Origin of the sequence: Breoghania sp., from assembly GCF_963674635.1 — a bacterium.
Taxonomy (GTDB): domain Bacteria; phylum Pseudomonadota; class Alphaproteobacteria; order Rhizobiales; family Stappiaceae; genus Breoghania.
Genome location: NZ_OY771475.1, coordinates 4,053,358 through 4,111,028, shown reverse-complemented (window position 1 = coordinate 4,111,028; position 57,671 = coordinate 4,053,358). Strand labels below are relative to the sequence as shown.

General features: G+C 63.6%; 43 protein-coding genes (1 of these 43 running past the window's edge). 20 read left to right on the top strand and 23 right to left on the bottom strand.

The genetic code is table 11. The features are described 5' to 3' along the window. The 4 genes from ABGM93_RS17810 to ABGM93_RS17795 form a co-directional block, all read right to left on the bottom strand. Window positions 1-440, bottom strand: partial view of a sarcosine oxidase subunit beta family protein gene (locus ABGM93_RS17810; protein ID WP_321501746.1) — the beginning only. The gene continues 811 nt to the left of window position 1, outside the view; only the first 440 of its 1,251 coding nucleotides appear in the window; its start codon is at window positions 438-440; its stop codon lies beyond the left edge, outside the window. A gap of 157 nt (window positions 441-597) precedes the next feature. After that, window positions 598-1,290: a helix-turn-helix domain-containing protein gene (locus ABGM93_RS17805; RefSeq protein WP_321501744.1), complete on the bottom strand. Its 693-nt coding sequence runs from the start codon at window positions 1,288-1,290 to the stop codon at window positions 598-600. Continuing rightward, window positions 1,245-1,727 (bottom strand): hypothetical protein, encoded by a 483-nt coding sequence (locus ABGM93_RS17800; RefSeq protein ID WP_321501742.1) that lies wholly within the window; start codon window positions 1,725-1,727, stop codon window positions 1,245-1,247. The genes ABGM93_RS17805 and ABGM93_RS17800 overlap by 46 nt, the downstream gene beginning before the upstream one ends. A gap of 20 nt (window positions 1,728-1,747) precedes the next feature. Next, window positions 1,748-2,851, bottom strand: a complete 1,104-nt coding sequence (locus ABGM93_RS17795; RefSeq protein WP_321501740.1) for a GlxA family transcriptional regulator — start codon at window positions 2,849-2,851, stop codon at window positions 1,748-1,750. 701 nt (window positions 2,852-3,552) lie between these two features. Here ABGM93_RS17795 and ABGM93_RS17790 point away from each other — a divergent pair. The 3 genes from ABGM93_RS17790 to rquA all read left to right on the top strand — a co-directional run bounded on the left by ABGM93_RS17790 (window position 3,553) and on the right by rquA (window position 9,127). Beyond that, window positions 3,553-4,989, top strand: coding sequence for an NAD-dependent succinate-semialdehyde dehydrogenase (locus ABGM93_RS17790; RefSeq protein ID WP_321501738.1), 1,437 nt, complete (start codon window positions 3,553-3,555; stop codon window positions 4,987-4,989). A gap of 325 nt (window positions 4,990-5,314) precedes the next feature. After that, window positions 5,315-7,792, top strand: a complete 2,478-nt coding sequence (locus tag ABGM93_RS17785; protein ID WP_321501736.1) for an EAL domain-containing protein — start codon at window positions 5,315-5,317, stop codon at window positions 7,790-7,792. Window positions 7,793-8,461: 669 nt separating this feature from the next. Then, window positions 8,462-9,127, top strand: coding sequence for a rhodoquinone biosynthesis methyltransferase RquA (gene rquA / locus ABGM93_RS17780; protein WP_321501734.1), 666 nt, complete (start codon window positions 8,462-8,464; stop codon window positions 9,125-9,127). A gap of 186 nt (window positions 9,128-9,313) precedes the next feature. On the opposite strand, the gene ABGM93_RS17775 is transcribed toward rquA, so the two are convergent. From ABGM93_RS17775 to ABGM93_RS17760, 4 genes are all read right to left on the bottom strand, one after another. Continuing rightward, entirely contained in the window at window positions 9,314-10,711 is a 1,398-nt protein-coding gene (locus ABGM93_RS17775) for an AMP-binding protein (RefSeq protein WP_321501732.1), read from the bottom strand. Window positions 10,712-10,747: 36 nt separating this feature from the next. After that, window positions 10,748-11,548, bottom strand: a complete 801-nt coding sequence (locus ABGM93_RS17770) for a GntR family transcriptional regulator (RefSeq protein WP_321501730.1) — start codon at window positions 11,546-11,548, stop codon at window positions 10,748-10,750. 175 nt (window positions 11,549-11,723) lie between these two features. Further along, window positions 11,724-13,034 carry an aromatic amino acid lyase gene (locus tag ABGM93_RS17765; RefSeq protein ID WP_321501728.1) on the bottom strand — a complete coding sequence of 437 codons (1,311 nt, stop codon included), beginning with the start codon at window positions 13,032-13,034 and terminating at the stop codon, window positions 11,724-11,726. Window positions 13,035-13,047: 13 nt separating this feature from the next. Then, window positions 13,048-14,889 (bottom strand): hypothetical protein, encoded by a 1,842-nt coding sequence (locus ABGM93_RS17760; RefSeq protein ID WP_321501726.1) that lies wholly within the window; start codon window positions 14,887-14,889, stop codon window positions 13,048-13,050. 2 nt (window positions 14,890-14,891) lie between these two features. On the opposite strand from ABGM93_RS17760, the gene pncA reads away from it, so the two are divergent. The 6 genes from pncA to ABGM93_RS17730 all read left to right on the top strand — a co-directional run bounded on the left by pncA (window position 14,892) and on the right by ABGM93_RS17730 (window position 22,694). Beyond that, window positions 14,892-15,530, top strand: coding sequence for a bifunctional nicotinamidase/pyrazinamidase (pncA, locus tag ABGM93_RS17755; protein WP_321501724.1), 639 nt, complete (start codon window positions 14,892-14,894; stop codon window positions 15,528-15,530). 5 nt (window positions 15,531-15,535) lie between these two features. Continuing rightward, a complete protein-coding gene (locus ABGM93_RS17750; protein ID WP_321501722.1) occupies window positions 15,536-16,915 on the top strand; it encodes a nicotinate phosphoribosyltransferase in 1,380 nt (459 codons plus the stop codon). Window positions 16,916-17,147: 232 nt separating this feature from the next. Continuing rightward, window positions 17,148-18,215 (top strand): HlyD family efflux transporter periplasmic adaptor subunit, encoded by a 1,068-nt coding sequence (locus tag ABGM93_RS17745; protein ID WP_319775207.1) that lies wholly within the window; start codon window positions 17,148-17,150, stop codon window positions 18,213-18,215. Window positions 18,216-18,250: 35 nt separating this feature from the next. Then, the gene (gene rbbA / locus ABGM93_RS17740; protein WP_321505993.1) at window positions 18,251-21,013 is read left to right on the top strand and encodes a ribosome-associated ATPase/putative transporter RbbA; all 2,763 of its coding nucleotides are present in this window, start codon (window positions 18,251-18,253) and stop codon (window positions 21,011-21,013) included. A gap of 3 nt (window positions 21,014-21,016) precedes the next feature. Beyond that, on the top strand, window positions 21,017-22,129 hold the full coding sequence (locus ABGM93_RS17735) for an ABC transporter permease (protein WP_321501719.1): 1,113 nt from the start codon (window positions 21,017-21,019) through the stop codon (window positions 22,127-22,129). A 121-nt stretch (window positions 22,130-22,250) separates the two neighbouring features. Next, a complete protein-coding gene (locus ABGM93_RS17730) occupies window positions 22,251-22,694 on the top strand; it encodes a DUF3775 domain-containing protein (protein WP_321501717.1) in 444 nt (147 codons plus the stop codon). 22 nt (window positions 22,695-22,716) lie between these two features. On the opposite strand, the gene ABGM93_RS17725 is transcribed toward ABGM93_RS17730, so the two are convergent. Next, a complete protein-coding gene (locus ABGM93_RS17725; RefSeq protein WP_321501715.1) occupies window positions 22,717-23,892 on the bottom strand; it encodes an NAD(P)/FAD-dependent oxidoreductase in 1,176 nt (391 codons plus the stop codon). Between the two features lie 216 nt (window positions 23,893-24,108). Here ABGM93_RS17725 and fdhD point away from each other — a divergent pair, with 216 nt between their 5' ends. Beyond that, entirely contained in the window at window positions 24,109-24,951 is an 843-nt protein-coding gene (fdhD, locus tag ABGM93_RS17720) for a formate dehydrogenase accessory sulfurtransferase FdhD (RefSeq protein ID WP_321501713.1), read from the top strand. Window positions 24,952-25,017: 66 nt separating this feature from the next. Further along, window positions 25,018-25,587, top strand: coding sequence for a DUF2478 domain-containing protein (locus tag ABGM93_RS17715; protein WP_321501711.1), 570 nt, complete (start codon window positions 25,018-25,020; stop codon window positions 25,585-25,587). A gap of 28 nt (window positions 25,588-25,615) precedes the next feature. On the opposite strand, the gene ABGM93_RS17710 is transcribed toward ABGM93_RS17715, so the two are convergent. From ABGM93_RS17710 to ABGM93_RS17680, 7 genes are all read right to left on the bottom strand, one after another. Next, window positions 25,616-26,464 carry an ATP-binding protein gene (locus ABGM93_RS17710; protein WP_321501709.1) on the bottom strand — a complete coding sequence of 283 codons (849 nt, stop codon included), beginning with the start codon at window positions 26,462-26,464 and terminating at the stop codon, window positions 25,616-25,618. Window positions 26,465-26,548: 84 nt separating this feature from the next. Further along, a complete protein-coding gene (locus ABGM93_RS17705; RefSeq protein WP_321501706.1) occupies window positions 26,549-27,010 on the bottom strand; it encodes a response regulator in 462 nt (153 codons plus the stop codon). Window positions 27,011-27,200: 190 nt separating this feature from the next. Beyond that, window positions 27,201-27,890 carry an ABC transporter ATP-binding protein gene (locus ABGM93_RS17700; RefSeq protein WP_321501703.1) on the bottom strand — a complete coding sequence of 230 codons (690 nt, stop codon included), beginning with the start codon at window positions 27,888-27,890 and terminating at the stop codon, window positions 27,201-27,203. Beyond that, window positions 27,887-28,639 carry an ABC transporter ATP-binding protein gene (locus ABGM93_RS17695; protein ID WP_321501701.1) on the bottom strand — a complete coding sequence of 251 codons (753 nt, stop codon included), beginning with the start codon at window positions 28,637-28,639 and terminating at the stop codon, window positions 27,887-27,889. The genes ABGM93_RS17700 and ABGM93_RS17695 overlap by 4 nt, the downstream gene beginning before the upstream one ends. Further along, window positions 28,632-29,612: a branched-chain amino acid ABC transporter permease gene (locus tag ABGM93_RS17690; protein ID WP_321501700.1), complete on the bottom strand. Its 981-nt coding sequence runs from the start codon at window positions 29,610-29,612 to the stop codon at window positions 28,632-28,634. The genes ABGM93_RS17695 and ABGM93_RS17690 overlap by 8 nt, the downstream gene beginning before the upstream one ends. Then, the gene (locus tag ABGM93_RS17685) at window positions 29,609-30,535 is read right to left on the bottom strand and encodes a branched-chain amino acid ABC transporter permease (RefSeq protein ID WP_321501698.1); all 927 of its coding nucleotides are present in this window, start codon (window positions 30,533-30,535) and stop codon (window positions 29,609-29,611) included. Before ABGM93_RS17685 ends, ABGM93_RS17690 begins: the two co-directional genes overlap by 4 nt. 658 nt (window positions 30,536-31,193) lie before the next feature. Next, entirely contained in the window at window positions 31,194-32,303 is a 1,110-nt protein-coding gene (locus ABGM93_RS17680; protein WP_321505992.1) for an ABC transporter substrate-binding protein, read from the bottom strand. A gap of 297 nt (window positions 32,304-32,600) precedes the next feature. Here ABGM93_RS17680 and ABGM93_RS17675 point away from each other — a divergent pair, with 297 nt between their 5' ends. Together ABGM93_RS17675 and ABGM93_RS17670 are read left to right on the top strand one after the other, a co-directional pair. Next, entirely contained in the window at window positions 32,601-33,896 is a 1,296-nt protein-coding gene (locus tag ABGM93_RS17675) for a DNA repair exonuclease (RefSeq protein WP_321501695.1), read from the top strand. Then, window positions 33,896-37,372, top strand: a complete 3,477-nt coding sequence (locus tag ABGM93_RS17670; protein WP_321501693.1) for an AAA family ATPase — start codon at window positions 33,896-33,898, stop codon at window positions 37,370-37,372. The genes ABGM93_RS17675 and ABGM93_RS17670 overlap by 1 nt, the downstream gene beginning before the upstream one ends. 14 nt (window positions 37,373-37,386) lie before the next feature. Here the strand turns inward: ABGM93_RS17670 and betB are convergent, their stop codons facing one another. The 3 genes from betB to betI form a co-directional block, all read right to left on the bottom strand. After that, window positions 37,387-38,850 (bottom strand): betaine-aldehyde dehydrogenase, encoded by a 1,464-nt coding sequence (gene betB / locus ABGM93_RS17665; RefSeq protein WP_321501691.1) that lies wholly within the window; start codon window positions 38,848-38,850, stop codon window positions 37,387-37,389. 313 nt (window positions 38,851-39,163) lie between these two features. After that, window positions 39,164-40,819, bottom strand: a complete 1,656-nt coding sequence (betA, locus tag ABGM93_RS17660) for a choline dehydrogenase (protein ID WP_321501689.1) — start codon at window positions 40,817-40,819, stop codon at window positions 39,164-39,166. Next, the gene (betI, locus tag ABGM93_RS17655) at window positions 40,816-41,472 is read right to left on the bottom strand and encodes a transcriptional regulator BetI (RefSeq protein WP_321501687.1); all 657 of its coding nucleotides are present in this window, start codon (window positions 41,470-41,472) and stop codon (window positions 40,816-40,818) included. The genes betA and betI overlap by 4 nt, the downstream gene beginning before the upstream one ends. Before the next feature lie 794 nt (window positions 41,473-42,266). Between betI and ABGM93_RS17650 the strand changes: the two genes are divergently transcribed. The 3 genes from ABGM93_RS17650 to choV all read left to right on the top strand — a co-directional run bounded on the left by ABGM93_RS17650 (window position 42,267) and on the right by choV (window position 45,309). Continuing rightward, window positions 42,267-43,271, top strand: a complete 1,005-nt coding sequence (locus tag ABGM93_RS17650) for a choline ABC transporter substrate-binding protein (protein ID WP_321501685.1) — start codon at window positions 42,267-42,269, stop codon at window positions 43,269-43,271. A 123-nt stretch (window positions 43,272-43,394) separates the two neighbouring features. Then, window positions 43,395-44,240, top strand: coding sequence for a choline ABC transporter permease subunit (gene choW / locus ABGM93_RS17645; protein ID WP_319775188.1), 846 nt, complete (start codon window positions 43,395-43,397; stop codon window positions 44,238-44,240). Window positions 44,241-44,247: 7 nt separating this feature from the next. Then, window positions 44,248-45,309, top strand: a complete 1,062-nt coding sequence (gene choV, locus ABGM93_RS17640) for a choline ABC transporter ATP-binding protein (RefSeq protein ID WP_321505991.1) — start codon at window positions 44,248-44,250, stop codon at window positions 45,307-45,309. Window positions 45,310-45,709: 400 nt separating this feature from the next. Here the strand turns inward: choV and ABGM93_RS17635 are convergent, their stop codons facing one another. Both ABGM93_RS17635 and recQ read right to left on the bottom strand, forming a co-directional pair. Continuing rightward, window positions 45,710-46,273, bottom strand: a complete 564-nt coding sequence (locus ABGM93_RS17635; RefSeq protein ID WP_321501682.1) for a UbiX family flavin prenyltransferase — start codon at window positions 46,271-46,273, stop codon at window positions 45,710-45,712. Between the two features lie 136 nt (window positions 46,274-46,409). Then, complete coding sequence (recQ, locus tag ABGM93_RS17630; RefSeq protein ID WP_321501680.1) at window positions 46,410-48,434, bottom strand: DNA helicase RecQ; 2,025 nt, start codon at window positions 48,432-48,434, stop codon at window positions 46,410-46,412. 115 nt (window positions 48,435-48,549) lie between these two features. Here recQ and ABGM93_RS17625 point away from each other — a divergent pair, with 115 nt between their 5' ends. From ABGM93_RS17625 to ABGM93_RS17610, 4 genes are all read left to right on the top strand, one after another. Next, on the top strand, window positions 48,550-50,070 hold the full coding sequence (locus tag ABGM93_RS17625) for a glycosyltransferase family 39 protein (RefSeq protein WP_321501678.1): 1,521 nt from the start codon (window positions 48,550-48,552) through the stop codon (window positions 50,068-50,070). 392 nt (window positions 50,071-50,462) lie between these two features. Then, complete coding sequence (locus tag ABGM93_RS17620; protein ID WP_321501676.1) at window positions 50,463-51,488, top strand: ABC transporter substrate-binding protein; 1,026 nt, start codon at window positions 50,463-50,465, stop codon at window positions 51,486-51,488. Between the two features lie 270 nt (window positions 51,489-51,758). Beyond that, window positions 51,759-52,526 carry an ABC transporter ATP-binding protein gene (locus ABGM93_RS17615; RefSeq protein WP_319775183.1) on the top strand — a complete coding sequence of 256 codons (768 nt, stop codon included), beginning with the start codon at window positions 51,759-51,761 and terminating at the stop codon, window positions 52,524-52,526. Next, on the top strand, window positions 52,519-53,391 hold the full coding sequence (locus ABGM93_RS17610) for an ABC transporter permease (RefSeq protein WP_321501673.1): 873 nt from the start codon (window positions 52,519-52,521) through the stop codon (window positions 53,389-53,391). The genes ABGM93_RS17615 and ABGM93_RS17610 overlap by 8 nt, the downstream gene beginning before the upstream one ends. 178 nt (window positions 53,392-53,569) lie before the next feature. On the opposite strand, the gene ABGM93_RS17605 is transcribed toward ABGM93_RS17610, so the two are convergent. Beyond that, entirely contained in the window at window positions 53,570-56,176 is a 2,607-nt protein-coding gene (locus tag ABGM93_RS17605; protein ID WP_321501671.1) for a PAS domain S-box protein, read from the bottom strand. A gap of 222 nt (window positions 56,177-56,398) precedes the next feature. Further along, window positions 56,399-57,631 carry a lytic murein transglycosylase gene (locus ABGM93_RS17600; protein ID WP_321501669.1) on the bottom strand — a complete coding sequence of 411 codons (1,233 nt, stop codon included), beginning with the start codon at window positions 57,629-57,631 and terminating at the stop codon, window positions 56,399-56,401. Window positions 57,632-57,671 lie beyond the last annotated feature (40 nt).

The following is a 57,671-nucleotide window of genomic DNA, read 5'->3' as shown; positions in this document are numbered from 1 at the left end:
CACTCGCTGTCGATGCCGTTCAGCCGCAGCGCATGGGTGCGCCGCTGCGCCTCGCGCACATCCGACAGATTGTGCGCGAGGTTCAGGACACCGCGCTGCGAGAGCATGATGTTGTAATTGATGTCCTGGCTGAGCCCCTCATAGAGCTGCAGCGATTTCTCATAGAGCGCCGCACTCTCGTCCCACAGATAGTTGGAGCGGATGATGGTGGTGTTGCGGCCCGTATTGCCGCCGCCGAGCCAGCCCTTCTCGATCACCGCGACATTGGTGATGCCGTGTTCCCTGGCAAGGTAATAGGCGGTCGCAAGGCCGTGCCCGCCCGCCCCGATGATCACCACATCATATTCGGACTTCGGCGCGGCGTCGCGCCAGGCCCGCTCCCATCCCTGATGATGGGACAAGGCATTCTTCGCCAGCGCGAACAACGAATAGGACGCCATAGCGCAAACTCCCCTCGGCACATTCGACTAGAATGGAACCGAAGGCCAAGCTTACGCTAGAACAGGTAAGCCGCAGAATTTGAATATATCCGACATCGAGGACCTGTCGCGTATCGACATGGCTGCGGCGCGCAGCACACGTTGAAGGCAATGTTCCTCAACCGTGGAACCTAGGGTCGTACTGCGTTTTCCGGCTGGTTCCGCCGCTGATGGGCAGGATCATGTCCGCCTCGACCGTCTCGGCCTGTTTGCGCACTTTCGACGGATTGATCCCGAAGACATCGCGGAAGTGGCGGGAGAAATGCGCGCAATCGGCAAAGCCCGCCTCCAGGGCCACGTCGGTCACCGAGCGCGGCGAGGTTTTCAGCATCCATAGCCCATAGCGCAGCCGCAAAAGCCGGTAGAAACGGTTCGGGCTCATGCCAGTGGCGGACTGGAAAACCCGCTCGAACTGCCGTGTGCTGATCTTGAGACGCGCCGCGATCTCCTCCATGGCGAGCGGATTGCCGAGGTTCTGCTCCATCATCAGCATGGCGCGCCGTACGCGACCATCCAGCACCGGCCCGCCCACGGGCGGCGGCGGCTGGGACTGGTTGGCGGCCCTGCCAGGGTCGACCTGAAGAATGTGCATCGCCTTTTGGGCCGCCTGGGCCCCCAGGTGCCGCTCGATCAGATGGGCCGCCAGATCGACCACCCCCGCCCCGCCCGAACAGGTGATGCGGTCGCGATCCTCCACGAAAAGCTGCTCGGCCACCGGCACGAGATGCGGGAACTCCTCGATGAAATCGCGGAAATGATACCAGCTCACGCAGCAGGCCCGATCCTGCATGAGGCCGGAACGCGCAAGCACGAAACTCCCCGTGCACACCCCCACCAGCGCGATACCCGCTTTCGCCGCCCGCGCCAGACAGAGGCCGCACCTTGCGCATCGAGCTGCGGTCCGCGATGGAGAAGCCCCCCCACCACGACCAGATAGTCGAGCCCGGAGAGATCGAAATCATAAGGGGTATCTGGCGCAACGGTGATACCGCAGCTTGATTTGCGCGGCTCATCCGCATTGCCCAGCACATGCCAATGGCAGCGGATCGGACGGCTGCCGTCGCCCTCGTCAGCCGCCAGCCGCAACGCGTCGATGAAACTCGAAAGCGCCGTCAGCGTGAAATTGTTGGTCAGCAGGAAGCCGACGGAAAGCGCCGGTCGGCCAGAACTTGCCTGCCCGCCGCCTGCCCGCCCATCACCTGTCAGCCCGCCGCCTGCCGACCTGTTGCCCGTCCTGTCAGTTCCCATCTGCCGATCTCTTGCCGAGGTCACCACGCCTCCCGCTCCTCGCCAAGATCTTCCTCCACCGAGGCGAGCATCGCCAGGGCAGTCATCGCCTCTTCGTCCGCCAGCGCGACCGGCGCGTGCGCGGCGGCTTGCGTTCCCGCAAATGCGCTCATCCGGTAGCGGTTGGCGATCTGGTCGGAGCGCGGCGGCACACCGTAGTGATCGCGGTAACAGCGGCTGAAATGGGCAGCCGAGACAAAGCCGCAGCACACCGCCACCTGCTGCACCGTCTTCGACGTCTGGTGCAGAAGCTGGCGCGCGCGAATAAGCCGGAGCCCCAGATAATACTTGCCCGGCGAGCAGTTCATGTAGGTGCGGAACAGTCGCTCCACATTGCGCCGCGACTGGCCGAGCCGACGGGAAAGCGTCAGCAGGTCCAGCGGTTGTTCGATGGTCGCCAGCATGAGGCGGATGGCGGCCTGAAGCTCCTGCCGCTCCACGCCCAGCGGCTGCTGGATGATCGCATTCTGTTGCATCGCCGCCGGGCGGATCTTGTCATGCAGCATCTGCTCGGAAATACGCGCCGCAAGATCCTCGCCGTGGCGCGCCGCAATCCGGTGCAGCATCATGTCGGCCGCCGCCGTCCCGCCCGCGCAGGTGAAGCGGTTGCGATCGACCGCGAAGATTTCCCCCGTGGCGACCAGATTTGGGAAGTTCTCGGTGAAGCTTGCAAGACTGTCCCAATGCACCGTGCAGCGATAGCCATCGAGAAGCCCGGCGCGGGCCAGAATGTGGCTCGCGGTGCAGACCGCGCCCAGCGCCGTGCCCTTGGAGGCCACGCGCCTCAGCCAGGCCAGGACCTGCCGGTCGTCATACCAGTGCCCCTCGACACCGGCGCACACGACAAGCGCGGGCAGCGCAGGCGCATCGCTGATGGAATGGGACACACCGACGGGAATGCCGCTGCTCGCCTGCGCGCTCCCCCCATCGCGCGAGAGCAGCACCCAGTCATAAAGCGGCTTGCCGCTCAAATGATTGGCAAGACGCAACGGCTCGATCGCGGAGGCGAACGCGATCATCGAGAAATTCGGGATGAGCAGGAAACCGATGGTTTCCGCCGTGTCCGGGTTCTCCGAATGGTCCATATGTGTGAAACGGTGCGCGACCTGTCGACATCATGCCCGCCTGACCGCAATTGCAGGCGCACCAATGTGAATCCGACCGGCCGCCCCTCCGCGCCTCCGATCAAAGCGCCCGGCCAATCCCCGGCTCCCTAAAGCCGGGTGGGCCGAAAAGGCCCCGATCATGCCCTGCGCTTGCCTCAACCGCCTTTCCGAAAACGCCGGAAAGCCCTCAGAACCCTGCGTATCGCCGCCTCCCCCGACCGTCGGGGTTCCCGACCGGTCAGGCCCTCTTGTCCCGAGGCTCTCAATTCCTCGACGTTATTGAGATCGCGAACGCCACGCTTTCAGTATCGGCTTGTCCGAATACGAATGTAAAGCCGCACTTATGCTCTCTTTTGAGCAACAAAAGCTGAAATTTGAAGCATCCCGCCGCTTCGAACTTCCCTAAAGGCGTGCTAGGAAGACCTCCGCCTCCCCCACTCCAACAGACGGAGCCGGAGGTCACGTCCCGCACCGGGCGACGGGAGCCTTTCTTCTTCCGCCGCCGCCGCATCTCTCACCTTCCGCGAAAGCGTCGGGCAGGAAAAGCCGGGTCGCCGTCAAGCCGCAAACTGGCATTTGTCAGGGCAAAAGCTTGAGCTTCAACGGCCCCCCCCTATTTCCTGCGAGGACAACAAGCCGTCACCCAAGTCGGCAGACTGAAAGAGAACCCGGAGTTACCCATGACGACCTACCCCAGCGTTCAGCTCTTTATCGATGGCGAATGGTGCGATGCCGCCGACGGCCGCACACTCGAAATCATCGACCCGGCCACGGGCCAGGAGATCGGTCGCCTCGCCCATGCCGGCAAGGCCGATCTCGACCGCGCCCTTGAATCGGTGGAACGCGGCTTCAAGGTCTGGAGCGAAACCTCGGTCTTTGCCCGCTACAAGCTGATGCGCAAGGCGGCCAATCTCCTGCGTGAACGCGCGAGCGACATCGCGTGGATCATGACGAAGGAAAACGGCAAGCCGCTGGGCCAGTCCAAGGCAGAGGTCCTCGGCGGTGCGGACACCATCGACTGGCTTGCCGAAGAAGGCCGCCGCAGCTACGGCCAGATCATCCCCTCGCGCTTTCCCGGCGCCATCCAGATGACCATGAAGATGCCGGTCGGCCCCGTTGCCGCCTTCACCCCCTGGAACTTCCCGATCAACCAGATCGTGCGCAAGCTCTCCGCCGCGCTTGCCACCGGCTGCTCGATCATCGTCAAGGCTCCGGAAGAAACGCCGGCCTCACCGGCTGAGCTGATCCGCTGCTTCGTCGATGCGGGCATCCCCGCCGGCGTCATCAACCTGGTCTATGGCGTTCCCTCCGAGATCTCCGAATACCTGATCCCGCATCCGACCATCGCCAAGATCTCCTTTACCGGCTCCACCCCGGTCGGCAAGCAGCTTGCGGCGCTTGCGGGCCTGCACATGAAGCGCGCCACCATGGAGCTCGGCGGCCACGCCCCGGTCATCGTCTTCGATGACGCGGACGTGGAAAAGGCGATCAAGCTGATGTCGGTCCACAAGTACCGCAACGCCGGTCAGGTCTGCGTCTCGCCCACCCGCTTCCTCATCCAGGAAGGCGTCGCCGACCGCTTCACCGAAGGCTTCATCGAAGCCTCCAAGGCAACCAAGGTCGGCAACGGCCTTGAGGACGGTGTGGAGATGGGCCCGCTCGCCAACGAGCGACGTATCCCGGCACTGGAAGGCTTGATCAGCGACGCAGTCGATGCGGGCGCAACACTCCAGACCGGCGGCAAGCGCATCGGTAATCAGGGCTATTTCTTCGAGCCCACCGTGCTCACCGACGTGCCGACGACCGCGCGCATCATGAACGAGGAGCCCTTTGGGCCGGTCGCGGTGATCAACCGCTTTGCCGACGATGAGGAAGCCTTCACGGAAGCCAACCGTCTGCCTTTCGGTCTGGCGGCCTACTCCTTCACCAGCTCCTCCGAGCGCGCCCACGCGCTTGCCACGCGGGTGAATGCCGGCATGATGACCATCAACCATCTGGGCCTGGCGGTTCCGGAAGTGCCCTTTGGCGGCATCAAGGATTCCGGCTACGGCACCGAAGGTGGCTCGGAAGCCCTGGAAGCCTATCTGGAGACCCGCTTCGTCACGCAGATGCAATAGGCATCCGGCATCGCAAAGACACGAAAGCCCCCGGCGGGAGACAGCCTCCCGCCGGGTCTGCTGGCCGATTTGACCAGGCCAGCCAGGGCCACCGGCGCAGGAAGCCAGTCGGCCGAAAGGTTTCATTCACCCTGTTTTTCATAAAACCCTGTCCGGCTGGCCTCGGCGCCCCGGATGGTCATCACTCTGTAAAATATCCCGTGCGAATAGTGCTGATCATCTTACCTGCGGTGACTGCCTCTACGGCACTGCCATCACGGACCCGACCTTGAAGCACCACACACCAGATCACCCCCCATCTGCGCCGGAGACGGCGTCGCCTACCATGTCTCGACGCGCAATCGACTATCTGTTGCTGCGCTGGCGTTCGGAGCGCCCCGCCAATGGCGCTCTGCCGCCCTACGAGAATGTCGCACTGGGAAATCTGGGTCATTTCGCCGACAGCATGGCGCTGGTCGTCCAAACCTCGCAAGAGGATTACAATCTGGCTCGCGTCGGCTCCGCGTTCGGCGAATGGGGCGAGATCCCGCGCGATGGCGTTCTCTTTTCCGGCCTGCGCCCGGATCGCGCCCACAGCATGCGCGACGCGATCCACTACTGTCTGCAATCGAAGGAGCCCGCTCGGGTGACCACCCATCAGGTCGCGCAGGGTCAATTCGAGACCTACGATCTTTGGGCGCTGCCGCTGTCGAGCTTGTGGGGCCCGGAGGTGTTCGTCCTCGTCCTCGACCGGCGCGAGACCCGGCACGATGTGGTCGACACCATGTTTGGCGCCAGCGATGAAGGCATGATCGCGCTGACCGCCATCATGGACGCCAATCGCGAGGTCGTTGATTTCCAGTTCGTCGCCTTCAACGAGGGCGCATCGAGGCTCCTGAACCTGCCAGCCGAACGGCTGCAATGGAGCCGGCTGTCCGAACTCGGCCTTGAGTTGGAGGAATCGGAGGTCATCGAAAACCTCGCCCGTGCAACGAAACAGGGCGAGCGGATCAGCTTCGAGGTGAGTTATCCCGGCAGCGACGAGCTGCGCCATTTCAAGGTCAGTGTCTCTCCGGCGGGCGAACTCCTCACCGTCACCCTGACCGACATTGCCGACATCAAGAACCGTGAACGGTCCTTCCGCATCCTGTTCGAAGGCAATCCGTTGCCCATGTGGCTGGTGGACAGTGAAAGCCTGAAGATCCTGCAGGTGAACGAGGCGGCGATCCGCCACTATGGCTATTCGGCCGAGCAGTTCCTGAGCATGACGACGTTGGAGATCGTGCCCCGGAACCGGCGCGACGAATTCGAGGCGTTCCTGAACGACCTGGACGCGCCCTATCAGGGACGGGACGTGTGGGCCCATGTGCGCAGCGACGGAACCATCATGGAGGTCTATCCCTATGTTCGGCGTATGGACCTCGCCGGGAGCAAGACCTTCGTCATTTCCGTCGTCGACGTGACCGAACGGCGCAAGGCGGAGGCCCGTATCGAGCACATGGCCCACCATGATGCGCTGACCGGCCTGCCCAACCGGGTTCTGTTTCGCACACGCCTGAACGAGGCCCTGAAGCGAGCGCAGATGTCTCAGGGCATGGTGGTCGTTTTCTGCCTCGACCTTGACCACTTCAAGGGCGTCAATGACACGCTCGGCCACCCGATCGGCGACAAGCTGCTTCAGGCGGTCGCCACGCGGTTCACTTCAACGTTGCGGCGCAGCGACTTCGTCGCGCGGCTGGGCGGCGACGAATTCGCGATCATCCTGAACGATATCGAGCAGATCGCCGAAGCCAGCCGGCTTGCCAGCCGTCTCATCGAGGTGATCAGCCTCCCCTTCGAGATCGACGGCCATCAGGTGGTGGTGGGGACGAGCATCGGCATCGCGGTTGCCCCGCACGACGGACAGGAGCCGGATCTTCTGCTGAAGAATGCCGACATGGCGCTCTATCGATCCAAGAACGACGGACGAAGCACCTTCCGCTATTTCGAAACCGAGATGGACACCCGGCTTCAGGCGCGCCGCGCCATGGAGCTCGACCTGCGCCGGGCGTTGAATGCCAGGGAATTCACCCTCTACTATCAGCCGCTTGTGTCCCTCAGAACGGGCCGCGTCTGCGCCTTTGAGGCCCTGTTGCGGTGGAACCATCCCGACCGCGGGCTCGTGCCGCCGCAGGAATTCATCCCGCTTGCGGAGGAAATCGGCCTGATCATGGATATCGGCGCCTGGGTTCTGGAACAGGCCTGCCGGGAGGCCACTCACTGGCCGAACGATATCCGGATCGCGATCAACCTGTCTCCTGTGCAGTTTCGCGGCAACCGGATCGTGCAAGCCGTCTCCCATGCGCTAGAAATGTCGGGCATCGAGCCTGGACGCGTCGAGCTGGAGATCACCGAATCCGTGCTCCTGCACGACAGCGAGGCCAATGTTCGCTCCTTGCGCGCGCTGAAGGATCTCGGCATCCACATCGCGATGGACGATTTCGGAACGGGGTATTCCTCGCTCAGCTACCTGCAGAAATTCCCCTTCGACAAGATCAAGATCGACCAGTATTTCGTGCGCACCCTGTCCGATCGCCCGGAAGCCTCGGCCATTGTGCGCGCGGTCACCGGCCTTGGCCGCAGCCTACAGATCGCCACAACCGCCGAAGGGGTGGAGACCGAGGAACAATTGCTGCATCTGCAAAAGGAGGGCTGCACACAGGTGCAGGGTTATCTGTTCAGCCGCCCCCTGCCCGCAGACCAGTTGGCCGGGCTGCTCGGTCGCTCCTTTTCGCTCTCCGAGGAGGCCGCCCCGCAAAAGCGGGTTCGCAAGGTCGCGGGCTAGGCCAGACCCGAGATCGGACAGACACGCGGGATATCGTCGCGCAAGGCGGCACAAGTCGCCCCCGCCACCCGTCGACCTGCCGCATCCCCATGTCCAGGCCGCGATTGGGGACCCCAGTACCGAACGCCCCCGATCCTGCCCGGCGAGGTTGAGGCAGAGCCCCGTGGACCCGGGCCGGGGATGCTGGCTCTTCGGCCTTCACACGCCGCTGATCAAGACCCCGGCTTCAATGCCGTGTTTCCTCAAATCCTTGCGACTTATATGAATATCGGAATATCTCGTTACGATCTTTAGCAACAGTTTTTGAGGTCTCACGGCTTTATACGAGGTTGCAAAAGCATCTCCCGTCGTGGTTGCATAGCGCCGCGGAGGATCTTGCCAGGGGGGGAGACAAAAAGGCCGCTAGTCACGACACAACATTGCGCACACAATCAAAAGGGTCGGCGCAATGCGTGGCCGCAACCACCCTGGACGGAAACGGTGGCTCGCCTGCATGACATCGAAGATGGCTGCAAGGCTCCCAAGCACAGCCACCCCCCTGACGCCGAGCCGATCTCAACGTGCCCGAAGGTCTCTTATATGTCCCTATCTTTTGAAGAAGCCCAGACTGTTGGCGAGCCTGTAGGCGAATCGCTTGCCGAAACGTCAGCACCGCGCGCGACAGCAACAATGCCTGAGCTTCCTTCCTACATGGAGGAAATCTACGACTGGGCTTACGTCAATCCGCGGCTCGTCGCCCTCCTCGATCGCCAGATCGTCGTCCAGACGATTCTCTGGGGCAATGCCAACAAGCTGGTGAAGGCCGCCGTGGATGAGTTCAAGCCCGGCGACCACATGCTTCAGACCGCCAATGTCTACGGTTACCTGCCTAAGACGCTTGCCGAGCGGGTGGGTCCGACTGGCAGCTACGAATTGCGCGATGTGACGCCGATCCAGGTGAAGCGTTGCCGCAAGAAGCTGGAAGGCATGGATCACGCAACCGTGGTTCACGCCAATGCCATCGAGCCCTATGGCCGCACCTTTGACGGCGTGTGCTGCTTCTTCCTGCTGCATGAAGTGCCGGACGACTACAAGTACCGTATCGTCAACAATGTGCTGGAGGCCGTGCGCCCCGGCGGCAAGGCGGTCTTTGTCGATTATCACCAGTGGAACCGCTTCCACCCGATGGGCCCGATCATGTGGGCGGTCTTCCGCTTCCTTGAGCCCTTCGCCGCCTCGCTCTGCGCCTCCGAAATCCAGAACTACAGTGAGCTTTCCAGCAAGTTCACCTGGACCAAGAAGACCTTCTTCGGCGGGCTGTATCAGAAAGTCGTGGCGACCCGCGTCGCGGAATAGGCGCAGGTCCGCCCCTTCGCAACTTTCCGGTTCTCCGTAGGCGCACCTCGCGCAAGACGGAGGACCGGAAGATCCGCCGCTCCCGTCCCCAAACGGACAAAGCAGGACTGCGTGGCCCTGCCTTTTCCTTGCTGGCGCGCCCGCGTTTTCCCAGGCCTACCTTCCCTCTTGCGCAACATGCCGGATCTAGCGGCGTTTTTTTGCGCGCAGGTCCATCAGCGGGCGCACCCGCCAGCCACGCCCGGCCAGCATGGGGTCCTGGGCGGAGGTAATCTCGATCACCGGCGTTACCTCGAAGACCGCTTCCACACGCTGCGCCAGCATGTGGGAAAGCCCCGCAAGTCCTGTGCCGGTGGGCGCCACACGGATGCGCAGGCGATCGCGCGGCCCGGTCTTGCCCCTGCCCTTGCCGCCGCCAACGCCGCCGACCATGTCCTCATATTCGACAATGGCCTGAAAATCGGCCACCTCGTCCGTCCCCAGAAGCAGCTCGGCCAGTGCCTGCGGATCGATGAGGCGCCCGCTGACCTTGACGAACCCGTCATGATGGCTCGGCGCGCCAATGATGCGTTCCGTCAGAGCCCCGCAATGCGGACAGCGCTCGCGGGTCAGCCGGCCCATGTCGCCGGACGCATAGCGCAGCATCACGGTGCCGCGCCGGTCGAGATGGGTCAGAAGCAGCAATCCCTCCTCACCATCCTCCAGAGGCCTGTGCGTATCGGGATCGACCACCTCAAAGCAGAACTGGTCCGGCGCCGGATTGTGGAAGCCCGCGCCCTTGACGCATTCCACCATGCTGCCCTGCATTTCGCTCGCGCCATAGGAAACGCTGACCTGCGGATCCTCCGCCCCCAGCCGTCGCAGCCCCGCGGTGAGATCCGCCCGCATTCCCTCATTGAACGCATCCAGGGACGCGAAGACCAGCCGCACCCAGGGCAGCTTGACGCATTTCTCATCCGCCCGCGCCACCAACTCGCGAATGTAGGACGGCACCCCCCAGAGGATCGTGGGCCGGGTGCGCTGGGCGATGTCCAGCACCTTGTCGAGCCCGTTGCCGATGTCGGGCTGGCGCGCATTGGGCGCGCCGGGCATGGCGGCGGTAACGGGCAGGTTGAAGGCGGCGGCTGCGTTCATGGTGCGCGCGAAGGCCCCGTGCGGGTGACGGGTCAGCGGAAACAGGTTCAGGATGCGGTCGTCCTCGCGCGCGCCGCGCAAGCGCAGCATGTTGCGATTGAGCGCAAGGATGTTCATGAAATCATAGCTGGTGGAGGCGAAGGGCACCGGCGCGCCATTCGAACCGTTCGTATACATCACATCCCAGACGCTGCTTTCATCCGACGTCGGCCCATCGGGCCAGGTCAGGATGAAGGCGTGAGGATTTGCCAGGAAATCCCTGCGCGTGGTCACCGGCAGGCGGGCGAGATCGGCCACGCCCTTGATATCGCGGCGGCGCAGCTTGGCGCGGGCCAGCAGATCCTTGTAAAAGGGGTGATAGGCGAAAATCCGGTCGAGCGTGGCGGCAAAGCGCGTGTCACGCTCGCGGGTCAGAGCATCCCAGTCGTCGAGGAACAGCGTATCAACCATCGGATTCGCCTTCGATGTCGTGGTCAGTTTTCGCGATCAAGCCGGCCAGGTGCCGGATACCTCCTGCGGGCGCCAGATCGAAGCATTGTCCCCTTCGATCCGGGCCATCTTGATATGATACTCGTAGATCTCGGGCCTGTAGAGGGCCTGAAGAAACTCGACCGGAACGCCTGCATCGTCCCGCACCAGACGCTTCACCCAAACGAGCGCGGCCCCCGGCTCGGTATCGAGCAGCCGCGCCACGATCGGATCGGCGAGCTTTGCCGAAATCGACTGCTCGGCCCCCGCCACCTTCACGCCGCCCTTTTCCAGCAACGTCAGAAGCGGCTGTTCCGCCAGATCCGCCTCATTGAAGAGACGCCCCACCGCAGGCGGCAAATAGGTGGTGAGGTGGGAAAACGGCACATCTTCATGCGACCGGATTCGCACCGCGCGCTGCACATCATCGCCCGGCGCGCACGCCAAGGCGAGTGCGACTTCCGGCGAGGCCGGGACATGCGCGAATTCGACCAGCCGCACGGTGGTCTGAAGCCCCATCGCGACGAGGTTTTCAAAGATGCCGCGCAGGTTCGCCTTGATCGGGGCGGGCGGCACCACCGGCAATGCGAAGGTGCCCCGCCCGCGCGCTCTTGAGACGAACTTCTCGCTCTGCAACCGGTCCAGCGCACGACGCACGGTGATGCGCGAGACGCCGAACAGCGCAGACAGTTCCATTTCCGATGGCATCACCTCACCCGGCGGATAATGCCGTTCCAGGATCTGCTGGCGCAAAACGATATAGACATGGTGATGAAGGGGAATGCCGAGTTCGTTCTCGCTGGCTGACCGTATGGACAAAACCGCTATCTCCCCCAGCAGGTTGTCATAACCTTATATCCTGCGCACCTGCGCGCAGAAAACTTGGGGCTGCCCCTTAGGCGAGGGCTCTCAACCGGATGTCATAAAAGAAAATCCGGGCAATCGCGCGCGTTGGCAGCGGCCTTTGCGGCCATCCCGAACACCTCCGTCTCGTTCAGCCGAACCGCTTTCGCACCACGCAACTTCGTTTCATCGAAAGGATGGGGCTCATCGGCAAGTTCCAGCACCGCGCAGGCGCAATAGAGTTCGATCGCGAGGATCTCCTGCAAGAGTGACAGAGCCCGCGCACATTTGCCGTTGTCTCCACCCCATGGCTCCACAGGTCCTCAACCCCAAGCGACGTTGCGCCGCCACTGACGAAGGCACGTGTGCCGCAGGCAACACGCATCCGCTCAAGTTTGGCCTGGGCAAGCTTCGGCCATTGCACAAGTCCGATGGGATCGGATGCTGTGGCAGCATCCTTCGTCCGCGCAATGCTCTGACCGCTGAGAACGAATTTTGCCCTTTGAACGGAAGCCCAGCCATTCAGCAGCACTGCCTCCGCAAGCCCGCTCGCGGCAATCGTCAGGCAGGGATCGAGAAAGGAGCCATTTTCCACCGGGGCATCACTGAGCTGCGCATCGAACATCGGATTACCCGAGGCATGGCTTAACGCGTCGTCGAGCACTCCGCAGTATTGCCTCACCGCCCCGCACAGGGCGTTCACGACCTGTGGCACCGCCCGAATCGAGACCGCGGGCTGAACCGCGCCACGCCGCGCGTGGCTGCTGCTGTAAAGATAGGCGAGGCTTCGATCATACCAATCATCGGCGCCATGCTGGAAATACCGTTCGACCCCATCATCGTGGCCCGCCACCTCAAGCGACGCACGCGCCGCACATAGCAGCCGGGTCCACATCTGCTGAAGATCGAAGACCAGAGCGGCGGCGAGCCCCACATGGACGAAAGCCCCGTTGACAAGCGCCATCCCCTCGCCCGGCAGAAGCGTGTAGGGATCGTGCGACTGAATCCAGCCCAGCAACGCGCGCGCCCAGTGCGCCGCCGGAATGACATCCCCGGCGGAATAGGAAGCGTGGATTGGCACCTCGGGCCGAAAATCATCGGCCACCGCTGCGGCGGCCATCCGCCTGAACAAGCCGCCGGAAACCAGTGCCCCCGGCCGTGCAGTGGCATAGACTTTGGCAAGCGTGATGCAACGGGCTGCCCGCTCATCGTGAAACGGCGGTCCACCGATGGCGTGGTTCTCGATGAGATCATACTGAAAGCTGACCTGTTCCCCGGCAGCGACCTCATGATCGTCGCGATGCCCGGGAAGCGTATTCACCCCATAGACGCGACGGTGTGCGCCCGCGCAATATCTGCGGAACTCCCTGTAATTGGCATCCACCTTCTCCCCGCCTGCGAGCACTGACGTCGCAAGACGCCCCGTCTTGATCGTGGTGAGGAAATCCTTCAGTTCGTTCATCAAGGCCGCCCTTTCACGGTCTTCCCCGCCACCAGACCCAACTTGCAGCCGCGATCAGCAAACACGCAAGCGCCGTATTCAGCGCGATATCTATCGGAACCACCCTTGCAAGGCTGGTCAGCCCGATTATCCCGCTGCCTTCGCGCGACACGCCATAGCTCCAGATGGAGATGATCAGATCCAGAAGCTGCACACCGCCCAGCGTGACCAGAATGAAGCTGAGGAATTTGCCCCGCAACCGGTTACGTGCTTCGGTGAGACTGCGCAACCTCTGGTGCAGGAGGCGGTTGCGCTTGGTCATGGCTTCCAGCATCCAGAACAGGCCGAATTGCTGCTCGATCCCAGCGAAAGCGCGCGCACTTTCGTTTTGCAGCCCATCCACGAACTCATGCAGATCGCTTTCCAACAATGCGATCTTGCTTTCCAGTCGGTCAAGGTGCCCCGTTTCCTCGCCGATTTTTACTTTCTTGTTGACGTTCAGAAGATTCCGAAACAGCCGGGTCTGCGAGACGCGGATCGCCTCAAACATGCCTGCAAAATACTGACCGTAGACTTGCGCCTTGATGTATTTTTCGAAGACACTCTCGTCGAAGACGTAGCTCGTGCCCGCGCAAGTCAGGAACTTCTCTCCCTCTGCCTGATCATACAGATCCGGCTGCCGGATCATCGGCGCGCAATGCGCACGCGCATCGGGCCGGAACAGTTCCAGCACCCTGTGCACCCAGAAGAGCGACGGCTTTTCTGAATTCCACTGCGGATAAGGGTGGTTACGCAGATCCTCAAATGCGAGGAACTCGTTCGGACTGCGCATAAAGCGGGCGCGCCGCCGGCCGCCACGTTCTTTCTCCACGGCCAACAATTCGCGAATGTAGCCTTCCACGTAGCGCTTCTGAAGCAACCCCGTAAGCTGCGCCGCATAATCCGTAAGCCGCCGTTCCAGCGTATCACCGGGGATCCTCGGCCCGTCCTCCGCCTGATCGGCCGCATCAACGGTTACGACGAAAACACCGACGGTATTGTCGAAAAGAAACAACGTCAGGCCGCACAACCCGTTGATAAAGGCGAAGTCCGGGCTCGTGCCGCGCAGTTCCGTCCACATCTCGGCCGTATCGCCCTGCCCGATTTCGAACTTCACCACAGGTGCGGAATTCCATGTATCACTGTCCTCATCCAGACTGCGATATCGGGTGTATGTCGTATCGGCGACCGGCACCCGGCTCTCACATCGAGCCACGTCGCGCTTGGCCGCGAACCTGGAAAGCGCGCATTTGCTGAGATCGACGAACTCAGCCGAATCCGCGAAGGCAAGATCAGAGTCCAGATTGAGCAATGTCCGGAATGGCGCAACAATAGTCAGATACATGCGCTCGCCAATCCCTTCTGCAACATGACATTCTCCTTCGATATGAAATCTTCTCGCGAAGGAGCCGATAGTAATCGCAATCCGGAAACGAACGCAGCCCCATTCGTCCTGTTTTTCGCCACCGCTTTGCGCCCGCCCGGCATGATCGTCCCATGGACGCTCTGTGATCAGGGAGCGCCATGGCCACGAGGAACCGGAACCTGCCAATTGCGACATCGATAGCCGGATGAGGACCATCCCGGATCTCACGAAGAGGACGTGTCGCAAAAAATCGGACTTTCCCTCGAACCGGCCACAACCCCCGGCGCAGCGGCCAGTCCCTTGTCCCGGCTTGCGTTTTCTCGATCCGCCCCCGCGCGACCAGTAAACGGGCGCGTTCAAATCATCAAACAGCGGATTGACCGGACACCCAAGCCTTGCCATGACTGCGCCCGGCTCTACATCGTTTGCGCGCCTGCTTATTCTCAGGCAGAGCAAAAGATCAAGGATCACGGATGACCGATAATCGGCCCACCCCCACCGATTGCCTCGTGGTGATCGATGTCCAGAATGACTTCACGCCCGGCGGCGCGCTCGCCGTTGCCGATGGGGATGCGGTCGTGCCGGTGATCGACGCGCTGCTCGACCGGTTCGACCATGTGGTCGCCACGCAGGATTGGCATCCCGCCAACCACTTTTCCTTCGCCTCCGCGCAGGAAAACGCGCAGCCCTTCGAGACCATTGCGGCCGAGTACGGTCCTCAGACGGTCTGGCCGGATCATTGCGTCCAGGGCACGAAGGGGGCCGAGTTCCACCCCGGATTTCGTGCGCAACGTGCCGAGCTGATCCTGCGCAAGGGCTACCGGATCGGGATCGATTCCTATTCCGCCTTTTATGAGAACGACCGCCAGACGCGCACCGGCCTTGCCGGCTACTTGCGTGAACGCGGCTTCAAGCGCCTGTTCTTCTGCGGGCTGGCCACGGATTTCTGCGTGCGCTGGTCCGTGGAGGATGCGCTGAAGGAAGGCTTCGACGCGTTCCTGATCGAAGATGCCTGCCGGGCGATCGATCTCGACGGATCGCTTGATGCGGCACTTGCCGCCATGGATGAGGCCGGTGCACAGCGCATCGCCGCATCCGATATTGCTGCGTGAGACCCATGGCAGACACTCTCTCCGATACCGATTTCGGCCACTCCCTGCTGGTGACCGACCTTTATCAGCTCAACATGCTGGAGGCCTATCGCGCCGCCGGGATGGAGGGCACGGCCGTGTTCGAGTTCTTCGCCCGCAACATGCCTGACAATCGCGGGTTCTACATGGCCGCCGGCCTTGAACAGCTCGTCGGTTTTCTGCAGGGCGCGCGCGTCGACCCGGCTGAGATCGAATGGCTGCGCCGCACCGACGATTTCTCCGAGCAGCTGGCCCGCTTCCTCACCGAGTTCCGCTTCACCGGCCATGTGGACGCCGTGCCGGAAGGCACCATCGTCTTCGCCGATGAGCCGATCGTGCGCATCACCGCGCCGGTGGCAGAGGCCCAGCTTGTCGAGACCCGGCTGATCAACTTCATGCAGTTCCAGACGCTGGTCGCCACCAAGGCCGCCCGCATGAAGCTGGCCGCTCCCGGCAAGGGCATCGTCGATTTCGGTCTGCGCCGGGCGCACTCCGGCGAAAGCGGTGTGCTGGCCGCTCGCGCCGCCTATCTGGCGGGCTTCGACGGCACCGCGAGCGTGCCCGCGGGCCGTCATTTCGATATTCCGCTCTATGGCACGATGGCCCACGCCTTCATCCAGACCTTCTCCGATGAGGTGGAAGCCTTCCGTGCCTTCGCCATGGCGCGTCCCGACCAGACGGTCTTCCTGCTCGACACCTATGACACCGAGCGCGCGGCCCGGCGTCTGGTCGAGCTTGCCCCCACGCTCCATGCGCAGGGCATCAAGCTGAAGGGCGTCCGCATCGACAGCGGCGATCTTGCGGAAATGGCGTACAAGGTCCGCGCCATTCTCGATGACGGCGGCCTTGGCCATTTGAACATCATCACCAGCGGCGGGCTCGACGAATATGAGCTTGAAAAGCTTACCGCCAAGCGCGCGCCCATCGATATCTATGGCGTGGGCACCGCTCTGGTGACCTCCGACGACCAGCCCTCGCTCGATTGCGGCTACAAGCTCAAGGCCTATGACGGGTCTGCGCGGCGCAAGCTTGCGGAAGGCAAGACCTACTGGCCCGGCGCCACGCAGGTCTATCGAAGCCTCGATGCCAACGGGCTGATCGCGGGCGACCATATCACCAGCGCCGATGAGAACGCGCCCGGCGAACCGCTTTTGAAGCCGGTCCTGCGCAATGGCGAGCTGGTGGAGCCGCTGCCGAGCCTCATGGAGATCCGCCACTATGCGGCCGCCCAGCTTGAACGCCTGCCGGAAGGCCTGAAGCGGCTCAAGGGGGCGGACAGCTATCCCGTCACCGTTTCGCCAAAGCTGCAAACACTGGCCGAAGACCTCAAGCGCAACGTGCTCGCCCAGCCCGTGCCAACCGCCTGACGCAGGGCGACCCCGCCAGCGATTTCAACTGAAAGAGACAGCATCCCGCACGCGCGGGGTGCTTTTGCGCGAACATGTCCCGGCTGCATACCGTAAGGTTTGCGAACGTGATAATGTGCAATCCGACTGATCGATCAAGACACCGCCGCATGGCGGAACAGGCCGGTTTTGGAGCCCTGGCGCTCCCTTTCCCAAGCACACCCGGTCGTATCGCAGGACGGAGTTCGCGCATATGAAACGCCCCACGAACCGTTGGGTCTGGCTCGTTGTCATCGTAATTGCCGCCGCCGGTTTCGCGCTCTGGCAAAGCCTGTCCACCGAAACGCTTCCTGAGGGAATTGCCAGCGGCAACGGCCGTATCGAGGCGACCGAAATCGACATCGCCGCCAAGGCCCCCGGTCGAATCGCGGAGATCCTGGTTTCCGAAGGCGAATTCGTGGATAGGGATCAGGTTCTGGTGCGCATGGACACCGCCCAGCTTGTCGCCCAGAAGCGTCAGGCGGAAGCGGAAAGGCAGCGCGCCCGCATCGGCATCGATACCGCAAAGAGCCGCGTGATCCAGCGCGAGGCGGAAAAGCGGTCTGCAGAGGCGGTCGTGGAGCAGCGCCGCGCCCAGCTCGTGCAGGCCGAACAGAAGCTTGCCCGCACCGAACATCTGGTGAAGACCGACGCCGTTTCCCGGCAGGTTCTGGACGACGATCAGGCAAGCGAGCGGCAGGCCCGCGCCGCCCTTGCCGCAGCCGAGGCCTCGCTCGCGGCATCCGATGCAGGCATCAATGCCGCGCGTGCACAGGTGGTGGACGCGGAAGCCGCGGTGGAAGCGGCAAGCGCCGCGCTTGAATATATCGAAAGCCAGATCGCCGACAGCACACTGCGCGCGCCCCGGGCAGGCCGTGTCCAGTACCTGATCGCCCAGCCGGGCGAAGTCGTCGCCGGCGGCGGCCGCATCCTCAATCTGGTGGATCTGACCGATGTCTACATGACCTTCTTCCTGCCCACCGCAGACGCGGGTCCCCTGACGATCGGCTCCGAGGTCCGGATCGTGCTCGACGCCGCCCCCGACTATGTCATTCCCGCCTCCATCAGCTATGTCGCCGACGTTGCCCAGTTCACGCCCAAGACGGTCGAAACCTCCGATGAGCGGCAGAAGCTGATGTTCCGGGTGAAGGCGCGGATCAACGAAGCCCTGCTCGAACGCTATATCCGCATGGTCAAGACGGGGCTTCCGGGGATGGCCTATGTGCAGGTGAGCCCGGATGCGGCCTGGCCCGAGCGACTTGGGCAGAACCTCGTCAAATGACCGAAACGGGCTCCGCATCCACCCTTCCAGACAAGATGGACAACGCCGTCCGCGTTGGCGGCGTCTCGCATGCCTATGGCAAGACGCTGGCCCTGAAGGACATCGATCTCGCCATTCCCAAAGGGGCCACGATCGGCCTGATCGGGCCGGACGGAGTGGGCAAGTCCACGCTCCTGTCGCTGATCGCAGGGGCCCGCGTCATTCAGGAAGGCACGGTGGAGGTGCTGGGCGGCGACATGAAAAGCGCGTCCCACCGCAACAGGGTCTGTCCGGACATCGCCTTCATGCCGCAGGGCCTTGGCCGCAATCTCTACGCAACGCTTTCCGTCTTCGAGAATGTGGATTTCTTCGGCCGTCTTTTCGGCCATGACCGGGCGGAACGCACGCGCCGCATTTCAGACCTGCTCGATGCCACCGGCCTCGCCCCCTTCGCCGATCGCCCGGCAGGCAAGCTCTCCGGCGGCATGAAACAGAAGCTCGGCCTGTGTTGCGCGCTGATCCACGATCCGGATCTCCTGATCCTGGACGAGCCGACCACCGGCGTCGATCCGCTTTCACGCCGCCAGTTCTGGGAACTGATCGAGGAAATCCGCAGGAACCGACCCGGCATGACGGTGATCGTCGCCACCGCCTACATGGAGGAAGCGGCGCGTTTCGAATGGCTGGTGGCGATGAATGCGGGGGCCATTCTGGCGACCGGCACGCCCGACGAACTTCTCGCCCAGACCGGAACGGCCAACCTCGACAGCGCCTTCATCGCCCTGCTGCCGGAAAGCGCCCGCGCCGAGCACCACGAGGTTGTCATTCCGCCGCGCGAGGGCAACGGCGAGATCGCCATCGCGGCCGACCATCTGACAAAACGCTTCGGCGACTTTACCGCCGTGGAGGATGTCAGCTTCCGCATCCGCAAGGGCGAGATCTTCGGCTTTCTGGGATCGAATGGCTGCGGCAAGACCACCACCATGAAGATGCTGACAGGTCTGCTGGAGGCGAGCGAAGGCACGGCGACGTTGTTCGGCAACGTGGTCGATCCGCGCGACATGGCTGTGCGCCACCGCGTTGGCTACATGTCGCAGGCCTTCTCGCTCTATGGCGAACTGACCGTGCGCCAGAACCTGGAACTTCATGCCCGGCTCTTCTCCATGGCGCGCGAAAAGATACCGGGCCGGGTGAACGAGATGCTCACGCGGTTCGATCTGGTGGAGACGGCGAACGCCTTGCCAGACGCCCTGCCACTGGGCCTGCGCCAGCGCCTGTCGCTGGCCGTGGCGATGATCCATTCCCCGGACATTCTGATCCTCGACGAGCCCACTTCGGGCGTCGACCCGATTGCCCGCGACGCCTTCTGGCAGGCGCTTGTGGAGCTTTCGCGCCGCGATCACGTAACGATCTTCATCTCCACCCATTTCATGAACGAGGCGGAACGCTGCGACCGCATCTCGCTCATGCATGCGGGCAAGGTTCTGGTGAGCGACACGCCGCAGGCCATCATCGACAGCGCAGGCGCCGCCGACCTGGAAGAAGCCTTCATCGGCTATCTCGACGCCTTCCTGGAAGAGCCCGCCACCGACCTGAGCGCGCTGGATACGGTTGCCACCAAGCCCCCCGAATGCGGGGTCCCGGAAACCAAAACCACCATGCCCTCACCGGCCGCAAGGCCGGACAACAGGCTGTTCTCGGCCCGCCGCATGCTCAGCTACAGCCGCCGTGAGGCGCTGGAACTCAGGCGAGACCCGATCCGCGCGACGCTTGCCATTCTCGGCTCCGTCATCTTGATGTTCGTTGTCGGCTACGGCATCAACATGGACGTCAACGACATAGCCTTCGCCGCGCTCGACCGGGACGACACCACGCTCAGCCGCGAGTTCCTGCTCGATGTCTCCGGCTCGCGCTATTTCGTAGAACACGCGCCCATCGCCGACTACGACGATCTGGACAAACGCATGCGCAGCGGCGAGCTGAGCCTCGCGCTGGAGATCCCGCCGGGCTTTGCCCGTGACGTCATGCGCGGACGGGACGTGCAGATCGGCGCCTGGCTCGACGGGGCGATGCCGATGCTGGCGGAGACCGCGCGCGGCTATGTGCAAGGCGTCTTCGCGACATGGCTCAAACGCAAGGCGCAGGAATTCTATGGCCCGCAGGCCGCGGCCTCAGACTTCACCATCGAGCTGCGCTACCGCTACAACCCCAATGTGGAAAGCCTGGTCGCGATGGTGCCCGCCGTCATCCCGATGCTGCTGATGCTCATTCCCGCAATCCTGACCGCGCTTTCGGTGGTGCGCGAAAAGGAACTGGGCTCCATCGTCAACCTCTATGTGACCCCGGTCAGCCGATTGGAATTCCTGCTCGGCAAGCAGCTTCCCTACATCCTGCTCGGCATGGGCAATTTCGTGCTCCTGCTCTTTGCCGCCATCGTGATCTTTCGCGTGCCCTTCACGGGCTCGTTCCTGGCCTTCCTTGTCGGCGGCATTCTCTATGTCATGAGCGCCACGGCCATGGGGCTCGTCATCTCTGCCTTTCTGAACAGCCAGATCGCGGCGCTTTTCGCCACCGTGCTTTTGACCCTCATCCCCGCCACGCAATATTCCGGCATCACCGATCCGGTCTCCTCGCTGCAAGGCATGGGTCGCTTCATCGGCGAGATCTATCCCACGACCTATTTCGTGATGATCGCGCGCGGCACCTTCTCCAAGGGGCTGTCCTTTGCGGATCTGGCGGGATCGTTCGGGCCGCTGATCCTTGCCGTTCCGGTGCTGGTCGGCGTCGGGACGCTCCTTCTCAAGAAGCAGGCGAGGTAAGTCATGGGTTTCAAGAACACCTGGAACCTCGGCGTGAAGGAGTTGCGCGGCCTGTTGCGCGATCCCGCCCTGCTGATCCTGATCGTCTACGCCTTCACGCTGTCGGTCTATACCCACTCCAAGGCCATGCCGGAAACGTTGGCCAAGGCGGCCGTCGCCATTGTCGACGAGGATCGCTCCCCCGTCTCCGCCCGCATGACTTCGGCCTTCTACCCCCCCTATTTCCTCAAGCCCCAACTGATCACCCAGTCGGAAATGGATGCCCGGATGGATGCCGGGCTCGACACCTTCGCCCTCGATATCCCACCCCATTTCCAGCGTGATCTTCTGGCCGGAAAGCAGCCCGCCCTCCAGCTCAATGTGGACGCGACCCGCATGTCGCAGGCCTTTACGGGCGCAGGCTACATCCAGTCCATCATCACCAGCGAGATCAACGAATTCCTCGCCCATCACCGTTCCGATGAAGACCTGCCGGTCTCGCTTGCCTTCCGCGCCCGTTTCAACCCCGAGCTCAGCCCCGGCTGGTTCGGCGCGGTCATGTCGATCATCGAGAGCGTGACCATGCTCGCCATCATCCTGACCGGCGCCGCCCTCATCCGCGAACGCGAGCACGGCACGGTGGAGCACCTGCTCGTCATGCCGGTCAAACCGGTGGAGATCATGCTCTCCAAGGTCTGGTCCATGGGTGTCGTGGTCCTGATCGCGACGGGCTTTTCGCTGACCGTGGTGGTCAACATGCTGCTTCAGGTCCCCACCGAAGGCTCCCTTGGGCTTTTCCTGCTGGGAACCGCGCTGGAGGTTTTCGCAACCACCGCGCTTGGCATCTTTCTCGCCACCATTGCGGGCTCCATGCCGCAATTCGGCATGCTCATGGTGCTGGTTCTGCTGCCGCTTCAGATCCTGTCAGGTGCCATGACCCCACGCGAGAGCATGCCGGAGGCGATCCAGTGGATCATGATGGCCGCACCCAATACCCATTTCGTGATCCTGGCGCAGTCGATCCTGTTCCGCGGCGCCGGATTGGCCGTCGTCTGGCCTCAGCTTGTGGCGCTGCTCGTGATCGGCGTGGTCTTCTTCGCGATCGCACTCAACCGCTTCCGGGCATTCCTCAGATAATTGCGGCATTCCTTCGATAATCAGCGCACAATACCTACATATGGAATGGCGGGTCCGGCCATTTGATCCACCGCACCCGCGAAGCAGTGCCCCGAGACGCGATCACGGAGGTAGCCAAGCGATGACCCGACGCTCTTTGCAGACAGAAGACGACAGGCCTGAACTGACCATCGCGCTGGACGCGGCCTGTTTCATTGCCATCAAGGCGCGCGAACTCGACGTAAAGGTGGAAAAGGACGATCCCGACGACGGCTCGAACCCCACCGACGATCATCAGATCGGTGTGCTCGACGAGGACGAGGATGACCCTGTCCTTGAAGAAATCTCCGCCTTCATCAATTCGCTGTCCGAGGATGCCCAGATCGATCTGGTCGCCCTCATGTGGCTTGGACGCGGCGACTACACGGCCCAGGATTGGGAAAGTGTGCGCCAGGAAGCATCCGACGCCCACAATGAGCACACGGCCGAATATCTGTGCGGCACAACGCTTCTGGCCGACTATCTGGGCGAAGGATTGGCGCTATTGAACTATTCCTGCGCCGACTTCGAGGAACAGCACCTGTAATCGGCAGGCAAGCGAAGGCAGGTTAGCGGTAATCCATCAGCGCCATGCGGCGCATGATGAGGCGGCGCAATGGGCGAATGAAAAACAGCCCCCGCAGGATGGCGAACCCGCCGCGCACGCGCGCGGGCCCACCGCCAAAAACGAGCCGCATCGCCATGTCGGCGAAAGGAATGGATGCCCGCTCCACCATGCGGCGGCGACTGGCCACATATTCCGCCAGTGGCTGGGGATGATCGACCGCGACCGCCCGTTCCAGCGCCAGCGTCAGCAATGCCGCATCTTCGATGCCGCAATTCAGCCCCTCGCCACTGACGGGACTGTTCACATGCGCCGCGTCGCCTGCCAGCACGATCCGGCCCTTGAACCAGTGGCTGGAAATCCGCCGTTCCAACCGGAACCTCCCGCTCCAAACGGTCGCTTCCGGCAATCTGCCGAACAAGGTCTTGCTCGCCTGTGCCGCCCAGGTGGTGAGTTTCGGCTCTGTCTCGGCAAAACTGGGAAAGACCAGCCGCCACAGTCCCTCGCCCAGCCGTACGGCCAGCGTCGGGCGTGGCGTCCCCGTGAAGCGGGGAAAGGCGAGCTCATCGCATCCAGGCACACGAACATCGATGATCTGCAATTTCATCGCCCGTATGCTGCCCACCAGTTTGCCGCCCAGATGGTCGCGAACGGTGCTTTCTGCCCCATCACACCCGGCCACGAATTTCGCGCGCACGCGCTCTTCATGTCCGAAACGGCGATAGACCACATCCACCCCGAAGGAATCCTGAACGAAGCCGGTGACGCGGGTGCCATATTGCACCTCCACTCCGACCGTATTGCGGATCTCCTCGTAAAGCAGCCGTACCGTTTCCGATTGCGGCAGAAACAGCATGTGCGGGCACGACGTCTCGCGCGAAAGCTCACAGATCGGGAAGGACAGGAGCGCGCGGTTGCGATCGGCGTCAAAAACGTTGGGGCGAGACAGGGAAATGCCCCTCTCTCGCGCACGCTCAAGAACGCCGAGCCTGTCCAGAACCTCCTGGGCGCCCGGCCACAGCAGGGCCTCGCCCGGATGTGTGCCCGGCCCGTCCTCGCACTCCAGCACGAGCACATCCAGTCCCGCACGCCCAAGCCCGAGCGCCAGCGACAGCCCGACGGGCCCGCCTCCCACGATCACCACATCGTGTATGTCCGACTGGCCTCCAAAGCCACTCACGCGCTTGCTCCGCCCATCATGCGCCTCCCCCGTTCATCGATTTGTGACGATATCCTCACCCGTGCAACGTTCCGGAACCAGGGCCGGACATTCCGGTTTCCCTTACGTTGCGGCTCGTTGCCTCAACCCTACACTCCCTGCAAACGGATAGGCATCGCTCCGGTTCCGATTTTTTGTTCGAAGCCGTCCGCGACATGACGTTATAGTGGTCCAACCATGAGCAATGCAGACACAGATTGCGCGCTGGAATGGCAGCGATTGCCGGCTCCCGCCAGCGAATTTCCCACGGTGAGCTGGAACCGGGAAACGCCGCCCTCGGGTGCGCGTGCCGTGCCGGAGGAAACGGCCGTTGCCATCACCTATAACGGCACCACCCATGCCGTCATGATGGCGACCCCGACCGATCTGGAAGACTATGCCATCGGCTTCAGTCTGACCGAGGGACAGATCCAGACCGCGGACCAGATCCGCTCCATTGGCATTGCCGCCTTCGAGGAAGGCGTCGACCTGCGCATCTGGCTCGACAGCAAGACCGCCGACACGTTCCGCGACCGCCGCCGCCGCATCGTCGGCCCCACCGGCTGCGGGCTTTGCGGGATCGAGAGCCTGATGGAGGCCGTGCCTGCGCCGAAACAGGTGGTCAGCGATGCCCGCTTCTGCGCAAGCACCATCCTGAAAGCGCAGGCGGACATGTTCGCCTCCCAGACGCTCCACGCCGTGACAAGCGCGGTGCATGCCGCGGCATGGTGGACGGAAGATAACGGGCTCGTCGCCGTGCGCGAGGATGTCGGACGCCACAACGCCCTCGACAAGCTCACCGGCGCCCTTGCACGCAATCACGGCCCGACAGGCCCCGGCCTGCTGCTGCTCACCAGCCGGATTTCCGTCGAGATGGTGCAGAAGGCCGCCGTACTGGGGGCCCCCGTCATCGCCGCCGTCTCCGCCCCCACCGCGCTCGCAATCCGCGTCGCCGATACGGCCGGCATCACGATTGTCGCAACGACCCGCAACGATGCATTCGACGTCTACACCCACCGCGAACGCATCGTGATGGAATGACCCTTGCGCCCGCGCGCAGTTGTCGCGACGGGCCCGGCACACAAGAACCAGCAAAACGGCGCGCCCATGTCTGACCATTCCCGCCCGAACGACCACTGCGAACCCGCCGATCTCTCCTGCCTGCTTGCAGCCATCGTCTTTGAGCCGGGAGAGGATGTGGACACGATCCTCAGCGAGATCGCGGCGGAACATACGGCCTTGCGGCTTTCCGGCGTCGTGCAGACCGGCGGCAACCGCGATGGCTGCAATGTGCGGGAAATGGCGCTGAAAAGCCTGCGTGACGGCTGGGAAATCCGCATTCTGGAAGATCGCGGCTCGCAATCGCAGGGCTGCCGGTTGAACCCCCATGCGATCACCGAGGTCGCCGGACGCATCGAGGGCGAACTGGAAGCGGGCGCCGATCTCCTGCTGATCAACCGCTTTGGACGCGCGGAATCGGAAGGCTACGGCCTGCGTCCGGTTTTCGAGCGCGCCGTGCTCGACGGGGTGCCGGTGCTGACGGCCGTGCGGTCCGACTATCTGGGCGCGTGGGAGGAATTCCACGGCGGGCTGGGCATCGCGCTGCCGCGCGAAAGGCAGGCCGTGCGCGATTGGACAATCCGTGCCTGCGCCTCTGGCAGCAAGGCCCCCGCCTGAGGCTCGGGGCCGAGGCAGGCGCGGAACCTCATGTGCCTGCGACCGTGTCCTGCGCGCCGGGCTCAAGCTGTGTCCAGACACCCTGCTGCCTGGGGAGATAAAGCGCGATTTGCAGGCCGCCTCCGCGCGCACCGCCGCGCGCCAGAATATGACCACGGACGGCCTCCACCAATGCCCGGCAGACGGCAAGGGCAAGCCCGTTGCCCGCCTGAAACCGCTTGGCCGCATAGTAGGGATCGAAAAGCCGGCCGACCTCCCCTCCCGGCAACTCCGGGCCGTCGTCGCACATCGTGATCACGACATAATCGGCGGGCGGCACCGGTCCGCCATCCACCACCGTGACAGCCTCGCTCGCGATGGTCATTGTCCCGCCCGCCGTCATGCGCGCCCTGGCCTCGCGGCACAGCCCCAGCAGAGCCTCTTCGATCTGATCGCGCCCGCCCGCAACCTGGCCCGCCGCCCGCCCACCGACGAGCGTCAACGCAACTTTCGGGCCCAGTGCCGCCTCAAGCGCCGGGCGAAGGTCCGCCACCAGGTCCGCCGCTTCGAACCCTGTCGCAGAGGCAGGCACATAGCCGGCCACCGCCTGCAAGGCCTGCGTGATGCCATTGAGCCGCCGCACGGCGCTGAGGATCTCGCCGCATTCCCGCTGCGCATCCTCCTCTTTCACCCGCCGAGCGATCGCATCCGCAAAGAGCTGGATGGCGAGAAGGGCATTGTTGACGTCATGCGCCACGCCGCGCGCCAGAAGCTCCACCGCCTGTCGAACCGCGTCTTCGCAACCGACCGCCTCAACGGGGGCGATCAGGTCCCCGCGAGCGGAATTGGCGCACTCGACAGTGGATTGATCCTGCCCCATGACCTTCGCTTCATGCACCCCGCATTCCTTCGTCCCACCTGTCACCAGCCCAAACCCGCCGCTTATCCATGCGGTCGCAGTTGCCCCGCTCTCACCCACACCTCAGGAGCAGGCGCCGCAGACGCCGAGTTCAGGGATCATGCCGGCGAAAGGGCCGAGACATTCACCTTCATTCGGGGAAAGACAGGCATCCACCACGTCCCAAAGCTCGTCTTGCGAAAACGGCTTTTTCAGCGTGTGAACCGCGCCGAGCGCCCGCGCCATGCGCAGGTAATCAGGGGGCTGGTTGTTGCCGTTCAGAAAAGGCATGCAGAGGGACATCCCCGACATCACGGCCACCGGCACGGTGCCATGCGTCTTGCGCAGGGCGCGGATGAACTCGAACCCATCCATGGTGGGCATGAAAATGTCCACGAAGATGAGATCGATCATGCGATGACGGATCTGCGCCAAACCTTCCACGCCATCCTTCGCCTCGCAGACGTCGAACCCCTTGCGCTCCAGAATTGCTCTCAGGGCAGACCGGATCAGTTCATCGTCATCGACAACGAGAACACACGTCATTCGCCTGTTTCCTGCTGATTGCGAGAATATCGACAATTCTAACCAAGTAAGCAGAGACGTTTTCGTCACGCTCAATGAATTATATGGTTAACATAAATTAATAAATAAATATCGTCCACAGATTTAATCGATATAGAAACACTAAAGAACGATTACTTAGGCACTTTATACAGTAGAGAAATTGAACGTGTTAAACACCAAGATAGCGATCACAGATTTCCTCGCTGAGGGCCCCAGCCCCTCCGGTCCATTCGCTCTTGCCGCGCTCCAGAATGACAAAGCGGTCGCACAGCGCCTTCAGGTCCTTGAGCGACTTGTCGATGATGAGGATCGCCAGACCGGATTGTTTCAGTTCGCCGATGGCGCGCCAGATTTCCTGACGGATCACCGGGGCGAGACCTTCGGTGGCCTCATCGAGGATCAGGAGCTTCGGGTTGGTCATCAACGCGCGTGCGATGGCGAGCATCTGCTGCTCTCCGCCTGACAAGGTGCGCGCCGCCTGGTTCCGGCGTTCTGAAAGCCGCGGGAAGAGCGCCCCCACCGCCTCCAGTGTCCACGCGCCGGGACGCGCCGCGCAGACGAGATTTTCCTCCACGCTCAAGGGCGCAAAGCAGCGTCGTCCCTCCGGCACCAGCCCGATGCCGAGCCGGGCGGCCTTGTGTGACGGCAGATCGTTGAGGCTTTTGCCCGCAAAGGTGATCGCGCCGCGGCTGGAGGTCATCATCCGGCAGATGCAGCGCACGGTGGTGGTCTTGCCCATGCCGTTGCGCCCCATCAGCGCCACGACCTCGCCCGCCCCGACACTCAGGTCGACACCGAACAACGCCTGCGAGGAGCCGTAGGAGGCCGTCAATTCGCGAACTTCCAGAAGCGCGCTCATGCGTCCGCATCCCCCAGATAGGCGGCGCGCACGAGCGGATCGTTGCGCACCGCGTCCACCGTGCCGCTGGCGATGATCTGCCCATAGACCAGCACCGAGATCCGGTCCGCCAGCGCAAAGACCGCCTCCATATCGTGTTCCACCAGCAGAATGGGAGCCTCACGGCGCAAGCCGTCCAGAAGCTCCGTCATCTGCTTCGACCCATCCTGCCCCATGCCCGCCATCGGCTCATCGAGCAGAAAGACCTTTGGCTCCTGCGCCATCGCGATGGTCATTTCCAGCGCGCGCCGCTCGCCGTGGGAAATATCGGAGGCGCGCATGTCGGCGCGATAGGCGAGATCCACCCGCTCCAGCGCCGCCATGGCCGGTTCCACCAGCCGCTTGTCCCTGAGCGCGGGCAGGAAAAACCGATAGGTCCGCCTGAGCCGACCCTGTACCGCCAGCATGACGTTTTGCAGAACCGTGAATTCACCGACAACGGATGAGACCTGATAGCTGCGCGCAAGGCCCGCGCGCGCCCGCGCCGCCGCATCGAGACCGGTCACGTCCCACCCAGCCAGATGGATGGTGCCCTCGTCGGGCGTCAATTCGCCCGCGATCTGCTTGATCAGCGTGGATTTGCCCGCCCCGTTCGGCCCGATCAGCGCATGGATTTCGCCGGGGCGCAGATCGAGGCTGACATTGTCGCTCGCCTTCAGCGCGCCGAAGGTCTTGGAAATGCCGCGAATATCGAGAACCGGCTCATCCATGACGGCGCTCCCCGGCAAAGAGCCCGACAAGCCCGCCGCGCGCAAACAGCACGACCAGCAACAACAACCCGCCCAGCATGAATTGCCAGTATTCCGAAACCCCGCCGAGGCTGTGTTCCAGCAGAATATAGAGCGCTGCGCCCGCCAGCGGCCCGAAAAGCCGCCCCACCCCGCCCAGGATCACGAAAACCATGATCTCGCCGGATGTGTGCCAGGACAGCATTTCCGGCGAGACGAAGCGATTGAGATCGGCATAGAGCGCGCCCGAAAGCCCCGTCACCATGCCCGACAGCACGAAGGCGGTGAGCAACACGCGCTGCGGGTTGATGCCAAGGCTCCTGAGCCTTTCCGCATTCTGCCGCGCCCCGTTGAGCGCCAGCCCGAAACGCGAGCGTGAAAGCAGGGCGGACAGGCCAAGCACCGCCATCAGCAACCCGTAGCAGATGAGAAAGAAAGTCAGCGGATCGAGCGTATTGAGCCCCGGAAAGCCGTTTCGAAGCCCCAGCGACAGCCCGTCCTCACCGCCATAGGCAGGCCAGGAGATCGCGAAATAGTAGAGCATCTGCGCGAAGGCGAGCGTGATCATGATGAAGAACACACCCGTGGTCCTGAGGCTCAAGGCCCCGATCACCAGCGCCATGAGCCCGCTCGCCGCGATCGCCACCAGCCAGATGATCGGCATGGACTGACTGCCCTCCACCTCGACGGGCCATGTGAGGACCGGCTCGTAATACATCGCATGGGTGGCGAGGATGCCCGCCGCATAGCCGCCGATCCCGAAAAAGGCCGCATGGCCGAGAGAGACCAGCCCGCCATGGCCGAGCGCGATGTTCAGCCCCGCGCCGGCCAGCGCCAGGATCGCCGCTTTGGTCGCCAGCGTGATGGTGAAGGTCTCGCCGTTTGCCTGCGCGAGAAGCGCCACCGCCAGAAGGCCGACCCCGATGACGGCGTTGAGGATGATTTCCCGGTTCATCGCGCACCCGCCTTGCCGTAAAGCCCGCCGGGCTTGAAGACCAGAACCGCCGCCATGAGGATGTAGATCGACATGGAGGCGAGTGCGGAGCCGACGGAGGTGGCGCGCGCGGGATCCATGAAAAGCCCGAAGGCGGCGGGCAGCAGGAAGCGACCCAGCGTGTCGGTGACGCCGACGAGGATCGCACCGACAAGCGCCCCCTTGATGGAGCCGATCCCGCCGATCACCACCACCACAAAGGCAAGAATCAGCACCGGCTCGCCCATGCCCACCTGCACCGACTGCACGGTGCCGACAAGCGCGCCTGCAAGGCCCGCAAGTCCTGCCCCAAGCGCAAAGACGATCGTGTAGAGCCGGGAGATATCGACACCGAGTGCGGCAATCATTTCGCGGTCCGCCTCGCCCGCCCGGATCCGGATGCCGAGCCGGGTCCGGTTGATCAGCGCCATCAGGAAGAAGGCCACCGCCAGCCCCACCCCGATGAGGGCGAGCCGGAAGAGCGGATAGTCGATGCCGCCGGGCAGAGGCACCGCTCCCGACAGAACGTCCGGCAGGTTCAGGAACAACGGGAAGGAGCCGAAGAGATAGCGCGTGCCTTCGGAAAACATCAGGATCAGCGCGAAGGTCGCCAGCACCTGATCCAGATGATCGCGATCATAGAGCTTGCGGATAACGAGCACCTCGACGATGGCCCCCGCCGCCGCCGCCGCGACAAGGCTTGCCACCAGCCCCAGCCAGTAGGATCCGGTGGCCGCCGCCACCGCCGCACAGGCAAACGCGCCCGCCATGTAGAGCGAGCCGTGGGCGAGATTGATCAGCCCCATCACCCCGAAGACGAGCGTCAGCCCGGCCGCCATCAGGAACAGCATGACGCCGAACTGGAGGCCGTTCAGAACCTGTTCGAAAACGAGAGCGCCCGTCACGCTCGCCCCCCACATTCATCGCAAGGGCGACAGCTCCCGATAACCTCTCCCTTGGGGATAGGCCGGGCCAACGGCCCGGGTGAGGGGATCAGAGATATCCGTCCCCTCGAAAGCCCGACACCCCTCACCCCACCCCTCTCCCCACGGGAGAGGGAGTGGCATCGTGCGGGGTGTGCACCCGGAGCGAATCGAACGGTCACAGCCGCAGGCCGCCTCGAAACCAGACGCCCGCTCTCGCCCGCAAACCCGGCCCAGGAACCTCTCCCAGAGGGAGAGGTCGGCGCGCAGGCGTCGGGTGAGGGGATCAGAGATCTCCGTATCCACGAGAGTTCGACACCCCTCACCCCAACCCTCTCCCCATGGGAGAGGGAGCAGGATCGTGCGGGGTGCCCGCCCGGAGCACATCGAACTGTCAAAACCACAGGCCGCCTTGAAACCAGTCCCCCGCTCTCGCCCGCAAACCCGGCCCAAGCACCTCTCCCAGGGGGAGAGGTCGGCGCGCAGGCGTCGGGTGAGGGGATCAGAGATCTCCGTATCCACGAGAGTTTGACACCCCTCACCCCAACCCTCTCCCCACGGGAGAGGGAGTGGGATCGTGCCGGTTGCGCACCTTGAGTCACGACCGAACCTTCAACACGCAAGACGCGGGGCACTGCGCTTACATCTTGCAGTCGGCGACATAGGCGTTGTCGCGATCGACAAGCGCGGTGTCGACGATCTTGTTGGTGTAGATATCCCCCTCCTTGATCACCTCGCGGACATAGATGTCCTGAATGGGGTGATTGTTGGAGGCAAAGGAGAACTTGCCGCGCACACTGGCGAAATTGGCTTGCCTGAGCGCCGCGCGGAAGGCATCCGCGTCCTTCACCGAGGCCTTGTCCATGGCCGACAGCAGCAAGTTGCCGGTGTCGTAGCCGTAAGCGGCATAGATCGACGGCAGGCGGCCATAGGCCTCCACGAAGCCGTCCACGAAGGCCTTGTTGGCGGCGTTGTCGATGTCCTTGGACCAGTTGGCGGAGTTCTTCACGCCCAGCGCCGCATCGCCCACGGCCTGCAGGATCGCCTGATCGAAGGAGAAGGCCGGACCGATCAGCGGAAGGTCGACGCCCGACTGCTGATACTGTTTCATGAAGGCGATGCCCATGCCGCCGGGCAGGAAGAAGAACACGCTGTCGGCACCGGAAGCACGGATCTGCGCAATTTCGGCCGCATAGTCGGTCTGGCCAAGCTTGGTATAGACCTCGCCCGCAAGCTCACCGTCATAAAAACGCTTGTAGCCGGTGAGCGAGTCCTTTCCTGCCGGATAGTTGGGCGCAAGGATGAAGCTCTTCTTGTAGCCCGCCTTCTTGGCGTAAGCGCCGGCGGCCTCGTGCAGATTGTCGTTCTGATAGGAGACGGAGAAATAGTTCGGGTTGCAGCCCCGCCCCGCAAGCTGCGAGGGCGCGGCGTTGACGGAGAGATAGAACTTGCCCTGCGCGGTTGCGGCGGGCACCACCGCCATGGCGAGGTTCGACCAGATGATGCCGGTCAGCACGTCCACCTTGTCGCTCTGGATCATCTTGTCGGCGAGCTGCACCGCCACGTCGGGCTTGCGCTGATCGTCCTCCACAACGACCTCCACATCGCTCGTGCCCGATTGCTTGATCGCCAGCAGGAAGCCGTCGCGCGCATCGAGCCCGAGGCTCGCGCCGCCGCCGGAAAGCGTGGTGATCATGCCGACCTTCACCGGCTCCGCAAAGACCGGCTGCGCGCACACGCCGGCAACCATCACCGCGGCGAGCGCCGCGATCCCCAACTTGGAAGATGTCATGTCCTGTCCCCCGGCTTTTCGCCTTTTGGTTTGCAACATCAGCCCGTCTCTTGACTGAAGGTGAGTTTTAGCCCGCGAAACTCAACATGTCATCGTCGCCCGTGAAAATCGCCGCGCAAAATCCGCGAAGAAGCGCCGACATCCCACCCGCCCGGCTTTCACGCCGCCCCGATCCCGGCTAGAAATGGTCGCCAGAGATCATTCCTGCAGCCCTTTCAAACGAGACCGCTCCAGCCCCGAAAAGGCCCGCCGCCCTTGCCGTTCCGCTTCATTCACACCGCCGACATCCACCTTGATTCACCGCTGAAATCGCTGGCGCTGAGAAACGCGGATCTGAGCGCCCTGATCGGAGCCGCCACCCGCGCCGCCTTTTCCCGCACCATCGATCTCGCCATCGAGGAAGAGGTCGATGCGCTGCTGATCGCGGGCGATCTCTATGATGGTTCTGAAACCTCCATGAAGACGGCGGTCTTTCTAGCAACCGAACTTGCGCGCCTGGATGAAAAGGGCATCCGGACCTTCGTCATTCGCGGCAATCACGACGCCATGTCGCGCATCACCCGCGAACTGACCTTGGCCGCAAGCGTGAAAACCTTCACAGGCCGCGCAGAGGCCGTGAAGGTGGAAGCCGATGCGCCCTTCGAGGTCGCGATCCACGGCATCAGCTTTTCCAACACGCATGCGCCGGAAAGCCTGCTCGACAAGTTCCGCCCCCCTGTTGCCGGCGCGGTCAACATCGCCATGTTGCACACCAGCCTTGGCGGCGCACCAGGCCATGATCCTTATGCCCCCTGCCAGCCGGGCGAACTGGATGCGCTGGGCTTCGACTACTGGGCGCTAGGTCACATCCATCAACGCTCCGTCCAAGGCGCCAAGGGGTCCATTGTCATGCCCGGCATTCCGCAAGGGCGCGATATCGGCGAAGCTGGCCCCGGCACGGTGAGCCTTGTCACCATCGCCGATGACCGGACGCTGACCATCGAAGAGCGCGTCACGGCCATCGCCCAATTCGAGCGCGTCCCGCTCGATCTGACAGGTCTCGATGACTGGTCGGATGCCATCAATGCGATGGGAAGCGCCTTGCGCAAAGCCCGCCGCGAAGCGGTCTGCGATCATCTCGTCGCCAGGCTTGAGATCTCCGGCGAAACCCCGCTCAGCTGGCGCCTGCGCCGCGATCCGGATCTGCTTCTGGCCGAAGCGGAGGCGCAGGCGGCTGGCATCGGCAACACGTGGATCGACAAGATCGCCAACGCGGCGACACCACCGGCCGCACCCGACCACGCTGCACTGGATGAGACCGGCGCGCCCGTCCATGAATTGCGCGCCCTCATCCTTGATGAGGTCATGCAAAGCCCCGGCTACCGCGAGGCGCTTGCCGAGCTTTCCCGTGATCTGATGAGCCAGCTTCCCGGCGAGGTCCGCGCCGCCTTCGGTGAGGATGAAGACGAAAGCACAGCCATGCTCGACATGCTGGCGCGCGAAGGAGCGGACGATATTCTCGCCCGGCTGCAATCGCCTTCGGCAGCGGACGCGCAAGGAGGCGAAGACTGATGCGCATCGAACGCCTCGACCTCGTCCGCTATGGCAAGTTCACCGATCACACGCTCGATTTCGGCACCCGCGCAGCCAGCGACGAGACGCCCGATTTCCATGTCGTCTTCGGCCCCAACGAGGCGGGCAAGTCCACGCTCTTCAACGCCTGGCTCGACCTGCTTTTCGGCATCGAGACCCGTTCGGCCTACAATTTCCTGCATCCCTATCCCACCATGCGCATCGGCGCGCGGCTGGCCTTAGGCGACGGTCCGCAGGAACTCGCCCGCATCAAGAAGCAGAGCCAGAGCCTCTTGGACGATGGCGGCCTCGCACTTCCCGAGGGCCTGTTGCAGGGCGCGCTCGGCGGTGTCGACCGCGACGCCTACCGCACCATGTTCTCGCTCGATGACGAGACGCTTGAGGCAGGCGGCAACGCCATCCTCGCCAGCGAAGGCGATCTGGGACAGATGCTGTTTTCGGCGAGTTCCGGCCTTGCCGCCTTCTCGCAAGAGCTGAAATCCCTGCGCGACGAGGCAGGCGAAATCCACCGTAAGGGCGGCCGCAACACCGACCTCCGTAACCTTCGCAAGGAGCTCGACGAACTGGGCGAGAAGCGCCGCACGCTGGACACCGCAGCGTCGGCCTATCGCCGCCTCTGCGAAGAGCGCGACGCCAGCGAGGACGCCTACAAGCAGGCGCTCTCTGAAAGCAGCAGCCTCACCGCCCGTCTCGCCGAAATCGAGACCTGGCTTGCCGCCCTTCCCCGCCTTGTCCGTTTGAGAGAACTGCGCGACGAGCTTCAGCCCCTCGAAGCGCTGCCCGACGCCCCTGCCGGCTGGGCGGAGGATCTCCCCGTCCTGATCAAGAACGACGTGCGCCTGATGGAGCGCAAGGAGGCCACCGCACGCAGCCTCGCCGAGCTGGACGCTTCCATCGAGGCAATCGAGATCGATGCCGCTGCCCTTGAACACGCCGCCCGCATCGACGCTCTGTCGGAACGCGCCATCCGCGCCAGGGCAGCCACCCGCGATCTGCCGGATGAGCAGTTGAAGCTGCGCGAGATCGAAGGCGACATCGCCCGTATCCTGCGCGAACTGGATCAGGCCGGGGAAACCGATCCGGCCCGTCTTCTGGTGCCTGCCACACGGGCCGAACACTTGCGCAAGCTCATGGAGACCCGCTCCGGCATCGCCTCGCGCGTGGAGGCGGCCAGGCGGGAACTCGAGGCTGCCGAGGACGCCGCGAAATCGGCCCGCGAAACACTGGAAGCCGCGGGCGGCGATGCCCGCCCCGGCGACGGGCTCGACGCGGTGAACGCGGCGCTCAGCGCCTTGCGCGGCAGCGACCACGCCGCCCGCCTGCGCCATGGCGAACGCCGGAGCGCGGCCTTGCGCGCCCAGCTTGACGAGCGTCTCGCAAACCTTGCCCCCTGGAACGGCGACAGCGAGGCTCTGATGCGGCTGAGGCTTCCCGATCCCGCCGATATCGCGGACTGGAAAGCGACTGGCCATCGCCTTGCCGAGGACCGCCGCATCATCGAGCAGCAAAGGGACGATCTTTCCCGCAAGCATGCGCGCCTTGAGGGCGAACGCGCCGCCCTTGAACGCAGCGCCGGCCTCTTCGATGAGGCGGAAGTCGCCCGCACCCGCAAAGCCCGCGATGAGGCCTGGCAGGACCATCGCGCCAGGCTCGATGCCGAAAGCGCCGAACGGTTTCTTCAGGCCCTTGAGGCCGATGACCGCCTGACCGTTGCCCGCCTCGCACAGTCGGAAAACCGCGCCCGTCACATCGCCCTGACGACGGAGATCGCGGGCCTTTCCCGCGAGATTGCGGAAACCGCCCGCCAGTGGGAGGGGATCGGTGAAAAAGAGGCCGCGCTTCAGGCCCGGATCGCGGCCGCGCTTTCAAATGCCGATCCCGCCCTTGGCGCGCTCTCGCTTGCAAGCCTTGAGACATGGGCCGCCAACCGCAGCGCGGCGCTGGAAATCCGCAGCCAGTTGCAGGAGGCGGAGGCGGAACGCCGTCAGGCCGCCGAAGACGGGAAGATCCTGCGCGAGAACCTTGCCGCAGCACTTGCCAAGGCAGGCACTGCCGCGAGCCCCGATGCGCCGCTGGAAAGCCTGATCGACCTAGCCGAAAGCCTGATCGATACGCAAGCCCGCCTTTCGCGCCTTCGCGCCGACCTTGAGACCCACTCCACACAGGCCGAGCGCCGCCGCAAGGCGTTGCAAGCAGCGCAGACCGAAAAGGCCGACTGGACCACCGAATGGCGCGAGACCTGCGCGCGGTGCTGGTTTGGCCTGGACGAAGCCCCCGCCCCGGAAATCGTGCGCGTGTTGCTCGACCAGCTTGCAAGGCTCGCCCCCGCCCTTGAAGCGCACGAGGATCAGATGCGCCGGCTCAAAGCCATCGAGGCAACCCGGACCGGCTTCGAGCGCGAGGCCAAGGCCCTTGCCGGTGAGCTCGGCCTTGCCGCCGCCACCGATCCGCTTGAGGTCGCGCGCCTGCTCAGCGAGCGCGTGGAAACCGCCCGCAGGGCCCGGGACAAACGCATCGAGCTTGAAGAACGGCGCGCGGAGGCTCTCGCAAACGAACGCGCCCTCGCTGCCGAGCTGGAAAGCCTGACACTGCGCAAAGAGGAAATGACGTCCCATTTCGGCGTGGAAGATCTGGAAGCCGTGCGCAAGGCGCTGGAAGGTCTTTCCCGGCGCGCGGCGCTCATCCGTGAGGCTGCCGAGCAGGAACGCCACATCCTCTCCGGTCTCTCCCTTGCCGATATCAATGAGGCGGAAAGCCTGCTCGATGCGGCGGATCCGGCGGCCCTTGGCCTTGAGCGTGCGGAAAAGCGCCAGATGAGCGAAAGCGCGCAAGCGCGCACCCGCGAGCTCTATGCGGCATGGACGAAGGCGCAGGATGCCCTGAAGTCCGTCGGCGGGGACGATGCGGTCGCCCGTCTGGAGGAAGAGCGCCAGACGCTTCTGCTCCAGATTGAGGAAAAGGCCCGCACCTGGCTGCGCCTTCAGGCGGGCATTCTGGCGGCCGAACAGGCGCTACGCGCCTATCGCGAACGCCACCGTTCCTCGATGATGGAACGTGCCAGCCGGTCCTTCGCGGAGATTTCCAACGGAGCCTATTCCGGGCTCACGACACAGGCCGATGGCGACAAGGAAGTGCTCATCGGGCTCGATCACGCGGGCCGCTCAAAGCTTGCAACCGAGATGTCCAAGGGCACCCAGTTCCAGCTTTATCTGGCGCTGCGCATCGCCGGATACCACGAGTTCGTCGCAACCCGGCAGAGCCTGCCCTTTGTCGCCGACGATATCCTTGAAACCTTCGACGACGAGCGCGCCCTGGAAACCATCCGGCTGCTTTCGGATATGGCGCGAAGCGGGCAGGTCATCTACCTGACCCACCACCGCCATCTCTGCGAGATCGCAAAAGAGGTCTGCCCGAACGCCACGTTCCACGAGCTGCCCGGGCCTCTTTCAACCTGAAAGAACCTCGCCCCTCAGTATGGGCACTCGACCGGGCCGCTTTCCACGTAGATGCCCTTGACCTGCGAATAGCTCTCGATCGCAGCCTTGCCGTTCTCCCGCCCGATGCCGGATTTCTTCATGCCGCCAAAGGGCATTTCAACCGGCGTCAGGTTGTAATTGTTGATCCAGCAGGTGCCTGCCTTCAACCGCGACACGACCCGGTGCGCGCGTGTGATATCCTTGGTGAAGACGCCCGCAGCCAGGCCGAACTCGGTGTCATTGGCCCGTGCGACAACCTCGTCCTCGTCGTCGAAATCGAAGACGCACATGACGGGGCCGAAAATCTCCTCGCGCGCGATGCGCATGCTGTCGGCCACATCGGCAAAAATCGTCGGCTTCACCCACCAGCCATCGGCAAAGCCGTCAACTTCCGCGATGTCGCCGCCATAGACGAGATCCGCGCCTTCCGCCTGACCGAGCCGCATGTAGAACAGCACCTTGTCATACTGGGCCTGCGAGATGAGCGGACCCATATGGGTTGCCTCATCCATCGGGTCGCCGATCACCATGCGCCGCGTGCGCTCCACGAGCTTTTCCACGAAAGCCTTGCGGATGGAGCGATGCACGAAGACGCGGGTGCCATTGGAACAGATCTGGCCGGTAGAATAGAAATTTGCCAGCATCGCGCCCGAGACAGCATCGTCGAGATCGGCGTCTTCGAAAATGACGAGCGGCGACTTGCCGCCCAGCTCCAGCGAGGTCTTCTTCAGGCCTTCGCCCGCAAGGGCTGCCACCTTCGAGCCGGTGGGAACGGAGCCGGTTAGCGACACCTTGTCCACGGCCTCATGGCCGACCAGCAGCCGCCCGGTCTCGCCATCGCCCTGCACCACATTGAAGACGCCCTTGGGCACCCCGGCCTCGATCAGGATTTCGGCCAGTTTCAGCGCCGAAAGCGGCGTCACCTCGGAAGGCTTGAACACCATCGCATTGCCGCAGGCCAGGGCAGGTGCCGCCTTCCAGCCGGCAATCTGGATCGGGTAGTTCCACGCACCGATACCGACGCAGACACCCAGCGGCTCGCGCCGCGTATAGGCAAACGGCCCGCCCAGATCGATATGCTCATCCGAAAGGGTCGCAATGAGCGCGCCGAAATAGTCGAAGCACTCGGCAGCGGACGCCGCATCCGCCACCAGCGTTTCCTGAAGCGCCTTGCCGGTGTCCAGCGTCTCAAGCTCGGAAAGTTCGCGGTTGCGTTCGCGCAGGAGTTCGGCCGCGCGCCGCAGGATCCGCCCACGCTCGATGGCCGGCATCGCCGCCCATTCCTTCTGCCCCGTCTGTGCAGACGCCACTGCCACATTCACCATAGCCGCGCGCGCCGCGCGCACACGGGCGATCACTTCGCCGGTCGCGGGGTAGAGGCTGTCGAATTCGGGCCCTTCCGTCTCTTCTCGGTAAACACCGTGAATGAAATGGGAGGCTTCGGGTTGTGCACGCATGAGCGTTTCCTGTTCTTATTCGCTTTGTAACTGTCAAACCGGGTCCCGGGAGCGTCGCAACCAAGCCAGGCAAAAATCTGTCCACGATCGGCGCGCTTCGGCCAGCCCCTGCCGCGTCACACAAGCGCGGACCAATGGAATGGCGACATTCCAGGCAAGACTGGCAATTACGACTGGAAAACCGGTAAGGGACCCGCACCGCGGGTTCCATGGAGCAACACTCAGCAACTTTCGCCGAAAGCGCTGCCTACAAGCAGTAACCGATGACTGCCATCGTGGAAATGGCAAGTTCTGCCTGAACCGGCAAATAGATCTACCTTTGCGCGTTCCGCCAATCGGGATGGGACCACATCTGCATGTTTTCTGCGCGCGGCAGGCTCTTGCCCAGAATATGATCGGCGATCTTCTCCCCCACCATGATCGACGGCGCATTGAGATTGCCGTTGGTGATCTGCGGGAAGATCGAGCTGTCGGCGACACGCAAGCCCTCCACGCCGATCACCCGGCCTTGCGGGTCCACAACCGCGAAAGGATCGTCTGCATCGCCCATCTTGCAGGTGCCGCACGGGTGATAGGCGCTTTCCACGTTCTCGCGCAGGAAATCGTCCAGAGCCTCGTCGCTTTGCGCATCGTCTCCGGGTTGGATTTCCTTGCCGCGATACGGGTCAAAAGCAGGCTGGGCGAAAATCTCGCGCGTCAGGCGGACCGCCTTGCGGAAATCATCCCAATCCTCCGGCGCGCTCATATAGTTGAAGCGCACCGATGGCTTTGCATCCGCATCCGGGCCGGAAAGCGTGACCGTACCGCGCGAGGGCGAGCGCATCGGCCCCACATGGGCCTGAAACCCATGGCCCTCGGCAGCCGCATGCCCGTCATAGCGCACCGCCATGGGCAGGAAGTGGAACTGGATATCGGGATAGGAGACCCCGGCTGCGGACCGGATGAAACCACAGCTTTCAAACTGGTTGGACGCGCCGATGCCGGTTCGGGCAAAGAGCCATTGCGCCCCCACCTTCGCCTTGCCGATCAGGTTCCAGTATTTGAAAAGCGTGATCGGCTGGATGCAGGCTTGCTGGACATAGACCTCCAGATGATCCTGAAGGTTGAGCCCCACACCCGGCCGGTGCACCAGCGGCTCGATGCCATTGCGCTTCAGCTCCTCCACATTGCCGATGCCCGACTGCATGAGGAGCTTCGGCGAATTGATCGCAGACGCCGCAAGGATCACGTCCCTTTCCGCCCGGACGCAGTGGATACCATTGCCTTTGGCATATTCGATGCCGACAGCGCGCGTGCCCTCCATGATCACCCGGCGCACCAGCGCGCGGGAGATGACGGTCAGGTTCTTGCGAGAGAGGTTCGGCTTCAGATAGGCGTCGTAGGCGGACCAGCGCTTGCCCTTCCAGACAGTCATCTCCATCGCGCCAAAGCCTTCCTGGCGCGCGCCGTTATAGTCTTCCGTGACGCCATACCCCGCCTGTTTCCCGGCCTCGATAAAGGCGGCATGAAGCGGATTGGCCTGCGCACCGCGCGTCACATGCAGCGGGCCATCGGAACCGCGCCACCCGCTCGTTGCGCCATGGCTTGCCTCCATGCGGCGGAAATAGGGAAGCACGGATGCGAAGTCCCAGCCCTTCGCGCCCATTCGCTCCCAGGTGTCGAAATCCGCCTGATGCCCGCGCACATAGACCATGCCGTTGATGGAGGAAGACCCGCCCAGCACCTTTCCGCGCGGGGTCTTGAGCACCCGCCCGGCCAAATGCGGCTCCGGCTCGCTCTCAAAACCCCAGTCATAGATCTTCATGCCCATCGGATAGGAAAGAGCCGCTGGCATCTGGATGAAGGGGCCGATATCTGTTCCCCCATATTCAACCACCAGCACCGCGTTCTTCGGGTCCTCGCTCAGCCGCGCCGCAAGCGCGCAACCGGCCGACCCGGCGCCGACGACGATGTAATCGTAGCTGTTCACATGTTCCTCCCAGGCACGCCGCCCATCTCCCTCGCCTCCGCCAGCCGGGCGGCCTCGACTTGCCGCTCCACATAATCCTCCACGAGGCGGATGGCGGAGCGGGCATCCGACACCCCCCTGGCGAGCGCGCGCTGCAACCACAAGCCGTCGATCAGGGCCGCCGTGCCTTCCGCTGCCCGCCGCGCAGCCGCACGTCGGCGCCCGGTTTGCGGCTCCTGCCCTGTCAAAAGCACGTGGAATTCATGCGTCAGGTTGGAGATCAGCCGCCGGTGATAGACCCGTAGGAGACGCTGTGTCTCCGGATCGGTCTGGGCCTGCAGATAGAAGGCGAGCCAGGCGGAAACGACCTGCGCCTGAAACTGGTCCGGCGAGAAGCTCGCCCCGATTACCGCCGAGATTCTCGCCCGCGGATCCTGCGCCGTCTTGCGCCGCGCCTTCAGTTCTGCTGCCAGATCAACCAGCAAATGCCCCATCGTCGCCGTCAGAAGCGCCTTCTTGGAGCCGAAATAATGCAGCGCCAACCCGCCGGAGACGCCTGCCCGGCGCGCGATATCCGCCACCGTCGCGTCGCAAAATCCCCGCTCGTGGATCGCCTCCACCGTGGCCGAGATCAATGCACGTCGCCGTGCGCCTTCCATTCCGATTTTTGGCATGACGATTTTCCCAAGGCTTTCTGGAGCGTATTTTTTATTGAATGTTCAATCAATAAAAATTGCATCGCCCCGGCATTGGTGCTTAACTGCTGCCAGTCGCCGCTCGGGCTGACGGGTTTCGCACGTCCTCGGACATCCAAGATGTCCTTGAGAGACAGCCCTGTCCCCCTTGTGGCGGAGTGACCGAGGTCTGACGGGACACCCCGCTAGCCTGCCATGTCGCGATGAGGCCCTGCCGTGAGGCGAGTCTTTCGAGGCGGGCACATTTGCCGGATCTCGGGCACGAAGGCATAGCGCAGAGCCTTTTTGGTTTGGTGGACACGCCGATTCCGGTGGATACACTGACATCGGAGAGCTTTGCCCGCGGCTATGGCGTCCAAACCGCTTGTGCGCGCGCGCTTAAACGCGCAATCTCAGCCCGCCCCTATTTTTGCCGGTCGCAATCGGCCTGAACGGGGAAACCGCTGAGGGGGACTTTTTGCCAAAGTCCGCTTTCGTTGCATTGCCTCAGGCGCCTTGCCGGCCTGCCGGAGCATCAGCGTTTCATCCCTTGGCGTCCCAGATCCCGCGTCGGCGCGCGGGGCCAATCCCATACGCGTTGCGCTTGGCAGCGCAAAGCCGCCCGCCCCTGCGCGCCGCGAATGCGCCGCCAGCCTGCGGGCAAGAGACAGCTGGCTGAGAGCAGGCAGCCCGGAGCGAAGAGACCCGACGCGCGACAAGGCGTGAGACCAGGAAGTCCCGCATGTCGCGACCAGACCGGACCCAATCGAAAAGCAACCGAGGAGATGTCATCGATGCAGACCCAGACGAGCCAAGCCGCCAATCAGGCCCGCGGACAAACGACCGTGCGAACTTTCACCAGAACGGTCTCCGCCCTGGCCACGGCAGCGGCACTCTGTGTGGGACTGGTCGGCTCCGCCTCCGCCGCCAATGACGCCTGCAAGGCCGTGCGCTTCTCCGATGTTGGCTGGACCGACATCACCGCCACCACGGCAACCGCCTCCACCGTTCTGGAAGCCATGGGCTACGAGCCGGACGTCAAGCTCCTCTCCCTGCCGGTGACCTACGCATCCTTGAAGAACAAGGACATCGACGTCTTCCTCGGCACCTGGATGCCGACCATGGAGGCCGATATCGCGCCCTATCGCGAGGAAGGCTCGGTTGAGATCGTGCGCACCAATCTGGAAGGCGCGAAATACACGCTCGCCGTTCCCAAATACACCTACGACAAGGGCCTCAAATCCTTCCAGGACATCGCCAAGTTCGCCGATGATCTGGACGGCAAGATCTACGCCATCGAGCCGGGCAATGACGGCAACCGGCTGATCCTCAGCATGATCGAGAGCGATCAGTTCGGCCTGTCTGCGCTGAGCATGGTTGAATCTTCCGAACAGGGCATGCTCGCGCAGGTCCGCCGCGCGGTGCGCCGCAACAAGGACATCGTGTTCCTGGGGTGGGAACCGCACCCGATGAACTCCAACTTCGAGCTGGAATATCTCTCCGGCGGCGATGAGGTCTTTGGGCCGAACTTTGGTGGCGCGATCGTGCAGACCAATGTGCGCGCAGGCTACATGCAGGACTGCCCAAATGTCGGCAAGTTCCTCAAGAACCTCGAATTCACGCTCAAGATGGAAAACGAGATCATGGGCGAGATCCTCGATGGCGGCAAGGATGCGGGCCCGGCGGCCAAGGAATGGCTGACCGCCAATCCCGGCGTTCTTGATGCCTGGCTCGACGGTGTGACCACCTTCGACGGCAAGGAAGCCCTTCCCGCCGTCAAGGCCGCCCTCGGCCTGTAAGGTTCAAGACATGCCGGCGCGCGCCTTTGACGGTTGCGCGCCGGTTCCGCATTTGTGGGGCCGTCCACCAGAAGGCCCGCCTTTCGACGAAGCCCAAAAGCCCGAGAAGAAGACCGAAAACGCATGAACTGGATAGCCGAGCACAAGCTGGATATCGGAACACGGGTGAGTTGGTTCGTCGACTGGCTGACCGACAATGCCTCAGGCTTCTTCGACGGGATCGCGTGGGCTCTTTCCTACCTGATCGACAAGCTGTTGCTGGTGCTGCTCGGACCACCGCCCCTGGTCGTCATCCTGGCGACGGTGGCACTTGCCTGGCTGGTGCGGCGAAACTGGAAATTCCCGCTCTTTGCCGCCATCGCCCTGCTTTTCGTTTTCAATCAGGGCTACTGGGAAGAGACCATGGAGACCCTGTCTCTGGTCATTTCCTCCTCGGTCCTGTGCATGATCGTCGGCATTCCCATCGGCATTCTGGCCGCGCGCTCCGACACGTTCTACGCGGTGCTGCGCCCGGTGCTCGACCTGATGCAGACGATCCCGACCTTCGTCTATCTGATCCCCGCGCTGATCCTCTTTGGGCTCGGCATGGTGCCGGGCCTGATCGCCACGGTGATCTTCGCCATCCCCGCCCCCATCCGGTTGACCCGGCTCGGCATTGCCTCCACGCCCAAACCGCTGATCGAGGCGGGACAGGCTTTCGGCGCCACCACCTGGCAGCTTCTGTGGAAAATCGAGATGCCCTATGCGATGCCCTCGATCATGGCGGGCCTCACCCAGACCATCATGCTGTCGCTGTCGATGGTGGTGATCGCGGCCCTTGTGGGCGCCGACGGGCTCGGCGTGCCGACGCTTCGCGCGCTCAATCAGGTCAATATCGCCAAGGGCTTCGAGGTCGGGCTCGCGATCGTCATGATCGCCATCATGCTCGACCGCTTCCTCAAGACAAGCGACGGAAAGACGGACCGCTGACATGGCCATGCAGGATTTCAACGGCGACAGCGACCCGGTCGTCAGCTTCCAGTCGGTCGATATCGTCTTCGGCACACAGCCCAAGCGCGCCCTGCCACTCATCGACGAGGGCCTGAGCCGCGACGAGATCCAGGCGCGCACCAATCAGGTCGTCGGCGTGACGGGCGCGACATTCGACGTCCACGAGGGTGAGGTTCTGGTGCTGATGGGGCTTTCCGGTTCCGGCAAGTCCACGCTTCTACGTGCCGTCAACGGATTGAACCCGGTCATCCGCGGCAAGGTTCTGGTGCGCGACGGCGACGAGCAGGTCAACCCGGCCAAGTGCTCCAGGGAGCGCCTGCGCCATCTTCGCCGCTCGCGCATCGCGATGGTTTTCCAGCAATTCGCGCTGCTGCCCTGGCGCACGGTGCTCGACAATGTCGGCTTCGCACTGGAACTGTCCGGCGTTGCACGGAAAGAGCGCGAGGAGCGCGCCCGCGCCCAGCTCGATCTGGTCGGCCTGAGCGAATGGGCCGACAATCCCGTCCATGAGCTTTCCGGCGGCATGCAGCAGCGTGTCGGCCTTGCCCGCGCCTTCGCCACCGACGCGCCGATCCTCTTGATGGACGAGCCCTTTTCCGCGCTCGACCCGCTGATCCGCGGCCGTCTTCAGGACGAGCTGCTGGAGTTTCAGGCCAAGCTCAACCGCACCATCATCTTCGTCAGCCACGATCTCGACGAGGCGGTGAAGATCGGCTCCCGCATCGCCATCATGGAAAGCGCGCGCGTGGTCCAGCTCGGCACGCCCCAGGAAATCGTGCGCAAGCCCGCGACCGGCTACGTGGCCGATTTCGTCGCCCACATGAACCCGCTCAACGTGCTGCGCGCGCGCGACGTGATGGTGGACGCGGACGGCGCGAAGCTGAACGGCAACCCCACTTGCGCCGCGCGGACGCCGGTGCGCGATCTCATCGAGATGTGCCTTGAAACCGGCGAGCCTGTCTTTGTGCGCGAAGGCGAAGAGGTTCTCGGCATGGTTCGCCAGTCCGACCTCCTGGAATGCCTGCGCCAGGACACACACCGGCAGTAGGCGCGGCGGTTCGAGTGAGCGCTTGAGGCGAGTTCGGGCAAGCGGCCCATCCTTCGAGACGCCTGCTGACACAGGCTCCTCAGGATGACGTTGTGGTTGCGGCTTGTTTCTTCAATCCGACAACGCACTCAAATCAATCCATCAACAAATTCAACGTCATCCTGAGGAGGCCGCAGGCCGTCTCGAAGGATGGCCGCAGGCTCAGCGCGCACCACCCCGACCAGCCCCTTCACCCGGCGCATCCGCGCCGACCTTTCCCAATGGGAAAGGTGACCGGGGCGAGATCTTCTTCGCCGTGATCACTGTGCGAGACCGCGCGCACGATGCGCCCCCTCTCCCAAGGGGAGAGGGTTGGGGTGAGGGGATGGGATCTCTCGTGGATACGCAACGACCCCGCCTCCTACCCGTCCTTCCAGCGCGAAACTCCCGGCACCTCGATATCGAAGAGATCCAGCGAGCGGGCCACCGTGTGCGTGACCATCTCATCCAGCGAGGTTGGCCGCGCATAGAAGGCCGGAACCGGCGGCATCACCACCGCGCCCGCCTGTGTCACCCGGCTCATCAGATCCAGATGCCCCGCATGAAGCGGCGTTTCGCGCACCATCAGCACCAGCCGTCGACGCTCCTTCAGGCACACATCCGCCGCCCGGATCATCAGGCTGTCGCAATAGGAATTGGCGACCGCGCTCAGCGTCTTGATGGAACACGGTGCAATGAGCATTCCCGCCGTACGGTAGGAGCCGGAGGCGAGCGACGCCCCGATATCGTGGAAATCATGCAGCTCGTCCGCAAGGACCTTCAGGTCGTCCCGGGTGCAGTCGGTTTCCGCGCCCATGGTCGTCAGGGCCGATGGCGAGACGACGGCGTGGGTCTCCACGCCCGGTACCTCGCGCAACAATTCCAGCGCGCGAATGCCGTAAATCGCGCCCGATGCGCCGCTGATCCCAATGATGATCCGTTTCATTCCAGAGCCTGCCGCTTGTCGTCTGACCGCCTTGATAGGGCATGACCGCGCGAACCGATACCACGGCAAAAACGACAATGCGCCCCTTGCGCGTCATGAGGCCGCAGAGGCATGAAAGACGGGATGTCGGAGCCGATCAGGCCGCCGCGATCACCTTCAGGAACGCATCCGCGTATTCCTTGAGCTTCTTCGGTCCCACGCCGTTGACCTCGCCCATCTGCGCCTCCGACATGGGCCGCGCCGTGGCCAGTTCGATCAGGGTCGCGTCGGGGAACACCACATAGGCCGGAACGCCGCGTTCGCGCGCAAGGTCCAGCCTGAGCGCCTTGAGATCTGCCAGCAATTCCTGATCGCGCGCCGACAGATCGCTTGCCGCCGCCTCCACCCGCGCCGCGCGCTTTTCCCCACGCTTCGATTTCGCGCGCGGCATCAGCACTTCCTCACGAATGGCAAAGCTCTCCTTGCCTTCGATCACCTGATCGGAGCGTGGCGTCAGTTCAAGACAGCCATAGCGCTGGATGTTGATGACGAGATAGCCCCCCGCCACCGCCTGCCGGATGAAGCCCTGCCAGAAATCCTTGGGCCGCGCCTTGCCCAGCCCGAAGACATCGAGCTTGTCATGCCCGCGTTCCGCGATTTTCTGCGTCTCCGCCCCGCGCAGAATATCGATGATATGCGAGGCCCCGAAAAACTGGCCTGTTGCCGCAATTGCCTGAAACAGCGCGCGCGCCTCGCCCGTGCCGTCAATGACCTTGGGCGGTTCAAGGCAGTTGTCGCAGTTCCCGCATGGCTCGGTCGTGTCGTCGAAATAGGCGAGCAACGCCTGTCGCCTGCACCCCGACGCCTCGCAATAGGCCAGAAGCGCGTCGAGGCGCTTGTGTTCGCGCAGCTTGTGTTCGCCGTCCTCGCCGTCATTCTCGATGAACTGACGCTGCATGCGGATATCGTCGAGCCCGTAGAGCATCAACGTCTCCGCAGGTGCCCCATCACGCCCCGCGCGCCCGATCTCCTGATAATAGGCCTCCATCGAGCCCGGCAGGTTCAGGTGGCAGACAAAACGGATATCGGGCTTGTCGATGCCCATGCCGAAGGCGATGGTGGCGACCATCACCACCCCGTCCTCGCTCATGAAGCGGTCCTGATTGAAGCGGCGCTGATCCGAAGGCTGGCCCGCATGATAGGCGATCGCCTTGACGCCCTCGCCGCACAGATAATCCGCAACCTCTTCCGTCAGCCGCCGCGACAAGCAATAGACAATGCCGGATTGCCCCTCCTTGCCGGCCAGAAACTCCGTGAGCTGCTTGCGCCAATTGGTCTTGGGCTGGACGGCGAGCGACAGATTGGGCCGGTCGAACCCATGCACGATGGTGCGGCCCTGCCCGTTGAAGAGCTTGGCGGCAATGTCGGCGCGTGTGGCGCTGTCGGCGGTCGCGGTGAAGGCGGCGATGGTGGCTTGCGGGAAATGGGTGCCAAGCTCGGCCAGCTGTTCGTATTCGGGCCGGAAGCTCGGTCCCCACTTGGAAATGCAATGCGCCTCGTCGATGACGAACAGGGCGGGCGCGATCTTGCGCATCGCCGCCAGCATGCGCGGCGTCATCAACCGTTCCGGCGAGAGATAGAGAAGCTTGGAGCGCCCGGCGGCGAAATCGCGCCATTCCTCCACATTGTGTTCGCGCGGACGGCCCGAGTGGATCGCCGCCACGTTGACACCATTGGCGCGCAGCGCCGCCGCCTGATCGTCGATCAGCGCCACCAGCGGGGAGATCACGACGGTGGCATACGCGCTCAGGATCGCCGGGATCTGGTAGCAGAGCGACTTGCCCGCGCCCGTCGGCATGACGGCAAGCGTGCTGGTTCCCTCACACAAGAGATCGATGATCTCGCGCTGGCCGGGGCGGAACGCCTGGTAGCCGAAGACATCGTGCAGAACGTCAAGCGGACCGCGAAAGCGCATCAATTCCGGCGCAGACCCCGCATCATGTGCCTGACCATCCTGCAAAACCTGCCCGCTGCCGTCCACGCCGCGCTGTCCCTCATTCGTCCGGATCGCCGATTGCGCGAAGCAATCGCCCTCCCCGCCTATCCTGTTCGCTCGTCCGGTGCAATCGTTCACATCCCCCTTCAGCCCCGCCCATGTGGGCCGGGAGATGCCCCATGGCATCGCGCCACAGCTTCCCCATCTTGCTTTCTGTTCGACAGGGCCCGATAACCTCGCAGGCGCGTTTCGCCCGCACACCCTTCAGCAACAAGACCTTTTCGACGGAGATCCTGTCCCGGTGCCGACCTCGTTCTTTGCCAGACTTGGCCAGGGTTTTCTGGACCGCCCCCTTCGCGGCCTTGTCGCTCTCTGCCTCGCCCAGATCGTTCTGTGGAGCCTGCTTCCCGCCGCCACCAGCCGCGCACCGACGCTTGATGTGGTGGAAATGCTGTCCTGGGGCGAACACTGGCAGCTCGGCTATTACAAGCACCCGCCGCTGCCCGCATGGATCGCGGAAGCCGCACGGCTCCTCACCGGCGAACCGATCCTCGGCCCGATGGTTGCCAGCCAGCTTCTCGTGGCACTCACCTTTGTTTTTGTCTTCGCGCTGGGAAAGCGCCTGCTCGGCGCGCGCGATGCCTTTCTCGGCACCGCGCTTGCGACCGGCGTCTACTATTTTTCGTGGCCGACGCCGGAACTGAACCACAACGTGATCCAGATGCCGATCTGGGCCGCCTGCTTCTGGCTCTTCGCCCTGATCCGCGAAAACCCGCGTCGCCTCCTGCCATGGCTCGGCCTGGGCCTTGCCGCCGGAATTGGCGTCTATGCGAAATACTCCGTCGTGGTACTTTATGCGCTGCTGGGCGTGTGGATGCTGATCCACCCCAGGATCCGCCCCGCCCTGCTGACCAAGGCCCCGTGGCTGTGCGCCGTGGTTGTCCTCATCGTCGCCGCCCCGCATCTGGTCTGGCTCATCCAGACCAACTTCATGCCCATCACCTATTTCCAGGCCCGCAGCCAGGCAGCTGGCGGCTCGCCCTGGCGGCCCATCGGGTTTCTTCTGGCCCAACTGGCCGATCATGCCCCCATGCTGTTGCCGCTGTTGCTGGCCTTCCTGCCGTGGTCACGCCGCAAGGTGGAAAGCCCCGCCGATCCCGCGCCTGCCGAGCCCCGCGCCCCCGCTTCGCGCGATGCAATCCGCTTTCTCGCCGTCGCCACCCTTGCCCCCGCCCTGCTGACCGCAGCCCTTGCCGCCCTTCTGGGGGCCGGGCTCAAGGACATGTGGGGCGCACCAATGTTCACAACTTCCGGGCTTTTCGTCGTCGCCCTTCTGTCCCGCAGCCTGGACGATGACCGCGCCCGCCGTCTTCTCGCCGGGGCGGCCATTCTGATCGTCGTGCTGCCCATCGCCTATGCGGCACAGATCCCCGTGGCCGATGCGTTGGGAAAAAAGCCGCCGCGCAATGGCGCCCCCATGGCCGCCATGACCGGGTCCGTCACCGCCGCCTGGCGTGCAGCGACCGGCAAGCCCCTGCGTTATGTGGGCGGCCAGACCTGGCTCGCCGGTCTCGTCGCCGTGGGCAGCGCCGACCGTCCTGCCATGGTCGCCGACCGCGACCTTGCCTATTCGCCCTGGGTCAGCCAGGCGGATCTGGCCCGCGACGGCCTTCTTGTGGTCAGCTTCGCGGACAAGCCCGCCGATCCACAGCCCGGCCTCCAACTGGGCTCTTCCGGCACCATCGACGTGCCCTGGTCAGGGCCGCGGCCGCTCGTGCTGCACTATGCGATCTACCCGCCGCAACCCCGTCTCGCCCCGTGAGCCCGGACGCGCCTGCCATGCGACGTCTCTCTTGAGGTGATTCCGGCCCGGCTCCCCGCTTTCGGCCGTCTCCCGCAGCGCGTTGAAAGGTCTGCGCCCCGCGTGGTCCGGCGCAGCAGCCCCGTTTGCCCGCTCATGTACAGGCAACGATATCGCTGCGTCACTTTCGCGATTTTGAAGGAATTGCAGGGTTCCGGCCATGATTCAGGTTTACCGCCTCCCCTTCCACGGGCTATAGCCGAAGGCATCAGCGCCGCGGGAGATCCTCGCCGTGCGCATGAACCATTGGTTGAATCCGAATATCGACCACGGCTGTTCCTGCGCAATCCGGACACTCCGGTTCCCCCTACGGTGCGATAAAAACGATGCTCCAATGGGAAGGAACTGCCAGCATGAAACTCAGTCTTCGCAAGACCCTGATGTGCGCAGCAACGGCCGCAATGGCTTTTGCGGCATTTTCGTCGGTCTCCGCCACCGCAGCTGACAAGATCCGCGTCGGCACGATCCGCCTGATTTCCCATTCCGCGAGCTATGTCGCCTTTGAGCGCGGCTATTTTGCCGAGCAGGGGCTCGACGTCGAATACAAGTTCTTCCAGGCCGCCCAGCCGATGGCGGTCGCCATTGCTTCCGGCGACGTGGACTTCGGCCTGACAGCCATTTCCGGCGGCCTGCTGGGCCTTGCCGACAAGGGCGCGGTCAAGGTCATCGGTGGCGCGCTGCACGAAGAGCCGGGCATCGACGGCCAGATCATCATCGCGTCCAACAAGGCCTATGAGGAGGGCGTCACCGAGCCGTCCAAGCTCAAGGGCCGCACCTTCGGCATCACGCAGGCCGGATCCTCCTTCCACTACATGGCGAGCCGCATCGCCGCCAAGGAAGGCTTCACGCTCAATGAGCTGAAGGTGAAGCCGCTGCAGAAGGTCGGCGCGATCATCGGCGCGCTCACCTCCGGCCAGATCGACGCCTGGTCCATTCAGCCCCACATTGCCAAGGCGCTGGTGGAAGCCGGTTCGGCCAAGAAGATCGGCATGGTTTCCGACTACATCCCGGACTACCAGGTCACCACGATCTTCACCTCCACCGATATTGCCGAGAACAAGCCCGATCTCGTCAAGCGCTTCCTTGCCGCCTATTCCAAGGGCGCGGCCGACTTCAACGCCGCCCTGGTCGACAAGACCGAAGGCGAGGAAGGCCAGATCGCGATGGCCAAGCTCATCCACAAATACGTCTATGTCGACCGGCCGTTCGAAAAGGCCTCCAAGTCGATCATCAGCGGTGCGATGCGTCTGAACCAGAACGCCAAGCTGGACCTGTCCAGCGTCGAGAACCAGCTGGACTGGTTCAAGGCGGAAGGCCTGTCTCCCGAAGGCCTGACGATTGACGACCTCGTCAACAAGAGCTTCGTGGAAATCTACTGAGCCGAAAGCCTGACGCCGGCCCCACGCCATCGCGGGCCGGCCCTCAGCACAGAACAACGCCAGATCCGAAACGGTCCGAAGGCCGGCCCCACCAACCTTGGGGCCGTCCCGGCGGTCTTTCCCCGCGAAAGGCGGCCTCGCCGTTTCTGCCTAGACACAGTTCTCCCCGTTACCGTCGCCGTATGGGCCCGGCAACGGGGATCAGGCCCCGCAGATTTCTGCCTCAGCATTGTTATGACATCTCCGCGGGGCACGCAGGAGAGAAGGTCCATGGACCTCAAGCTCGACCATATCAGCCATCACTATGGGAACACCCAGGTGCTGGACGACATTTCCCTGACCGTGAAGCGTGGCGAGATCGTCTGTTTCATTGGCCCGTCGGGCTGCGGCAAGTCCACCCTCCTTCGCTTTATCGGCGGACTGGAGAAGCCCAGCGACGGGCAGGTGCTGCAGGTCGGAGAACCGCCCGCGGCCTCGCTGAACCCGCTCACCTATATCTTTCAGGACTTCGCCCTGCTGCCCTGGCGCTCGGTGGAAGGCAACATCGCGCTGGCGCTGGAAGACCACAGACTGCCCAAGGCGGAGCAGCGCGCGATCATCGCCGATGTCCTGCGCCGTACCAATCTGTCCGATTTCGCCAAGGCCCTGCCCCGCCAGCTTTCCGGCGGCATGAAGCAGCGCGTGGCCATTGCGCGCGCCTTGTCCGTGCGCCCCGCCGTCATGCTGATGGATGAACCCCTTTCCGCGCTCGACAGCCAGACCCGCGAACTCCTGATGGATGATCTGGTGGAGTTGTGGACACGCCAGCCCTTTACCGCCTGCTATGTCACCCACAACCTCGCCGAAGCCGTCCGCCTCGGTCACCGCATCGTTGTGCTGTCGCGCAGACCGGGTCGCATTCGCGAAATCGTGAAAATCGACATGCCGCTTGCCGAGCGCAAGGATCATCTCGCCGAGCTTGAGATCAAGCAGCGCCACTTGTGGGACCTCATGCGCGAGGAAGCCCGCGCCGCCGACCGGGAGCTTGCAGATGTCTGATACGACCATGCCCAATATCGACCTGCACGAAAAATCGTCCAAACCGGCAGCTGGCGCGGAGCAGTCGGGCTCCGGCGCGCATGTGCGTCCCGTGCCCTTCCGCGGCGGCGGCTTCGTCTATCGCCCCGTGCGCTTCGTCGGACCGCTCGTCTTCCTCGTGCTTCTCGGCGTGTGGGAAGCCGGGACCCGGTCCGGCCTGATCAGCCCGCTCGTGCTGCCGACGCCCGCTGAATCCTGGCACGCCTTCGTGAACCTGGCTGAATCCGGCATGTTGTGGAAACACCTGGCCGCCTCCACCGAGCGCCTTTTCATCGGCTGGACCGTCGGCACGATTCTCGGCATTGCCGCAGGGTTGATGATCGGGCTCTTTTCCGTCGCCCGCTCCGGCTTCCAGCCGCTGGTCTCCGCCCTCTTCCCGATCCCGAAGATCGCCCTTCTGCCGCTCTTCGTCATCTGGTTCGGCATCGACGAGGGCTCCAAGAACGCCACCATCATCTTCGGCACGTTCTTCCCGACCGTGATCTCCACCTATTCCGGCGTCGACAATGTGGACCGCACCCTCATCCGCATGGGCCAGTCCTTCGGGCTGTCCTGGCTGTCCATCGTGCGCAAGATCGTCATTCCCGGCGCCATGCCCGCGATCCTGTCGGGTTTCCGCATCTCCGCCTCGATCGCCATCGTGCTGCTGGTGGCGGCGGAAATGATCGGCGCGGAATTCGGCGTCGGCGCCTATGTGCTGATGGCCGGATCCCTCATGGCCACCGACCAGCTCATCGCCGGCGTCGCCATCCTGTCGGTCATGGGCCTGATCATCGCCTGGGCCATCGGCCTGGCGGAAAAATACTTCCTGCGCTGGCGGACCTGACGGGTCGCCCGCACCGCGACAGGTTCGGCCAGGACCTGCGACGAGAGCCGGACCTTCGACAAAAAGACCGGCCTTCGACAAATGACCGGCCCATGAAAAGGGGCGCGCCGTGATGCGAGACACGACGCGCCCCTTTTTCCGTCTCGACATGGGGCACAAGGTCGGTTTCGGCGCCGGATCAGCCGGACATGCGGCCGAGCGCGCGCGCGATATCTTCGCTGCGGAACGGCTTCTTGATGAGCACGTCCCCCTCCTCCAGCTCGTCTTCCCCCAACTGCCCCGGCTCGGCGAAACCCGTCATGTAGACCGCGCGGATATCGCTGTGGGTTTCACGCGCCACCCGCACCACATCCGGTCCCAGCAGCCCCTGGGGCAGTCGCACATCGGTCAGAATGATATCCGGAACAGCCCCGTTGCCGAGAATCTCCAGTGCGCTCGGCCCGTCATGGGCGAGCGTGACCTGATAGCCCAGCCGATGGAGCATCGCGGCGGCAAGCTGGCGCAGGTCTTCATCATCCTCCACCACCAGAACCCGCTCATGGGTGGGCTCGCCCGGTTGAACCGCCCCCACCGCCGGAGCCTCCGGCGTCTCGATCATGTCGACCGCTTCCGGCAGGTAGAGCCGCACGGTCGTCCCCACCCCCGGTTCGCTTTCCAGCGTGACCTGCCCGCCCGATTGGGACACGAACCCGTAAACCATCGACAGGCCGAGCCCGGTGCCACGACCGATATCCTTTGTGGTGAAAAACGGCTCGAAGACCTGATGCTGCAACTCCGGCGCAATGCCCTTGCCGGAATCCGTGACCGATATCATCACGTAGCGCCCCGCCGATACGCCGACCAGCTGCGCCTCGCACTCCTTGGTCAGATCCGCATTGGAAATCGTGATCCTCACTTCGCCGCCATCGGGCATCGCGTCGCGCGCATTGAGCGTCAGGTTCAAGAGCGCCAGCTCCAGCAAGCCCCGGTCGGCCAGACACAGCCACAAATCGGGCTTCGCCTCCACCTGCACCGTCACCGCATCACCAATCGTCGGGCGCAGCATCGAGACGAACTCGCTCAGGTCCTGTCCCAGCGCCAGCGCCTGCGGTTCCAGCGGCTGCATGCGCGAGAAGGCCAGGAGCTGCCGCGTCAGCCGCGCGCCCCGCTCGCCCGCGCGCTGGATCGCCCCCAGAAGCTTGAGCCGTTCTTGCGCGGACAAATCCTCATCCTCGATGAGGAACTCCACATTGCCGAGAATGACCCCGAGAAGGTTGTTGAAGTCATGCGCCACGCCGCCGGTGAGTTGCCCGACCGATTCCATCTTCTGCGATTGCCTCAGCCGCTCCTCCAGCATGAAGCGGTCGGTCGTGTCGATGCCCAGCGCGAAGAAGCCCTCGACACGACCATCCGCATGCCTATGGGGAACAAGCCGCAAATCGAGGCTGCGCAATATCCCGTCCGCCGTGGGAAACGTATCCGTGATCATTTGCGTCTCGCCGGCCAGAACCGCATTCCAGTGCGGCCGCATTCGCTCCACCCATTCCCGCTTGATGATCGAGTGAAGCTCGGCTCCGATCAGCCCGTCGACATTGCGCCCGACCCACTCTCCAACCGTGCGGTTGGCGAAGCGGATGATCAGATCCCGGTCGACGAACAGGATGAGGGCGGGCACGGAATCGGCGACAAGGCGCAACTGGTTGCGGCTGGAGCGAACCGCGTCCGCGGCCCGGCGCTGTGCGGTGATATCGCGCGCGATACCTTCGATCCCCGCGATGCCACCCTCTTCGTCGCGATAGATGCGTGCGGTGGTGGACACCCACACCACATGGCCGTCGCGATGGCGCATGGCCGCTTCGAAGGCACGCACCGAACCGCCGCCCTCGCGGAACGTCCTCAGAAAATGATCGTGCCCCGCGCTGTCGATATAGAAGTCGACCGCACGCTTGCCCATGGCTTCCTGCACGGACCAACCCAGCAGCTCCCGCACGGACGGCGTGATCATTGTGATCACCCCGTGAATATCGGTGCGATAATAGGTGTCGATCATCTCGTCGAGGATCGCCCGATAGCGGCGCTCGCTGGCCTTCAGCTCGTCGCGGCCCTTCTCAACGTTGCGCTGGCTGATCCGCAGGCGTTCACGCACGCCATTAAACGCGGAGACAAGCAGGTCCAGTTCATCGCCCTCCCCGTCCCGAAGAGGGCCCGGCGACCGTTTCAGCACAATCGGCTTTCCCAGATCCCCGCTGCCCATTGCGGAGAGCTGCCCGGCGATGGCCCGCACATGACGCGTAACCAGCTGCGCGAAAATGAAATAGATGAAAATGGCCACGGCCAGCGTGATTGCGAGATTGGTCCCGAGCATGCGCAAGGCGAGCAGGATCATGCGCCTTTGCGCCATCTCCACATCGACGACGACCTCCAACTCGCCGATCATGATCTCCTCGCCGCGATGGGTGAATTCGATCGGCGTCTTGCGCACAAGACCTTTTGAATCCGGCCTGGTTCCGCTTTGCGCGCGCGTGATCCCATTTTCGATGACCGCCGCATAGGCGATGTCACCGGAGGTCTGAATGCCCTCCATCAGGGTCTGAAGCTGATCCTGATCCTGGATCCACAAGGCGCGGCGAATGCTGTTCAGCGAAGTCCGCTGAATATCGGCGAGCCTGTCCTCCACATCGCGGCGATGCCCCTGATACTCGAAATAGAACTGGACGACCGTGATGCTGACACTGACAGCGCAGCTGAACAGGATGATCCAGAATATGATCCGGTTGGCAACGCTGCCTGTGAACCTTCCTCTCATGCTGGCCGCCCGCTAGGGCTGCGGCACCCCGCAGCCTCCCCGAGATGCCTGGCGGCACCTCCTGTTCCCGTCTCCCGGGCAAGACGATACCATCGGTGTTTCCTGCGAGATATCGATATTATTGCGCAAATTCCCTCCACGAAAAATGCGAAACGGGCGGCCCGGTACGTGTGCCCGACCGCCCGTCGCATTCGTGTGGCAGCTTGACGAGTGCCGCTGAACTCAGTTCCCGGACAGGCGACGCAGCAGAGACTGCGTCGGATATCCATCGACGGGAAGCCCCAGCTTGGCCTGCACGTCGCGCACGGAATCGCGTGTCTTTGCGCCAATCATTCCGTCCACGCCGCCCACGTCATAGCCGCGCGCCTCAAGCACGCGCTGAAGCTGCTTGGTCTGGTCGAAGCTCAGCACATCCACCTTGTTATTGCCGGCAAAGCGCGGCGGTGCACCGGCCAGCCGGGTCGCGAAATAGGCCGCGGTCGTGGCATAGACGAAGGACTGGTTCCACTGCAGATAGACGTCGAAATTGGGATAGGCGAGGAAGGCCGGGCCGTTGCGCCCCATGGGCAGAAGCAGGGAGGATTCCAGTCCCGTTGACTTCAGCGCCGAACCATCGCGCTGGGTCACGCCCCACTTGGACCAGGTGCTTTCGCCATGATGCACCTCAAGCCCCGCCTGCTCCCACGGCATGGAGCGCGGCACACGCACTTCCACCAGCCAGGGTTCGTTGGCCCGCCAGCCATGGCTCTTGATGAGAGCGGCACCGGAGGCCAGCACGTCCGGCACCTCGCGCAGCAGGTCGACGCGGCCGTTGCGATTGTAGTCCACGCCAAGCTCGTAATAGTCCTTGGGCAGGAACTGGAGCTGCCCCAGTTCGCCCGCCCATGCACCGATCATCTGGTCGGCGCGCAGATCCCCGCGCTCGATGATCTTCAGCGCGCTCATCAGCTGTGTGCGGAAGAGATCCGGGCGACGGCAGTCGAAGGCGAGTGTCGCCAGCGAATTGAGGACCGGCAGATTGCCGATATTGGCGCCGAAATCGGTCTCCAGTCCCCAGAACCCGACGATCACCGGCCCCGGCACCCCGTATGTGCGCTCCAGATCCGCAAACTCCGCCGCATTCTCCCGCAGCAGACGGGCCCCGTGCTTCATGCGGTAGGACGAAACCATCCGATTGGAGAATTCAAGAAAAGGCTGGGAAAACACGCCCTGCGCGCGATCCTTGCGCACGATGGAGGGATCGAACCGGAGCCCGTCCAGCGCCGAGGAGATCGTGCGGCGGGAAAGCCCCTGCGCCTGCGCCTCGGCCCGGAAATCGCGGAGCCAACTATCGAAGTTTCCGGTGTTCCTGCATCCGGCGGCCTGCGCGCTCGCCACCGTTCCCGGAAGCACCGGCCCCGCCAGGGCCGCCCCCAGCGCCACAAGCCCCACCATCCTCGTTGCAAGTCGCCGCATAGCACACTCCGTCATGATCCGATTGCCAGGGGAAATCGCG

What these genes read in the sequence shown, in the direction of transcription:
- ABGM93_RS17800 (WP_321501742.1), bottom strand. Translation starts at nt 1,727, where the DNA reads ATGGGAACTGACAGGACGGGCAACAGGTCGGCAGGCGGCGGGCTGACA.
- ABGM93_RS17795 (WP_321501740.1), bottom strand. Translation starts at nt 2,851, where the DNA reads ATGGACCATTCGGAGAACCCGGACACGGCGGAAACCATCGGTTTCCTG.
- ABGM93_RS17790 (WP_321501738.1), top strand. Translation starts at nt 3,553, where the DNA reads ATGACGACCTACCCCAGCGTTCAGCTCTTTATCGATGGCGAATGGTGC.
- ABGM93_RS17785 (WP_321501736.1), top strand. Translation starts at nt 5,315, where the DNA reads ATGTCTCGACGCGCAATCGACTATCTGTTGCTGCGCTGGCGTTCGGAG.
- rquA (WP_321501734.1), top strand. Translation starts at nt 8,462, where the DNA reads ATGCCTGAGCTTCCTTCCTACATGGAGGAAATCTACGACTGGGCTTAC.
- ABGM93_RS17775 (WP_321501732.1), bottom strand. Translation starts at nt 10,711, where the DNA reads ATGGTTGATACGCTGTTCCTCGACGACTGGGATGCTCTGACCCGCGAG.
- ABGM93_RS17765 (WP_321501728.1), bottom strand. Translation starts at nt 13,034, where the DNA reads ATGAACGAACTGAAGGATTTCCTCACCACGATCAAGACGGGGCGTCTT.
- pncA (WP_321501724.1), top strand. Translation starts at nt 14,892, where the DNA reads ATGACCGATAATCGGCCCACCCCCACCGATTGCCTCGTGGTGATCGAT.
- ABGM93_RS17750 (WP_321501722.1), top strand. Translation starts at nt 15,536, where the DNA reads ATGGCAGACACTCTCTCCGATACCGATTTCGGCCACTCCCTGCTGGTG.
- ABGM93_RS17745 (WP_319775207.1), top strand. Translation starts at nt 17,148, where the DNA reads ATGAAACGCCCCACGAACCGTTGGGTCTGGCTCGTTGTCATCGTAATT.
- rbbA (WP_321505993.1), top strand. Translation starts at nt 18,251, where the DNA reads ATGGACAACGCCGTCCGCGTTGGCGGCGTCTCGCATGCCTATGGCAAG.
- ABGM93_RS17735 (WP_321501719.1), top strand. Translation starts at nt 21,017, where the DNA reads ATGGGTTTCAAGAACACCTGGAACCTCGGCGTGAAGGAGTTGCGCGGC.
- ABGM93_RS17730 (WP_321501717.1), top strand. Translation starts at nt 22,251, where the DNA reads ATGACCCGACGCTCTTTGCAGACAGAAGACGACAGGCCTGAACTGACC.
- fdhD (WP_321501713.1), top strand. Translation starts at nt 24,109, where the DNA reads ATGAGCAATGCAGACACAGATTGCGCGCTGGAATGGCAGCGATTGCCG.
- ABGM93_RS17715 (WP_321501711.1), top strand. Translation starts at nt 25,018, where the DNA reads ATGTCTGACCATTCCCGCCCGAACGACCACTGCGAACCCGCCGATCTC.
- ABGM93_RS17705 (WP_321501706.1), bottom strand. Translation starts at nt 27,010, where the DNA reads ATGACGTGTGTTCTCGTTGTCGATGACGATGAACTGATCCGGTCTGCC.
- ABGM93_RS17700 (WP_321501703.1), bottom strand. Translation starts at nt 27,890, where the DNA reads ATGAGCGCGCTTCTGGAAGTTCGCGAATTGACGGCCTCCTACGGCTCC.
- ABGM93_RS17695 (WP_321501701.1), bottom strand. Translation starts at nt 28,639, where the DNA reads ATGGATGAGCCGGTTCTCGATATTCGCGGCATTTCCAAGACCTTCGGC.
- ABGM93_RS17690 (WP_321501700.1), bottom strand. Translation starts at nt 29,612, where the DNA reads ATGAACCGGGAAATCATCCTCAACGCCGTCATCGGGGTCGGCCTTCTG.
- ABGM93_RS17680 (WP_321505992.1), bottom strand. Translation starts at nt 32,303, where the DNA reads ATGGTTGCCGGCGTGTGCGCGCAGCCGGTCTTTGCGGAGCCGGTGAAG.
- ABGM93_RS17670 (WP_321501693.1), top strand. Translation starts at nt 33,896, where the DNA reads ATGCGCATCGAACGCCTCGACCTCGTCCGCTATGGCAAGTTCACCGAT.
- betB (WP_321501691.1), bottom strand. Translation starts at nt 38,850, where the DNA reads ATGCGTGCACAACCCGAAGCCTCCCATTTCATTCACGGTGTTTACCGA.
- betI (WP_321501687.1), bottom strand. Translation starts at nt 41,472, where the DNA reads ATGCCAAAAATCGGAATGGAAGGCGCACGGCGACGTGCATTGATCTCG.
- ABGM93_RS17650 (WP_321501685.1), top strand. Translation starts at nt 42,267, where the DNA reads ATGCAGACCCAGACGAGCCAAGCCGCCAATCAGGCCCGCGGACAAACG.
- choW (WP_319775188.1), top strand. Translation starts at nt 43,395, where the DNA reads ATGAACTGGATAGCCGAGCACAAGCTGGATATCGGAACACGGGTGAGT.
- choV (WP_321505991.1), top strand. Translation starts at nt 44,248, where the DNA reads ATGCAGGATTTCAACGGCGACAGCGACCCGGTCGTCAGCTTCCAGTCG.
- ABGM93_RS17635 (WP_321501682.1), bottom strand. Translation starts at nt 46,273, where the DNA reads ATGAAACGGATCATCATTGGGATCAGCGGCGCATCGGGCGCGATTTAC.
- recQ (WP_321501680.1), bottom strand. Translation starts at nt 48,434, where the DNA reads ATGCCATGGGGCATCTCCCGGCCCACATGGGCGGGGCTGAAGGGGGAT.
- ABGM93_RS17620 (WP_321501676.1), top strand. Translation starts at nt 50,463, where the DNA reads ATGAAACTCAGTCTTCGCAAGACCCTGATGTGCGCAGCAACGGCCGCA.
- ABGM93_RS17615 (WP_319775183.1), top strand. Translation starts at nt 51,759, where the DNA reads ATGGACCTCAAGCTCGACCATATCAGCCATCACTATGGGAACACCCAG.
- ABGM93_RS17610 (WP_321501673.1), top strand. Translation starts at nt 52,519, where the DNA reads ATGTCTGATACGACCATGCCCAATATCGACCTGCACGAAAAATCGTCC.
- ABGM93_RS17605 (WP_321501671.1), bottom strand. Translation starts at nt 56,176, where the DNA reads ATGAGAGGAAGGTTCACAGGCAGCGTTGCCAACCGGATCATATTCTGG.
- ABGM93_RS17600 (WP_321501669.1), bottom strand. Translation starts at nt 57,631, where the DNA reads ATGCGGCGACTTGCAACGAGGATGGTGGGGCTTGTGGCGCTGGGGGCG.